Origin of the sequence: Luteimonas sp. TWI382, assembly GCF_039674545.1 — a bacterium.
GTDB lineage: Bacteria > Pseudomonadota > Gammaproteobacteria > Xanthomonadales > Xanthomonadaceae > Luteimonas.
The window spans coordinates 1-51,179 of record NZ_JBDJNS010000027.1 but is presented as its reverse complement, the minus strand read 5'-3'; the positions used below and the strand labels follow the sequence as shown (position 1 = coordinate 51,179).

Here is a 51,179-nt window from a genome sequence, read left to right as displayed (position 1 = left end):
ACGGCCCGTGACCACCGTGCCGCGACCCGAGATCGAGAACACGTCCTCGACCGGCATCAGGAACGCCTTGTCGATGTCGCGCTCCGGCTCCGGAATCCAGGTGTCCAGCGCCTCGACCAGCTTCAGGATCGCAGGCACGCCGATCTCCGACTGGTCGCCTTCCAGCGCCAGGCGCGCCGAACCCGAGATGATCGGGGTGTCGTCGCCCGGGAACTCGTACTTGCTCAGCAGCTCGCGCACTTCCATCTCGACCAGCTCGAGCAACTCGGCGTCGTCCACCATGTCGGCCTTGTTCAGGAACACGACGATGTACGGCACGCCGACCTGACGCGACAGCAGGATGTGCTCGCGCGTCTGCGGCATCGGGCCGTCAGCGGCCGAGCACACCAGGATCGCGCCGTCCATCTGCGCCGCACCGGTGATCATGTTCTTGACGTAGTCCGCGTGGCCCGGGCAGTCGACGTGCGCGTAGTGGCGCGTCGGGCTCTCGTATTCCACGTGCGCGGTCGAGATCGTGATGCCGCGCGCCTTCTCTTCGGGCGCCGCATCGATCGAGGAGTAATCCTTGAACTCGCCGCCGAAACGCTCGGCGCCGATCTTCGTCAGCGCCGCCGTCAGCGTCGTCTTGCCGTGGTCGACGTGACCAATCGTGCCGACATTGACGTGCGGCTTGGTGCGCTCGAACTTACCCTTTGCCATGGCTGCCTTGTCTCGCTGAACGTTTGTGAATTGACTGCCTTAATGAAAAGTCCGGCCATGAATGGCCGGGCTCTTCGCGGAAGGATCCGCATATATGGTGCTCACGAAAGGAATCGAACCTTCGACCTCCTCCTTACCAAGGAGGTGCTCTACCGACTGAGCTACGTGAGCAACGATTTCAACCTCTGGATGCGGCCGGAGCCGTCAATGGAGCGGGAGACGGGGATCGAACCCGCACCATCAGCTTGGAAGGCTGAGGTTCTACCATTGAACTACTCCCGCACCGGGATCCAGCCTGCCGCACAACCTGTCGCACTGCTTGTTCGTTCCACCGGACTGCAAGATGGTGGAGGGAGGTGGATTCGAACCACCGAAGGCGTAAGCCAGCAGATTTACAGTCTGCCCCCGTTGGCCGCTTGGGTATCCCTCCGGCGATTTCGCGTTGCCGGTGAAAACAGCCCGCGATTTTGGGGCCAGTTTCCCTTCCTGTCAACGTCGCGATGCGATGGAGCCAGGCTGCCCCGCCCCGGTACCTGCGGTACGCGATGGCGGGGCGCGCATAGTACCGGTCAACGCGCCGGCGCGCCATCCTCTACGGCCACATCGTCGCGCCCGATCGCGACATGCGGCACGCCATCGGCACCGATCCAGCCCCGATACATGCCTTCGGTATTGAACGGCATGACGACGTGGCCGGTGGCATCGAGCGCGATCGCACCGCCATTGCCGCCCATCGCCGGGATCTCCCGGTCGATCACCGCGGCGGCCGCCTCGTCGATGCTCTCGCCCAACAGCCCGACGCGACTGCAGATCGCATGCGCGGCGGCGCTGCGGATGTAGAACTCGCCCCAGCCGGTGCCCGAGACCGCACACCGCGCATCGGCCCAGGTCCCGGCACCGATCACCGGCGCATCGCCCACCCGCCCCCAGCGCTTGTCGGTCATGCCGCCGGTCGAGGTCGCCGCGGCCAGCGCACCGCGCGCGTCGAGCGCGACCGCGCCGACGGTTCCGAAGTAGCGCAGCGGGTCATCGGCGACGACGCTCGCCGCGCGCTCGGCCGCCGCCCCTTCGGCGCGGGCCTTCTGCAACTGCTGCCAGCGCTTCTCGGTCCGGAACCAGGCCGGATCGATCAGTTCGACGCCCTGCGACTGCGCGAACGCTTCGGCGCCTTCGCCGATCAGCATCACGTGTGGCGAGTCCTCCATGACCCGACGCGCGAGCTGGATCGGATTGCGGATCCGTCGCACGCCCGCGACCGCGCCCGCGGCGCGCGTGGCACCGTCCATCAGCGAGGCGTCGAGCTCGTTGCGCCCCTCGTGGGTGAACACCGCGCCACGGCCGGCGTTGAACGCCGGATCGTCCTCGAGCACGGTGACCGCCGCGACCACCGCATCGAGCGCCGGCCGCCCCTCGCGCAGCAAGGCGTGGCCGGTGCGCAGCGCCAGGGTCAACGCCGCGCGCGCCGACGCTTCTTCCTCGGGCGTCAGATTGCCGCGCACGACGCCGGCGCCGCCGTGGATCGCCAGCACCGGACCGGCGACAGCAGGGGCCGGGGCCGCGTCGGACGCGGCGGCCAGGGAGGGGGCGATGGCCGCGCTCGACAGCAGGAGGCAGGCGGACAGGGCAAGTGCGCGCATTGGGATTCCGGTGGTGTGACGAAACCCCGAGTGTAGGCGCGACACGCCGCCGGGACGTACCGAGCCGACATGCGACGCGGCGCGGCCCTCGCGCTCGGACGCGCCGCGACGCCAGAAGCGCCAAAGGCGCCCCGAAGGACGCCTTTGGCGAGATCGCCGCCGCGGACTCACATCGTGGAGTTCACACGCGAGAGCCCACGCAGCAGCGATCACACATTGAAGCGGAAGTGCATCACATCGCCATCCTTGACGATGTACTCCTTGCCTTCCAGGCGCCACTTGCCGGCCTCCTTGGCACCCGATTCGCCGCCGTAGCGGATGAAGTCGTCGTAGCCGACGACCTCGGCGCGGATGAAGCCTTTCTCGAAGTCGGTATGGATGACCGCCGCGGCCTGCGGCGCGGTCGCACCGATCTTCACCGTCCAGGCCCGCACTTCCTTGACGCCGGCAGTGAAGTAGGTCTGCAACGCCAGCAGGCCGTAGGCGGCGCGGATCACCCGGTTCAGGCCTGGCTCGTCGAGCCCGAGATCGGCCAGGAACGCATCACGGTCGGCGTCGTCGAGCTGCGACAGCTCCTCTTCGATCGCTGCCGACACCGGCACAACCTCGGCGCCCTCGCCCACCGCGCGCGCGCGCACCGCGTCGAGGTGCGGATTGTTCTCGAAGCCATCCTCGAGCACGTTGGCGATGTACAGCACCGGCTTGGCCGTGAGCAGGAACAGATCGCGGATCGCTGCGCGGTCGTCGTCCGACAGCTTGAGCGACCGTACCGGCTGACCGTCGGCCAGCCCCTTGTGCACGCGGCCGAGCACCTCGGCGCGGACCTTCGCCTCCTTGTCGCCGGTCTTGGCCGAACGCTCGGCGCGCTGCAGCGCGCGCTCGACCGAATCGAGATCGGCCAGCGCCAGTTCGGTATCGATCGTCTCGATGTCGGCGATCGGATCGACCTTGTTGTTGACGTGGATGACGTCCGGGTTCTCGAAGCAGCGCACGACGTGCGTGATCGCATCGACCTCGCGGATGTGCGACAGGAACTTGTTGCCCAGGCCCTCGCCGCTGGCCGCGCCGGCGACCAGCCCGGCGATGTCGACGAACTCGACCGCCGTTGGCAACACCTTCTGCGGCTTGACGATCGTCGCCAGCGCGTTCAGACGCAGATCCGGTACCGGCACGATGCCGACGTTCGGCTCGATCGTGCAGAACGGAAAGTTGGCCGCAGCGATACCCGCCTTGGTCAGCGCATTGAAGAGAGTCGACTTGCCGACGTTCGGCAGGCCGACGATGCCGCATTTGATGCCCATGGCGCGTCCGTGATTCGTGATTCGTAATTCGTGATTGGGGATTCGAACAAGCCGGCGCATGCCGCGACGAATCGCCAATCACCAATTACGGCTTCGCCGTATGCAGCCGCGTCATCGCGTCCATGACATTGCCCGCCAGCGCGAGCGGCAGCGCGTCGATCGCGTCGTCCACGGCGCGGCCGATCAGGATGTCGTCCTCGACGCTCGGTCGGCCCAGCACCCAGGGCGTGACCTTGTCGCGGTGGCCGGGATGGCCGATGCCGATGCGCAGGCGATGGAACCGACCGTGCCCCAGCAGCCGCATCGTGTCGCGCAGGCCGTTCTGGCCACCATGCCCGCCGTCGAACTTGAGCCGGGCCACACCGGGCGGCAGATCGAGTTCGTCATGGGCGATCAGCGTGCACTCGGGATCGATCTTCCAGAAGCGCTGCGCGGCCAGCACCGATTTGCCGCTCAGGTTCATGAAGGTCGCCGGCTTCAGCAGCCGCACGTCATGGCCGCCGATCCGCACCCGCGCGGTCTCGCCGAACAGCTTGGCATCGATGCCGAAGGCCTCGCCGGCACGTGCGGCGAGCTCGTCGACGACGCGGAACCCGGCGTTGTGCCGGGTCCGCGCGTACTCGGGACCGGGATTGCCCAGCCCCACGATCAATTGCAGACCGGTCGTCATTGCAACGCCGCCTGGACGCGCGCGCCGACGGGCGCACGCGTCCTGGACGGAATCACTCGTCCTTCGCGGCCTTGGTCGCCGGCACGTCGGCCGATGCGCCCTCGCCCTCTTCCGGCTCGGCTTCGACGCGACCGTGCTTGGCGACGACGACGGCCACATCGTGATCGGGACCCAGCGCCAGCTCGGGAATCTCCACACCCTTGGGCAGCTTCAGCGCCGAGAGGTGGATGATGTCGCCGACAGCCAGATCGGCCAGGTCGACCTCGATCGAGGACGGCAGGTCCTTGGGCAGGCAGGTCACGGTGACTTCGGTGAGCTCGTGCATGACGATCACGTCGGCCGCCTTGCCGGCCGGCGAGGTCTCCTCGTTGAGGAAGTGCAGCTGCACCGCCGTCTTGATCACCTCGTTGTCGTTCACGCGCTGGAAGTCCAGGTGCAGGATCTGCTGCTTGAACGGGTGACGCTGCATGTCGCGCAGCAGCACCTTCTGGACGTCGCCGTTGAGGCTCAGGTCGAGGATCGACGCGTAGAACCACTCGTGCTGGCTGGCGAGCCAGACATCGTTGTGGCTGAGCTTGATGCTCACCGGTGCGAGGTCGCCGCCGTAGACGACGGCAGGCACTTCACCGGCGTGACGGAGGCGGCGGCTCGCACCCTTCCCCTCGTCCTCGCGGCGCTGCACCTTGATTTCATGCGTGGTAGCCATGTTGGTGTTCACTTTTTCTAGGTTGGAACCGCCTCGCGGCGGTGATGCGTCTCGTCCGCGACCAGACGAGACGTTGCAGCAGGTCAGTCGACGTAGAGCGAACTGACCGACTCGCCGAACGCGATCCGGCGGATCGTCTCGGCGAGCAGTTCGGCGACGCTGAGCTGGCGGATGCGCGCGCAGTTGCGCGCAGCCTCCGACAGCGGAATGGTGTCGGTGACGACCATTTCGTCGAGTTGGGACTTGTTGATGTTGTCGATCGCAGCCCCCGACAGCACCGCGTGCGTGCAGTAGGCGACGACCTTGATGGCCCCCTGCGCCTTGAGCGCGGCGGCGGCGGCGCACAGCGTACCGGCGGTATCGACGATGTCGTCGACCAGCACGCAGGTCTTGCCCTGCACGTCGCCGATGATGTTCATCACCGTGGCGACGTTCGCACGCGGACGGCGCTTGTCGATGATCGCCAGCTCCGCATCGTCCAGGCGCTTGGCGATCGCGCGCGCGCGCACCACGCCCCCGACGTCCGGGGACACGACGATCAGGTTGTCGGTGCCGTGTGCGCGCCAGATGTCGGCCAGCAGCAACGGCGAGGCATAGACGTTGTCGACCGGGATGTCGAAAAACCCCTGGATCTGGTCGGCGTGCAGGTCGACCGTCAGCACGCGATCGGCGCCGGCAGCGGTGATGATGCGCGCGGCGACCTTGGCAGTGATCGGCACACGGCTCGAACGCAGCCGGCGGTCCTGGCGCGAGTAGCCGAAGTACGGAATCACCGCGGTGACGCTCGAGACCGATGCGCGCTTGAGCGCGTCGATGAGCACCAGCAGCTCCATCAGGTTCTCGGCCGAGGGTGCGCAGGTGGGCTGCAGGACGAACACGTCCTGGCGGCGCACGGTCTCCTCGATCTCGACCTGCACCTCGCCGTCGGAGAACGTGGACACCAGCGCCCGCCCCTGGCGCACGCCCAACTCGCGACAGACGGACTTGGCGAGCGGGCGATTGGCGTTGCCCGAGAAGATCAGGAGATTGCGTTCTTCTTTCATGTCGGAGATTCCGCGTCGCTCTGACCGAGCGGATGGAAGGACCGCGCACGCACGCGCGCACGGGCATGGCAGGGGCGGCAGGATTCGAACCTGCGAATGCCGGGATCAAAACCCGGTGCCTTAACCACTTGGCGACGCCCCTATGGCGAACAGGACTGGAGATCGGGGATCAGGAATCGGGCAGGCACCAGGCCCTCCAGATCTCCAATCCCTAACTCCGGATCTCCATTTCCAGTGCGTCGAGCAGCGGCGAGCGGGCGGCACCGGCGACGACGCGGGTCTGAGCCCGCGATGCGACCTGCGCCTGGGCGGCCTCGGCGGATTCGCGGGTCGCGAATTCGACGAAGCAGCCGCTGCCCGTCCCGGTCAGGCGCGGCGTGCCGATCGTTGCGAGCGCAGCAAACACCGCCTCGACGGCAGGTTCGCGGCGCCGCAGGACCGGCTCGAACGCGTTGCCGAGCGATGCACCTGAAACGAAGTCGACCATTGTCGCGGGCTGGGCATTTCGCGTCAATTCAGGGGCCTGGAACAGACCCGCGGTGTTCACGTGCACGCCGGGGTCGGCGAGCAGATACCAGGCTGGCTCGAGCGCCACCGGCGTCAACGTCTCACCCACCCCCTCGGCCCAGGCATTGCGCCCGCGGACGAAGACCGGCACGTCGGCCCCCAGCGCCAGCCCCAGCGCGGCCAGCCGATCCTCGCCCAGACCGGTGTCCCACAGCCGGTCGAGCGCACGCAGCACAGTCGCTGCATCGGACGATCCGCCGCCCAGCCCTGCACCCGTGGGGATTTGCTTTTCGACGGCGATATCGACGCCTTGCGTGCAATTGGCCGCACGTTGTAGCGATCGCGCCGCGCGCACAACGAGATCATCGTCCTCCGACAGACCCGGGACCGAGGCACCGATCCGGCGGACCTGGCCATCGTCTCGCAGCCGCAGGCGCACCGTGTCGCCCCAGTCGAGCATCCGGAACACCGTCTGCAAGGCGTGGTAGCCGTCTGCGCGCCGGGCGGTGATCCGCAGGAACAGATTGAGCTTGGCCGGAGCCGGCCAACTGGACCAGCCGGCCTCGTCCCGCGGGGTCATGGCGTCACGGGCGCTGCCGGCGCGACGTCGGGAAGCGTCCAGGCATCGACCACCAGCCGCACCCGCGCAGTGCCGCGCGCGGCATTCACGCGGGTCGGCAGCGCCAGCGCCCCGGCAGTCTCGGGTTGCCATTCCAGGTAGTCGATCGTCCAGCCGTCCTGGTGCAGCCGTGCCAGCCGCCCCGCGGCGTCGTAGTCGACCTGGGCCTCGCCCGACAGTGCGGCGTCAGCGCGCGCGCCGGCCGCCCAGGCGGCCATTGCCGCCACCGGGATCTCGAAGCCGGTGGTCTCCCACAGCAGTTGCCCGACATCGGCACGTTCGTGCGGGCCGCCGTCCAGGCCGTCGATCCGCGCGCCTTCCGGCCCGCCCTGCAGTTGCCAGCTCTGGCGCGTGACCGGCGCACTGAGCACGACGCGATAGCGCGCGCCCTGCTGCTGCCACTCGATGCGGCCACTGCCGCCATCGCGACCGTTGGACATCGCGACGCGCCCGGCGAAGCCGAACTCGGACAGGGCGCGCACTGCCGCCTCACGCGCGGCGAGCCGGGCATCGGCCGCCGCCCGCGCGTCGGCGTCGAGCCGCACGACCTCGGCGGGCGGCCGGACCGGAACGCTGGTGCAGGCCGACAGCGCGACCATCGCCGCGAGCATCGCCATCCCACGCCAGCGCCTCATGCGCCGGTGACTTCCAGCGCACGCAGCAGCGACCGGTTCTCCGGGTCGATGGCGCGCGCCTCCTCGAAGTACTTGCGGGCCTCATCGCGGCGCCCCATCGCCCACAACACCTGGGCGATATGCGCAGCGACTTCCGCGTCCTTCATCATCGAATAGGCCCGGCGCAGCTCCACCAGCGCCTCGGCATTGCGTCCCAGCCGGTGCAGCACCCAGCCGTAGCTGTCGACGATCGCGGCGTTGTCGGGCTCGGCCACGCGCGCGCGGTCGATCAGTTCCAGCGCCTCGGTGTAACGGGTGGTGCGGTCGGCCAGCGTGTAACCCAGCGCATTGAGCGCGGCCACGTTCTCCGGCTCGGCCACCAGCAACCGGCGCAGGTCGGCCTCGGCGCGCGGAATGTCGTCTCGGCGCTCCCACATCAGGGCGCGTGCGTAAAGCAGGGCCGGGTCGTCGGGCATCGCCGACAGCCCGCGGTTGTAGGCATCGAGCTCGGCCGGATCGTCGGCCGACTGGCGCAGCTCGGCTTCCAGCAGGTAGGCGCTGCGGCGGAACTCGTCATCGGCAGCGCCGTCGGCCTGCAGCGCGCGCAAGCGCGCCCAGGCTTCGTCCCGGCGCCCCAACTCGTGCAATACCCGGGCGCCGCGCAGCCTGGCCTGGAAGCGTTCTTCGCCGCCCGGCACCGCGTCGTACCACTCCAGCGCCTGATCGTACTGTTCGAGGTACTCGGCCATCTGCCCCAGCAGCAGGCGCTGCGCGGGATTGGGCGCCAGCGCCACGGCCTTGACCTCCTCGTACAGCGCCCCCAGCCGCGTCTTGTCCTGGGCGCGGGCGAGCAGCGAGGCCCGCAGCACATAGGTGCGCCCGTCCTGCGGCCCGTTGGCCAGCGTGGCTTCGGCGGCGTCGAGATCGCCCATCGCCTCGTACTCGCTTGCGATCGCCAGACGCAGGTCAGGCGCGGCCAGCGCCGCCTCGGCCATCGCCGCCAGCGCCGCGCGGGCCTCGTCGGTACGACCGGATTCGCGTAGTTGGCTGGCCCGCAGCAGTGCGACCCGCGGCTCGCCAGGGAAGCGCGCGACGATGTTGTCGAGAACACGTTCGGTCAAGTCGGGACGATCGAGGCGCTGGGCCAAACCGCCGAACGCCATCCATGCCTGCAACTCATCGGGAATCGCGCCGTCGGCGACGATCCGCTCAAGCAACCGCGCCGCCTGCTGCGGGTCGCGGCCGCCGCCCGACAACACCGTGAAGGCATGGCGCCAGCCGGTGGGATCACCACTGCGCAACAAGGCTTCGAGCTGGCGTCGCGCAGCGCGGTCGCGCCCATTGCGCAGCGAGAGCGTCGCCTCGGCAGCCCGCATCGGCAGCGACTGAGGCGCATGACGACGCCACAGATCCAGCGCCTGACCCGCGCGACGGTCATCGCCAGCGAGCAGCGCGATGCGGGTCGCCCGCTCGGCCAGCCCGGCATCGCCATCCGAGTGGCGGGCTGCGTCCAGATACCAATTGGCGGCCTCGTCCAGACGCCCGGCCTGGACCGCGAACTCGCCGGCCAGCGTGGCGCCCAGCACGTCGCGCCTGAGCGGGTCGGCGGCCTCGGACGGGCGTTGCGCCTGTGCCACGCAGGCCAGGCCAAGCAACGGCACCAGCAGGGCCGCACGCAATCGGGCGACCGGAATGGAATCGAAAACGGGCATCTGGGGCAACCGGGCCGTAAAATGGGCGCTTCACCGGAAGCTTATCGCAAGCGCCTGAACGGGATGCGCCATCCCCGGAGAGCCCGCCAGCCCATGAGTCTGTACGCCCTCGGCATCAACCACCAGACCGCGCCGGTCGCCTTGCGCGAGCGTGTCGCGTTCTCCGGGGACGCGCTGCAGACGGCGCTGGCCGAACTCAAATCGCTGCCCCCGGTGCGCGAGGTCGCGCTGCTGTCGACCTGCAACCGCACCGAGCTCTACGCGGTGGCCGACGACGACGGCAGCGCGCTGGCCCACTGGCTGGGCGCCCATCCCGACCAGGACGGCGGCACTGGCGGCGGTTCGCTCGACGCCTATCTCTACCGCCATCGCGACGACGATGCGGTGCGCCACCTGTTCCGGGTCGCGACCGGGCTGGACTCACTGGTGCTCGGCGAGCCGCAGATCCTCGGCCAGGTCAAGCAGGCCTGGGCCACCGCACGCAGCGCCGGCACGCTGGGCGGCGAGCTCGACCGCGTGTTCCAGCATGCGTTCGTGACCGCCAAGCGCGCGCGCAGCGAAACCCGGATCGGCAACAGCCCGGTGTCGGTCGCCTCGCTCGCCGTGCGGCTGGCGCAGGAATCGTTCTCGCGGCCGTCCGATTCGGCGGTGTTGCTGGTCGGCGCCGGCGAGACCATCGAACTGGCGGCACGGCATCTGGCGCAGGCCAAGGTCAAACGGCTGCTGGTCGCCAACCGGACCTATGCCCACGCCCAGGAACTGGCGGCACGGCACGGCGGCATCGCGCTGCCGCTCGACGAGATCGATCGCCATCTGTTTCTGGCCGATATCGTGTTCTCGGCCACCGCAAGCCGCGAGCCGGTGCTGACCCGGCCGCAGGTCGCCGCCGCACTGGCCGCGCGCAAGCACCGCCCGATGCTGCTGATGGATCTCGCCGTGCCACGCGACATCGCACCCGATGTCGCCGATCTGCGCGACGTGTTCCTGTACACGGTCGACGACCTCGAACGCACGCTCGACGACAACCGGCGCAGCCGGCGCGAGGCCGCGAACGATGCCGAGGCGATCATCGACCTGCAGGTCAGCCGTTACGGCGAAACCCGTGCGGCGAGCGCGCGGCTGGCTCCGGTCAAGCGGCTGCGCGCGCACGGCGACGCGATCCGCAGCGATTCGCTGGCGCGCGCGCGCCAACAACTGGCAGCCGGGCAGCCCCCCGAGGCGGTGCTCGAGCTGCTTGCCCACACCCTGACCAACCGGCTGCTGCACCTGCCTACCGCCGCGCTGCGCGAAGCCGCGTTGCGCGGCGACGACGCACTGGCCGACAGCCTCGACCGGCTGCTGCCGCCTGCCCCCGCCCGGACCGATGCCGATGCTGCCGACCCTGCGCGCTAAGCTCGAGGCCCTGGCCGAGCGTCGCGACGAGGTCGAACGCCTGCTCTCCGATCCGGCCACGGTCGCCGACCAGGCCCGCTACCGTGCGCTGTCGCGCGAGTTCGCCCAGCTCGAACCGCTGTCGGTGGCGCTGGCGCAGGAACGGGCCGCCCATGCCGACCTTGCGGCTGCGCGCGCGATGCTCGACGACGCGGACCTGCGCGAACTCGCAGAAGAGGAGATCGCTGCGGCGACCGCGCGGCTCGAGGCGCTCGAGGCCGAACTGCTCGCGCTGCTGGTCCCTCGCGACGCCCGCGACGAGGGCGGCCTGTACCTGGAGATCCGCGCCGGCACCGGCGGCGACGAGGCCGCGATCTTCGCCGGCGATCTGTTCCGGATGTACCAGCGTTTCGCCGAGCGCAGCGGCTGGCGGGTCGAGGTCGAATCGGCCAGCCCCGGCGAGCACGGCGGTTTTCGCGAGATCGTTGCCAGCGTGGAGGGCGCCGGCGCCTACGCGCGGCTGAAGTTCGAGTCGGGCACCCACCGTGTGCAGCGCGTGCCCGAGACCGAATCGCAAGGGCGGATCCACACCTCGGCGGCAACCGTGGCGATCATTCCGATCGAGGACGAGGCCACCGATATCGTGCTCAACCCGGCCGACCTGAAGGTCGATACCTTCCGCTCCTCGGGCGCGGGTGGACAGCACGTCAACAAGACCGACTCGGCGATCCGCATCACCCACGTGCCCACCGGCACCGTGGTCGAGTCGCAGACCGAACGCAGCCAGCACGCCAACCGCGACAAGGCGATGAAGCGGCTGCGCGCGATGCTGGCCGAGGCCGAGGCCGAACGCCGCGCGGCCGCGACGGCGCAGATCCGCCGACTGCAGGTCGGCAGCGGCGACCGCAGCCAGCGCATCCGCACCTACAACTACCCGCAGGGCCGGATCACCGACCATCGGGTCGACGGCCTCACCCTCTACGACCTGCCCAACGTGCTCGAGGGCCAGCTCGAACCCCTCGTCGACCGCTTGTCGCAGGAACACCAGGCCGACGCGCTGGCGCAGCTGACCGCGCAGTGACAGCCCCCACCCGACGCCTCCGGCGTCGACCTCCCCCGCGCGCGGGGGAGGGGCGTAATGGGCGCCGCGCCGCAAGCCCCATGGACTGCAACCTTCCCCGCGCAGGCGGGGGGCCGCCAGGGTGTGCGCGGACCTGCATGCGTTTCGAGTCAACTCAAGCGCAGGCATCGCGACCATCCGTCACACCCGGCTGCGCGCCGGGCATGCGCATGCCGGTGGTAATCTGACTGCATGAGCGCACTGAACGAACGTATTCCGCTGTCCATCTGTGTGTTGACGGTCTCCGACACCCGCACCGCCGCCAACGACACCTCGGGCGACTACCTCGCCGACGCGCTGCGCAGCGATGGTCATCGTGTCGCCGAGCGCGCGTTGCTGCCCGACGACCGCTACGCGATGCGCGCGCTGGTCTCGCGCTGGATCGCCGATCCCGATGTCGACGGCATCCTGGTCACCGGCGGCACCGGCTTCACCGGCCGTGATTCGACGCCCGAGGCGCTGCTGCCGCTGCTCGACAAGGAGATGCCGGGCTTCGGCGAACTGTTCCGCGCGGTGTCGTTCGAGGAGATCGGCACTTCTTCGCTGCAGTCGCGCGCGTTCGCCGGTCTGGCGAACGCGACCTTCATCTTCGCCCTGCCCGGTTCGACCTCGGCCTGCACGACGGCCTGGGAGCGGATCATCCGCCACCAACTCGATTCGACCACCCGCCCCTGCAACCTGGCGACGATCCGCCCGCGTCTGAAGGAATGACGGCGCGCAGGCGCCGCGACTGCCGCTACGAGGCCTCGGCCAGCACCTGACGCACGAACGGCACGGTGAGCCGGCGCTGCGAGGCCAGCGAGGCCCGGTCGAGCCGGTCGAGCAGCGCGGTCAGCGCAGGCAGGTCGCGATCGACACGCCGCAGCAACCAGTCGATCGTCGCCGCATCCACCTGCAGACCGCGGCGTTCCGCACGCAGGCGCAGCAACGCGTGCCGGCCGGCGTCGTCGAGCGGGGTCAACACCACGCGGACGCTCTGGCCGAGGCGAGAACGCAGGTCGGGCAAGGTCAGCGCCAGCGCCTCGGGCGGCTGGTCGGCGGTGTAGAACACGCTGCGACCAGCATCATGCAGGCGATTGTGCAGGTCGAACAGCGCAACCTCGTCGTCGCGGTCCCCGGCGATCGCCTCCAGGCCGTCGACCGCGACCAGATCATGGCCCTGCAACGCCTCGGCGGCGGCGCGCACGCGCCCGGCCAGGCTGCGCAGTGGCAGGTAGACGGCGCTGCGTCCCAGTTGTTCGGCCTGCGCGCACAGCGCGATCGCCAGATGGGTCTTCCCGGTCCCCGCCGGACCGGCGACGTACAGCGCGCGGCGAACGCCGGCGAGTGCGAAATCGCGCAGCTGCGGCAGCAGCGCCGGATCGTCTGCGACGAACGTGTCCAGCCGCTGGTCCGGCGGATAGCGCAGCGCCAGCGGCAGTTGCGGCGATGGCGCACTCATCGCGTCGGATCGACCGGCTCGTCGTCGCGGCCGTCGCGGCTGTCGGCGGGCAGCACGATCGTGCGGCCCGACAACGCGATCGTCGGCTTGTCGCCCGCGTACAGCTTGCTCTGGGTATAGCGTTCGTGCGCATAGCGCAACAGCACGTTGGCCACCGCTGCCATCGGCAACGCCAGCAGCATGCCCAGGAACCCGAACAACTGGCCACCGGCCAGCACCGCGAAGATCACTGCGGCCGGATGCAGGCCGATCCGGTCGCCGACCAGGCGCGGGGTCAGCACATAGCTCTCGACGAGCTGGCCGATCGTGAACACCACGCCGATCAGGATCAGCAGCGTCCAGTCGAAGCCCTGGACCTGGACGATCGCGGCGATCAACGCCATCGCGATGCCGACGGTCGCGCCCAGGTACGGAATGAAACTGATCAGGCCTGCAATCATGCCGATCAGCAGGCCCAGGCGCAGGCCCACCAGCGACATGCCGACCGCGTAGATCGCCCCCTGCCCCAGCATCACCAGGAACTGGCCGCGCAGGAAGCCGCCGAGCGAGTCGCTGGTCTCGCGCGCCAGCCGGTTGGCGGTGCCGATGTGGTCGCGCGGCACCAGCGACGCGCAGCGCTCGACCAGCAGGTCCCAGTCGCGCATGAAGTAGAACGTCAGGATCGGCACCAGCACCAGGTTGATGACCACCGCCAACAGCGCGAAGCCCGAGCGCGACAGGTAGCCCAGCACCGCTGCGGCCACGCCACCGGCCTGCTGCCAGTGCTCGCGGATCAACTCGATCAGCCGATCGGTGTCGAGCCAGGCGACCACTTCGTAGCCGGTGCGCTGTTCGATCCACGGCAGCGCGGTGCCGATGATCCAGTCGCGATACGCCGGCAGGCTGTCGACCAGGGTCACGATCTGCCGCTCGATCATCGGCACCAGGATGATCAGCACCAGCGCCAACAACAGCGTCATCAGCGCGAAGACCAGCGAGACGGACAGCGTGCGCGAGTGGCCGCGGCGTTCGAGGCGGTCGACCAGCGGGTCGCCGAGCCAGCCCAGCAATGCGGCCAGCACGAACGGGGTGAGCACCGGGCCCAGTTGCCCGATCACCCAGGCGACCACAACCAGCGCCAGCCCCCACTGCAGGCGCCGGAGGAAACGCGCGATGTCGGCGGTCGCGGGATCGTGCTCGGTCATGGCGATCCTGGCGCGGTCAGCGCAGGTGGAAGGTGGGGGTCACGCCCTCGGGGGCGCCGTCGGCCTCGACCAGCACATTCTCGTCGGCCATGCGGCGAAACCCGCTCAGACCGGTCAGCAGGTCCAGCTGGACCTCCAGCCCGCGCGGGGTCGCGCGCACCGGGCGGATCGCACGGACCACCGACATGCGCTGCAACTGCGCCGACAAGCGGATGAAATCGGCGCTGCTGTTGATGCCGGTGAACAGGATCGCCTCGGTCGAGGGCGCGCCCGCCGGGCTGGCCTTGGCATAGCGGCGGGTCAGCGCGTCGGCGGCGCCATCGGCGCCAGTGGGCAGAATCCGCCGGGCGTCGTCGCCGGTTTCGCTCCAGCGCGCCAGCACGCGGCCGCCATCAACGAAGATCCAGTCGGCCTTCCAGCCGCTGCCGTCGCGGTAGAGCTTGCCGACCAGTTGCATCGGCGGGTTGTAGCGCGCCGAGATGCGGGCGATCGCGGCAGTGTCGCCGCGCCAGATCGCGCCGACGGCGGCCTGCTCGGCGGCGCTGCCGCCGGGCAGTCCCAACCGGTAGCCGCGTTCGATCGCGCGCTGGAGCACGGGCCGGGCGACGTTGTTCTGCTGCAGCCCGACCAGCCGCGGCCCGGAGCCGTCGTCGATCGCCAGCCACAGCACCGGCTTGGGCCGCGGGTCGGGCCACACCGGCAGGCCGAGCGCAGCGGCCACGCCGTCGACGTCCTCGGGGCGGAAGCGCACCACCAGGGTCGTGGTGAAGGTCGGCGAGCCGCGCGAGGACACGCCCTCGTCCTGGCGGTAGTCGTAGCCCTCCACGTACTGTTCTGCACGCCGCAGTTCCTGCGATACGCCCGGCCGCTGGGCGACCCCGCGGTCGCCCGACAGCTTGCCCAGCACCTGGGCCAGCGCGCGCGAAAAGCCCGCGGTGCGCTCGTTCTCGTTCTGGCTGCGCACCGGGATCTCGGCCGAGTACAGGCCGGTCCCTTCGGCGCGGTCGCCTTCCACGCGCTGTGCAGCCGCCTGGCCGGCGGCCAGCAGCAAGGCGGCCAGCAGCCACGCCATCATTCCCAACGAGCGCTTCGGGCGGTGCATCCGGTTGATCCTGGGTCGGGGGGACATCGACGCGGGATGGTGCCACAAACCGTGCGAGCGGTCCGTCGCGATCCATTCCCGCGCCAGCCGCGGCGAGCGGGCCGCGGCTGCTAGAATCCCCGGTCCTTTCCGCTTCGCGACGGCCGCCGTGACCGCCCCCACTCCCCTGACCTACCGCGATGCCGGCGTCGACATCGACGCGGGCAATGCACTCGTCGAACGCATCAAGCCGCTGGTCAAGCGCAGCTTCCGACCCGAGGTCATGGGTGGCCTGGGCGGATTCGGTGCGCTGTTCGACCTGTCGGGCAAGTACCGCGAGCCGGTGCTGGTCTCGGGCACCGACGGCGTGGGCACCAAGCTCAAGCTCGCCCAGCAGCTGGGCCGCCACGACACCATCGGCATCGACCTGGTCGCGATGTGCGTCAACGACGTGCTGGTGCAGGGCGCCGAACCGCTGTTCTTTCTCGACTACTTTGCCACCGGCAAGCTCGACATCGACACCACCGCCGCGGTCATCGGCGGCATTGCTCGCGGCTGCGAGCTGTCGGGCTGCGCGCTGATCGGCGGCGAGACCGCCGAGATGCCGGACATGTACGGCATTGGCGAATACGACCTGGCCGGCTTCACGGTCGGCGCGGTCGAGAAGTCGGAGCTGCGCGACGGCGGCAAGGTCCAGGCCGGCGATGTGCTGGTCGGCATCGCGTCCAGCGGCCCGCATTCGAACGGCTATTCGCTGATCCGCCGTATCTATGAGCGTGCGGGCAGCCCGGCCGATGTCGAGGTTGGCGGGGTGAAACTGGTCGATGCACTGATGGCGCCGACCACGCTGTACGTCAAGCCGGTGCTCGCGTTGCTGCGCGGGCCGCTCGGGCCGCAGTTGCACGCGATGGCGCACGTCACCGGCGGCGGCCTGACCGAGAACATCATCCGGGTGATTCCCGACGGCCTCGGCCTGACGATCGACGCCGCGTCCTGGCCGCTGCCGCCGGTGTTCGACTGGCTGCAGCGCGAAGGCGCGGTGGCCGACCACGAAATGTGGCGCACCTTCAACTGCGGCATCGGCTTCGTGCTGGTGGTGCCGGCCGACAGCGTCGGGGCGTTCGGCACCGCGCTCGACGGGCTGGGCCTGGCGCATTGGGCGATCGGCGAGGTCGTCGCGCACGGCGACGGCGAGCGCGTGCGCATCGGCTGAGCCGGCCGCATGCGCGCCGACCTCGACCACGCACCTTACGCGCCGCCCCGGGCGCCGGCGCCGACTGTGCCGGCATCGTCGCCGGCGCAGATCGACGGGCAACTGCGCACGCTGTCGGTGCTGCACCACGTCCTGGGGGCGCTGTCGCTGGCCGGGAGCCTGCCGTTGGTGGTGCTGCTGGTCTTCGGAATCGCCAATGAAGCGGCAGACGATTTCGCCGACCCTGCCGGGATCGGCATGATCGCTGTGGTCGGGGCCCTGGTTGTGGCCGCGCTGGCCGGTGGCGCGCTGTGCATCCGCGCCGGGCTCGACCTCGCCCGCCGCCGTCGCCACGGCCTGTGCGTGGCGGTCGCCGCGCTCGTGTGCTTGAACATCCCGCTCGGCACCGCGCTCGGGGTCTATGCGCTGCTCGTGCTCTCGCGCCCCGACGTGCGCGCCGCGTTCGCTGCCACGGGAACTGCACGATGACGCTGCGTATCGCGGTGCTCGCCTCGGGCCGGGGCAGCAATCTGCAAGCGATCCTCGACGCGGTGGCCGCCGGCACGCTCGACGCGACGGTCGCTGGCGTGTGGTCGGACCGCGGCGATGCCGGCGCACTGGATCGCGCACGCGCCGCGGGCGTGCCCGCGCAGGCCATACGCCCCCGCGATCACGCCGACCGCCGCGCCCACGACGCCGCGCTGTTCTCGGCGATCGACGTCGCCGCGCCCGACCTGATCGTCTGCGCCGGTTACATGCGCCTGATCGGCGCGGCGGCCGTCGCGGGGCGCGCGGGCGGGATGATCAACATCCACCCCTCGCTGCTGCCGGCCTTCAAGGGCCTGCACACGCATCGCCAGGCACTGGCGGCCGGGGTCGACGAACACGGGGCCAGCGTGCATTTCGTGACCGCCGACCTCGACGGGGGGCCGGTGATCGCGCAGGCGCGCGTCCCGGTACACCCCGGCGACGACGAGGCCACGCTCGCCCAGCGGGTGCTGGCGCGCGAGCACCCGCTGTTGTTGGAAACGCTGCGCTGGATCGCCGCCGGGCGGGTCCGGCTGAACGCGGCCGGCGCGGTGCAGATCGACGGCCGGGATGCGGCGGCGCCGCTTCAGCTGGCAGCCAACCAGCGCTTTTCATGATGGTGGGATGCGCCCTCTCCTTGCCCTCGTTGCCGGCCTGCTGATCGCCTGGATACCCGTTGGGCACGCGGCACCGCTGCAGCCGTTCGTCGCGACCTACGAGGCCTGGTACCAAGGCCGCCAGGCGGGCGCTGCGACCATGCGCCTGCAGCCCGACGGACCGAATTGGCGGGTCGACTTAAGCATCCGCGGCAACCGCGGGTTCGCCGGCATCCTCGGGCTGAACGTCGAACAGGGCACCCGCTTCGACCTCGTCGGCGAGACCTTCCGCCCGCTGACCCAGCACACGCTGCGCAAGGCAGCGGTGCTGTTCAACCGTCGCACCGAAGGCGTCTACGACTGGACACGCGGTGTGGCGACCTGGACCGGTGACATCAGCAAGCGCCGCCGTGCCCCGGTGCCGCTGCAGCCCGGCGACATGAGCGCGCTGCTGATCAACCTGGCGCTCGTCCGCGATGCCGCCCCCGGCGCTGCGCTGCAGTACCGTTTCGTCGACGGCGGCCGCGCACGCGACTATGCCTACCTCACCGCGCCCGAGCCCGAGATCGTCCAGGTCGCCGACGTCAGTTACTCGGCGTTGCGGGTTTCACGGACCAACGGCGGCAATGACGAGATGATCGTCTGGATCGCCGATGGCGTTCCCACCCCCATCCGCATCCTGCAACGCGAAGACGGCGAGGACGCGATCGACCTGCGTCTCGTTGAATACCAAGGAGCCCCCTGAATGCCTCAGACGACCCGCCGCCCCCGCCTGCTCGCCGCCTGCGGCGCCGCCCTGCTGTCGCTCGCCGCGCTGCCGGCGCTGGCGCTCGAGCCCTTCACCGCGACCTACCAGACGACCTTCATGGGTTTGCGCGCGCAGGCCGATATGAAGCTCGCCCGCGAAGGCAGCGACCGCTGGAAGTACAGCCTCAATGTCGCAGGTGCCGGCGCCCGGCTCGAGCAGAGCACGGTGTTCGAGGCCAATGGCGAGCAATGGCGGCCGATCAGCAGCACCGATTCCCAGCGTGGCGAGTCGGGCCTGGCGGCGATGCTGGTCAAGCGCCGCGCCGTCAACGCGACCTACGACTGGAACGCCGGCGAGGCGCGCTGGCGCGGCGACGTCAAGGACGACCAGGGCGGTCCGGTGAAGCTGCAGCCCGGCGACCTGGACGGCATGCTGATGAACCTGGTGCTGGTGCGCGACGTGCAGGCCGGCCGTTCACCGCTGCGCTATCGCTTAGTCGAGGACGGCCGCAGCAAGCGTCAGGTGTTCGAGCGCCAGGGGACCGAGGCGGTCACCGTCGGCGGCCGGACGCTGCAAGCGACCAAGGTGGTGCGCACCGACGGGCGACGCGAGATCGTGGCCTGGATCGTCGACGACCTGCCGGTCCCGGCCCGGCTGCTGCAGCGCCGCGACGGCAGCGACCATATCGACATGCGCCTGCAGTCGGTGAACTGAGCGCCGCTGACGACAGGACGAACAAGGCCCCGCATTGCGGGGCCTTCTCTATTGGCGTGATGACGGCGGATCGCCCGGACCAAAACCGGGGTCAGCGTGGGGTTTCGCCTCGCGAAATCGCACTCTGACTCCTTGCTACGGCGCGGCGGGCGTGGTCCGGCACTCGACGCGGATCGACTCGCCCGAGCCGCGCCGTCGGTAATCGACGCAACTGCGCGCACCGTCGGTCGTGCGCACGGCGACGATCGTGAAGAAGCCCTGCAACACCTCGCTGCGGGTCAGTTCGCCATCCTCGTTCCAGTCCATGTCCTTGAACTCGATGCCGCTCAGGGCTGCCGCGCCGGTGTAGCGCATCCAGCCCAGCGCCAGCAACACCACGGCGAGCGTCGCAAACAGCGCCACCCGCCGGCTCGACATGCGACCGCGGAACGCCATCGTCAGCGCACCCGCCGGATGTTCGCGCCGAGGCCGCCGAGCTTGCGCTCGATGTGCTCGTAGCCGCGGTCGAGGTGGTAGATGCGGTCGATCGTGGTGTCGCCCTCGGCGACCAGGCCGGCAAGGATCAGCGACGCCGAAGCGCGTAGATCGGTCGCCATCACCGGCGCACCGCTCAGGCGCTCGACCCCGGTGACCGAAGCCCGCGGCCCGTCGATGTCGATCTCCGCGCCCAGTCGCATCAATTCATTGACGTGCATGAAACGGTTTTCGAAGATCGTCTCGTCGATCGTGCCGCGGCCCTCGGCGATGCAGTTGAGCGCCATGAACTGGGCCTGCATGTCGGTCGGGAACCCGGGATGCGGCGCGGTGACGATGTCGACCGCGCGCGGGCGGCGGCCGTGCATGTCGAGCGTGATGCGATCGCCGTCGATGGTCACCTCGGCGCCGGCCTGGCGCAGCTTGTCGAGCACCGCGCCGAGCGTATCGGGACGCGCGGACGTGGCGGTCACCCGCCCACCGGTCATCGCCGCGGCGACCAGGAAGGTGCCGGTCTCGATGCGGTCGGCGACGACCGCGTGCTGCGCCCCGTGCAGCGTCTCCACGCCGCGGACCTCGATCCGCGAGGTGCCGGCGCCACGGATGTCGGCGCCCATCGCGACCAGGCACTGCGCCAGATCGACGATCTCCGGTTCGCGCGCGGCGTTGTCGATCACCGTGTCGCCATCGGCCAGCGTGGCGGCCATCAGCACATTCTCGGTCGCGCCGACGCTGATCGTCTCGAACGCCACGTGCCCGCCGCGCAGGCGCTGCGCCCGGGCGCGGATGAAGCCGTGCTCGACGGTGATCGTCGCCCCCAGCGCCTCGAGCGCCTTGATGTGCAGATCCACCGGCCGGGCGCCGATCGCGCAGCCGCCGGGCAGCGCCACTTCGGCCGCGCCAAAGCGCGCGAGCAGCGGGCCCAACACCAGGACCGAGGCGCGCATCGTGCGCACCAGTTCGTACGGCGCGACATGGCTGTGCACGCCGCGCGGATCGACGATCACCCGCGCGCCGTCGACGTCGTGCTCGACGCCGGCGCCGAGGCCGGCCAGCAGCTTGGCGGTGGTCAGCACGTCGTGCAGATGCGGGACATTGCCGATCTCGACCGGCGCGTCGGCCAGCAGCGTCGCGCACAGGATCGGCAGCACCGCGTTCTTGGCGCCGGAGATGCGGACCTCGCCCTGCAGCGTGGCGCCGCCGGAGACGATGATGCTGTCCATCAGCCCTGCCCCGTCTGCCGCGCGTGCTCGTCGGGGGTCAGCGTGCGCAGCGCGAGCGCATGGATCTCGCCGCCCATGCGCGTGCCGAGCGTGGCATACACCATGCGATGGCGAGCCAGCGGCAGCTTGCCGGCGAACGCGGGCGAGACGACCAGCGCTTCGAAATGGACGCCGTCGGCGCCCTCGACGTGCACATGGGCGTCGGGCATGCCCTGCTGGATGAGTGCGGTGATGGTGCGGGTATCCAAGTCTTCGATCCTGTGGGCGCCGCAGGACGGGGCCGGGCGCCGCCTCGCGTGAAGCGGGGATGAGCCGTCTTCGACGCCGCCGACGGTCGCGGGGCATTCACGCCGGGAAGCGCATAAAATGAATGGCTTAGCCTAACGGAAAAGACCCTTGCCGGATACGTTCGACGACGCGGCCCAGGCCGTCTCCGCCCGCCCCGCCACGCCCACGGCGGCGTTCGCCGACAGCGGTCGCCAAGTGTTCGAGGTCGAGGTCCAGGGCCTGCACGCGGTGGCCGCCCGCCTCGACGGCGCCTTCGCCGCAGCCTGCGCGCGCATCCTCGAGTGCCGCGGGCGGGTGGTGTGCACCGGCATGGGCAAGTCCGGCCATGTCGCCCGCAAGATCGCCGCGACCCTGGCCTCGACCGGCACCCCGGCGTTCTACGTGCATCCGGGCGAGGCCGGGCACGGGGACCTGGGCATGATCACCGACGCCGACGTGGTGTTGGCGCTGTCGTACTCGGGCGAATCGGACGAGATCCTGATGCTGCTGCCGGTGCTCAAGCGCCAGGGCAACGGCCTGATCGCGATGACCGGCCGCCCGGCATCGACGTTGGCCACGGCCGCCGACATCCATCTCGACATCAGCGTGCCGGCCGAGGCCTGCCCACTGGCGCTGGCGCCGACCAGCAGCACGACCGCCTCGCTGGTCATGGGCGATGCGCTGGCGGTGGCGCTGCTGGACGCGCGCGGCTTCACCGCCGACGACTTCGCTCGCTCCCACCCGGCCGGCGCGCTCGGCCGGCGCCTGCTGCTGCACATCCGCGACGTCATGCACGGCGGCGACGAGGTGCCCGCCGTGCGCGCGGACGCTTCGCTGGCCGATGCGCTGATGGAGATGAGCCGCAAGCGGCTGGGCATGACCGTCGTCGTGGACGAGGCCCAGCGGCTGATCGGCCTGTACACCGACGGCGACCTGCGGCGCACGCTCACCGACCCGGGCATCGATGTGCGCGATGCCCGTATCGCCGACGTCATGACCCGCGACCCGATCGCGATCGACGCCGACGCGCTGGCGGTGGAAGCCGCGCGGCTGATGGAGACGCGCAAGATCACGATGCTGCCGGTGCTCGACGCCGGGCGCCGGGTCGTGGGCGCGCTCAATATTCAGGACCTGTTGCGCGCCCGCGTGGTGTAACCCCACTCTCCATTCATGGACAGAACGATACCGATGCCCGCCTCCCTGTTCGACCACGTGCCGCCCGATGTGCTCGCGCGCGCGGCGCGCGTGCGCCTGGCGTGCTTCGACGTCGACGGCACGCTGACCGACGGCGGGCTCGGCTTCGACAGTGACGGACGGGAGATCAAGACCTTCCACGTCCACGACGGCCAGGGCCTGGTGCTGCTGCGCAAGGCCGGCATCACGGTGGCAATGGTCACTGCGCGTCCCGGCGGCATCGTCGAGCGCCGCGCCGCCGACCTGGGCGTGCAGGCGCACGTGCATGTCGCCGACAAGCGGGCCCGGGTCATTGCGCTGTGCGCCGAGCTCGGCCTGGATGACGACCAGGTCGCGTTCATGGGCGACGACCTGGCCGACGTCGGCGCGATGCGCGAAGCGGGCCTGGCGGTGGCACCCGCCGACGCGAACGCCTGCGCCGTCTCGGCGGCGCACTGGTGCACGCGTGCGCCCGGCGGACGCGGTGCAGGCCGCGAGCTGTGCGACCTGATCCTGCATGCGCAGGGTCGCCTGGCGACGATCCACGCCGACGGGCGGGTCTCGTGAACTGGCGCCTGGGACTCACCCTGTTGCTGCTCACCGGCGCGCTGATATCGGGCTGGTCGGCCTGGCGCCAGAAGGACCGGTTGACCATCGACGGCCCCGCGGACACCCGCACCGACTATCTGCTGCGCGATTTCGACCTCGTCGCGCTCGACAGCGACGGCCGCGAAGCGTTCGCGGTGCAGGCGCCGCAACTGCAGCAGACTCCGGGCGCGCGCACGCTGGAACTGGTCACTCCGGTGTTCAACATTCCTGCCGAGTCCGGCGGCCACTGGCAGGTGCGCTCCAAGACCGGCTGGGTGTCCGACGACAACGAACTGGTGCGTCTGCGCGGCGAGGTCACCGCGACCAGCCCCGACGGCGCGCCGCGCCCCACGACGATGCGCACCGAGGCGCTCGATGTGTTCCCGCAACGCAACCAGGCGGCCTCCGACGCGCTCGTGGACGTGGTCCAGCCCGGCTCTACAATGCAAGGCACGGGCATGCGCGCCGATCTTACGTCGGGGCGGATCGAACTCCTTTCCCAGGTCAAATTCCGCAATGAACCCAACTCCCGCCGCTAGCCTGCTCCTCGTCCTGGCACTCGTGCCCGGCACCGTCCTGGCCAAGGCAGCCGACCGCAACCAGACGCTGTCGGTCGACGCCGGCGGCAGCGACTGCTCGGTCAGCAACGAGCAGCTGCCCTGCCTGTTCACCAACGGCGTGACGATCAGCCAGGGCACGCTCGAGATCCAGGCCAGCCGCGCCGATGTGCGCCGCCGTGGGGGCGAGTTCCAGCGCGTGATCCTGACAGGCGGGCCGGTCAAGATGAAGCAGCAGATGGACGATGGCGGCTGGGTCGACGCCACCGCCGCCCAGGCCGACTACAACATGCCCAACGACACGGTGGTGCTGACCGGCAATGCGGTCGTCAACCAGCCCGGCCGCGGCCGCATGGAAGGCGAGCGCATCGTCTACAACATGTCCACCGGTCAGGTGCAGGGGGGCGGCGACGGCCAGGGCCGCGTGCGCATGCAGTTCGAGCCACGCAACCGCCAGCCGGCGCAGCCGCCCGCCACGCCCGCCGCACAGCCTGCGTCCCGGTCGACGCCGGAAGGCGGCCGCTGATGCTCGTCGCCGAGGGGTTGCGCAAGCGCTACAAGCAGCGCGAGGTCGTCAAGGAGTTCGGGCTGACGCTCGAAGCGGGCGAGGTCGTCGGCCTGCTCGGCCCCAACGGCGCCGGCAAGACCACGTGTTTCTACATGATCGTCGGCCTGGTGCCGGCCGATGCCGGCCGCATCGTGCTCGACGGCCACGACATCACCGCCGAGCCGATGTACACCCGGGCCAAGCGCGGCGTCGGCTACCTGCCGCAGGAACCCTCGGTGTTCCGCAAGCTCAGCGTGGCCGACAACATCATGCTGGTGCTCGAACTGCGCGAAGACCTCGACAAGCCGGGCCGCGACAAGGCGCTGGCCGATCTGATGGACGAGTTGCAGATCAGCCACGTCGCCGACCAGACCGGCGCCAGCCTGTCGGGCGGCGAGCGCCGCCGGGTGGAGATCGCACGCGCGCTCGCTGCCAATCCCCGGATGATCCTGCTCGACGAGCCGTTCGCCGGCGTCGATCCGATCTCCGTCGGCGAGATCCAGCGCATCGTCACCCATCTCAAGGAACGCGGTATCGGCGTGCTGATCACCGACCACAATGTCCGCGAGACCTTGGGAATCTGCGACCGCGCGTATATCCTCAGCGATGGCGGCGTGCTCGCGCAGGGAGCGCCCGAGGCGCTGTTGGCCGATCCGGACGTGCGCCGCGTTTACCTTGGAGATTCCTTCCGTCTGTAACGTGCTCGCGTATCCGGCCATGGAGATCCGGGGACGATGAAGCCACGGTTGCAGACATCGCAGGGGCAGCACCTGGTTCTGACGCCGCAGTTGCGTCAGGCGCTGCATCTGCTGCAGCTCTCGGCGGTGGAACTGGAGACCGAGATCGCGGCGGCGGTGGAGAGCAACCCGTTGCTCGACTGGGATGACGCGCCGACCCCGGACAGCTCTGCCGGCGAGCACGGCGGCTCAGCCGCCAGCGACGACACGCCCGACACGCAGAATTCGACGCACGACGAGACTGCAGCATCCGACTGGGACAGCGACGATGGCTGGCGGGCGTCCGGCGGGCAGCGGGGCGACGCTGACAGCGACAGCGATGGCGATCCCGCCGATCGCATCGTCCAGTCCGAAGACCTGCGCGACCACCTGTCCTGGCAGTGGCACCTGAGCCCGGTCTCGCCGCGGGACCGCAACATCGGCATCGCCCTGATCGATGCGATCGACGACGATGGCTACCTGCGCGAAACACTCGCGGGCATCGCCGAGGCACTGCTGCCCGAGACCCGCGCCACCGAGGCGGAGATCGCTGCGGTGCTGTGCCGGATCCAGCGCTTCGATCCGCCCGGCGTTGGCGCGCGCGACCTGGGCGAGTGCTTGCGGCTGCAGCTCGAGGCGCTGCCCGCCGACACGCCCGGACGCACCCTCGCGCTGCAGGCGGCGACCACGCATATCGAGCGACTGCCCAGACTCGGCCCGCAGGGCCTGGCCGACGCGCTGGGCCACACGCTCGAGCAGGCACAGACCGCCTTGCAGCTGCTGCGCAGCCTCGACCCGCGGCCCGGCGCGCGGATCGGCGGCGTGCCGCACGACAACTACGTCACCCCCGACTGCGTGATCAGCCGCCACAGCGGCGTCTGGCGCGTGACGCTGGCTGGCCGTCAGCATTCGCGACTGACGATCCACCGCGGCTACGAGCGCATGATCGAGCACGCCTGCAGCAGCGACGCGGGCTATCTGCGCGGGCGCCTGCAGGAGGCGCGCTGGTTGCTGCGCAATCTCCAGGCGCGTGGCGACACCCTGCTCAAGGTCGTGCGCTGTCTGGTGCGCCAGCAGTCGGGGTTCCTGGAGTTCGGCGAACGCGCGTTGCGGCCGCTGACCTTGCGCGAGGTCGCCGATGAGATCGGCCTGCACGAGTCGACCGTCTCGCGCGCAGTCGCGCGCAAATACGTGCACACCCCGCGCGGCACCCTGCCGCTGAAGGCGTTCTTTGCATCGGGCATCGGCACCGAAGGCGGCGGCGAAGCCTCGAGCACCGCGATCCAGCAGATGATCCGTGGCCTGATCGACGCCGAAGATCCGCGCAAGCCGTTGTCGGATGCGCGTCTGGCCGACTCGCTCAAGGCCGCCGGGGTGCCGGTCGCACGCCGCACCGTGGCCAAGTATCGCGAGGCGATGCAGATCGCCTCGTCCCACGAGCGTGTTCGCATCGCCTGAACTTCCCGCCCCGCACGATGGTCTCTAAGGGTGCGACCGGTGGCCGCTTGTCAGCCACGCCGGCCGCGCTACTCTGAACCCGGACCGCCGCGACATGCGCCGACGGTCCGTTTCCTACCTTGAAGGAGGTTGCCGATGCACGTCGAGACCCATGGCCATCAGATCGAAGTGACGCCCGCGCTGCGCGAGTACGTGGAGACCAAGCTGCAGAAGCTCTCCCGGCATTTCGACGGCCCGCTCGAGGTCCGCGTCCAGCTCAGCCTGGAAAAGCCCGATCACAAGGCCGAGGCGACGCTGACGATCGCCGGCAAGACCCAGCACGTCGATGCCAGCGCGGTCGACATGTACGCCGCGATCGACCTGCTGACCGACAAGCTCGACCGGATCGTCGTCAAGCATCGCAAGAAGATCGTCGACCACCATCGCGGCGAGAATCCCGCACGCGACGGCACGTTCGGCTGATCGCAGCCCTGGCCGGCCGCTGCGATGCGGCCGGCCAGCACCGCGGACCCACGACGCCGCCCTGTACCGCCCTCTCCCAGGCCGCAAGCGAACTGCCCGCCGCGGCGCGGACCGCGCGCGGCGGCGGCCCGGCGTCGAATCGGGCTAGACTGCTGGCCCCACGCCCGTCCTCGAGCCCGCTCGGCATGCCTCTTTCCGATCTGCTCTCGGCCGACCGCATCGTGATGCTGGTTGCGCCCGGTTCCCGCGACGCTGTGCTCGATTCGGCTGCGCGTCTGCTGTCCGGCAATTCGCCGACCATGACTCCGCTGCTCGGCCGCGCGCTGCGTGAACGCGAGCAGTTGGGCAGCACTGGCATCGGACGCGGCGTCGCCATTCCTCATGCACGCAGCGGCGCATTCCACGAGCCGCGCGCGGCGTTCCTGCGGCTATCGTCGCCGGTCGACTTCGGCGCCGCGGACGGTGAGTCGGTCGACCTGGTGTTCGCGATGTGCGTGCCCGAGCATCTGGTCGAGCAGCACCTGCAGTTTCTCTCGGGCCTGGTCGAGCGCTTCTCCGATGGCACCTTCCGCGACGCGCTGCGCGGTGCCCGCGACCGCCATGCGCTGCAGGCGCTGCTGCTCGACGACGTCGGGCAATCCACCGCAGCCGACGCATGAACGCGACCATCGAAGCGCAGGAGCTGTTCGCCCAGTTGCACGATCGGCTGGGGCTGCGCTGGCTGGCCGGCCAGCATGGCGCGCAGCGCTCGCTCGAGGCGGTGGAGACGATCGCCCGCCGCCCGTCGCTCGCCGGCTACCTCAACATCATCTATCCCAACAAGGTGCAGATCCTGGGCACCGAGGAACTGGCCTGGCTCGACGGGCTGGATTCGCGGCTGCGCTGGGAGACCATCGAGCGCATCGTCCAGTACCGGCCGCTGGCGCTGGTCATCAGCAAGGACCAGCCCTGTCCCGAAGACCTGCGCGAGGCGGCCGAAGAATCGCAGACGCCGCTGTGGAGCTCGCCCAACCGTGGCCACGAATTGCTGAACCTGCTGCAGTACCACCTGGCGCGCGTGCTCGCGCCCAGGATCACGCTGCACGGCGTCTTCATGGAGATCTACTCGATCGGCGTGCTGATCACCGGCGAATCGGGCTCGGGCAAGAGCGAACTGGCGCTCGAGCTGATCACCCGCGGACACCGCCTGGTCGCCGACGACGCGCCCGAGTTCACCCAGATCGCACCCGACGTGCTCGACGGCACCTGCCCCGAGCTGCTGCAGGACCTGCTGGAACTGCGCGGCCTGGGCGTGCTCAACATCCGCGAGATGTTCGGCGACACCGCGGTCAAGCGGAACAAGTATCTGCGGCTGATCGTGCATCTGAGCCGGCCCAATGCCGACCCCTTGGCCGGCGACGGCGACGGCATGGTGCGCTTGACTGGCGATCTGGGCATCCGCCGCGTGCTCGACCTGGACGTGCCCCTGATCACGCTGCCGGTCATGCCGGGCCGTAACCTGGCGGTGCTCGCCGAAGCCGCGACCCGCACGCATGTACTGCGCACCAAGGGCCTGGACCCGGCAGCGGCGTTCCTGGCCCGGCATTCGCAGTTTCTCGAGCGAGGCGCGCCATGACCGACGCCCCGCTGCTGTATGTGGTCAGCGGCCTGTCGGGGGCCGGCAAGTCGGTCGCGCTGCGCACGCTCGAGGACCTGGACTTCTACTGCGTCGACAACCTGCCGGCCGGCATGCTGGCCGAGTTCGTCGGCAACGTGACCCGCGCCGACGAGCCGCCGCGTCGGCTCGCGGTCGGCATCGACGTGCGCAACCGGCACACCGACCTGTCGCGGATCCCGACCTGGCTGGCCGAGGTCGGCCGCATGGGCCTGGACCCGCGCCTGGTGTTCTTCGAGACCGGCGACGAGATCCTGCTGCGCCGCTATGCCGACACCCGCCGCCGCCATCCGCTCAGCCGCGTCGGCGTGTCGCTGGCCGACGCGATCGCGCTCGAGCGCACCTTGCTGCGCCCGCTGCGCGCGCTGGCCGATACGGTGATCGACACCAGCGACCTCAATGTCCACCAGTTGCGCCGGCGCGTGGTCACCGAGCTGCAACTCGCCGACGACGACGCGCTGTCGTTGCTGTTCGAATCCTTCGCCTACCGGCGCGGCGTGCCGCCCGATGCCGATTTCGTGTTCGACGCGCGCGCGCTGCCCAACCCGCATTGGGATCCGCGCCTGCGGCCGCTGTCGGGACGCGATGTGGATGTGCGGACCTGGTTCGAGGCCCATGCCGAGGTCGGCGAGTTCGCGACCCAGGTCACGCAGTTCCTCGACACCTGGCTGCCGCGCATGCGCAGTGCCACGCGCAGCTATGTCACCGTCGCGTTCGGGTGCAGCGGCGGCCGGCACCGTTCGGTCTACCTGGCCGAGGCGCTCGCGCGCCATGCCCGCGAGACCGGTTGGCCGGACGTGGCGACCTGGCACCGCGAGCTCGACTGAGCGCTGTCGCCCGACCCAGCGCATGCGGCGCAAGCGGCCGCGCGGCGGGCGCGGACGCTGCATCACGGCCGCGACGCTTCCGGGCGGTCCCCTCGCTCTGGTAACGTCCACGCATGGCCGTCGGCGTACTCCTCTTGACCCACGAAGGCATCGGCACGGCGATGCATGCCGTGGCCGTGCGCCTGTTGACGCAACTGCCGCTGCGCACCGCGGTGTTCGAGGTGCCCTTCGACGAAGCGCTCGAGGTGTCGCTGCCCAAGGCCAGCGCGGCGATGCGCACGGTGGACGATGGCGACGGCGTGCTGATCCTCACCGACCTCTACGGCGCCAGCCCCAGCAACGTCGCCGCGCAGCTCGCGCGGCTCGGCACCCCGGCCCGGCGCATTTCCGCGCTCAGCCTGCCGATGCTGCTGCGGGTGATGAATTATCCTGAGCAGGCGCTCGACACCTTGCCGGCCACCGCCGCGGCGGGCGCCCGCAACGGCGTCGTGCTCGACGACGCCTGACGCGCCCCCCATCTCCCGCTTCCAGGACAGGCCCCACCCCCGATGATCGAACGTGAACTGCTCGTCGCCAACAAGCTCGGCCTGCATGCGCGCGCCACCGCCAAGCTGGTGCAGGTGCTGTCGGGCTTCCGCTGCAATGCGACGCTGCTCGCCAAGGGCCGCGAGGTCAACGCCAAGAGCATCATGGGGGTGATGCTGCTGGCCGCCGGTCACGGCACCCGGGTGGTGCTGCGGCTCGATGGCGATGACGAGGCCGCCGCCATGGACGCGGCCGCCGCGCTGTTCGAACGCCGGTTCGACGAGGAAGGATGATGGATACCCCGCTGGCCGCGCGCGCGACCTGCCGTCCGGTAGCGGGCGAGCGCGCCTGATGCGACAGTCGCTGCACGGGCACGGCGCCTCGCGCGGGAACGCGCTGGGACGTGCGCGCGTGCGCGAGCCGCATGCGCTCGAGGTCGCCGAAGAGCGGATCGGCCCCGAGCAGGCGCCGGACGAGCTGGCGCGGCTGCATGCCGCGATCGCCCAGGTGCGTGGTGAGATCCGCATCATGCGCGACCAGTTGCACGGCGCGCTGGCCCACGAAGTCGGCGAGTTCCTCGATCTGCACACGCTGCTGCTCGACGATCCCGAGCTGTTGCAGGGCCTGGACGAGCTCGTCGGCACCGGGCTCTATGGCGCCGACTACGCCCTGCGGTTGCAGCGCGACCGCCTGGCCGCGGTGTTCGAGGGCATGGACGATGCCTACTTCCGCAGCCGCATCGAGGACATCGACCACGTCATCGGACGGGTCCACGCCGCATTGCATGCGCACGAGGCCGAGCTGCAGGGCGTGGCCGGCGAGATCCTGGTCACCGATGCCATCGCGCCATCGGAGGTCGGCCGGCTGCAGGCCCAGGGCGTGCTGGCCATCGTCACCTCGACCGGCAGTACGCTGTCGCATTCGGCGATCCTCGCCCGCAGCCTGCAGTTGCCGCTCATCGTCAACGCGCCGCAGGCGCTGGCCCAGATCAACGATGGCGCGGTGCTGGTCGTCGATGGTGCCACCGGCGAGATCGTCGTCGAGCCCAATGCCGAGGACCTGCGCGCCTATCGCGCGCGGGTGCGCGAAGAGAAGCGCGAGCGCAAGCAGTTGCGCCGACTGCGTCGCGAGCCGAGCAAGACGCTCGACGGCGTCGACATGAAGCTGTGGGCCAATGCCGAATCGCGCGAAGACGTCGCCGAGGCGCATGCGCTCGGCGTGGCCGGCGTCGGCCTCTACCGCACCGAATTCCTGTTCCTGCAGAGCCGCGAGATCCCCGACGAGCACGCGCAGTTCCGTGCCTACCGCGATCTGGTGCTGGGCATGACCGGCCGCACGGTCACGATCCGCACCCTCGACATCGGCGCCGACAAGGCCGACGACACCGGCCTGGCTCTGCGTCACGAGCCCAATCCCGCACTGGGGCTGCGCGGGGTGCGGCTGTCGATGGCGCGCAACGGATTGTTGGAGACCCAATTGCGGGCGATCGCGCGCGCCTCGGGCTACGGCCCGGTGCGCGTGCTGGTGCCGATGGTCAGCGGCCGCGAGGAGATCGTCGCGGTGCGCCGGTTGCTCGACCGCGTCCAGCGCGACCTGCGCGCCGAGGGGCACGAGACCGCCGAGCGGATCGCGATGGGGGCGATGATCGAGGTGCCGTCGGCGGCGATCGCGCTGCCCACGTTCGTGCGCGAGCTCGACTTCCTGTCGATCGGCACCAACGACCTGGTGCAGTACCTGCTGGCCGCCGACCGCAACAACGATGCGCTCGGCGACCTGTACTCACCGTTGCACCCGGCGGTGATCCGGCTGCTGCACGGCATCGTGCGCGTGGCGCGCGCGCGCGGCATCTCGGCCTCGGTCTGCGGGGAGATCGCCGGCGACGCGCGCTTCACCCCGCTGCTGCTGGCGTTGGGCATCGAGGAACTGAGCCTGCACCCCGCCCCGCTGCTGGAAGTGCGCCGCGCGATCCGCGGAATCGACCTGGGCGCCCTGCGATCGCGGACGCCGGCGTTGCTGCGCGCACGCGACCGTGCGTCGATCGAACGCTGGCTCGATGCCGCGCAGCCCGAGCGCACAGCCGGCTGAGCCGGTGCCCCACCCCAACGCGCGCGAACCGTCGCGCTTGACCGGGGTGTGCAGATGGGCAGGCAGCGCGGATAATGCGCCGATGCACATCTGACCCAGTCGCGCCGCGTGCGTCGCGACGCGCAACGGAGCCGTTCATGGCCGAAGCCGTCCGCCACGACAAGACCGCGCGCCAGCTGCGTCTGCTCTCCGATGCCCTCGACAGCGGGCGGCTGGGGCCGGTGCGGCGCATGGTCAACACGCTGGCGCCGGCCGAGATCGGCAACCTGCTCGAATCCCTGCCCCACGACAAGCGCATCGTGGTCTGGGGGCTGGTCGATGCCGACGACGATGGCGAGGTGCTGGTCCACGTCGGCGACGAGGTCCGCGAGAGCCTGATCGCGGACATGGACCCCGACGAACTGGTCGCCGCAGTCGAAGATCTCGATATCGACGACCTCGCCGACCTGGTCGAGGACCTGCCCGATGCGGTCATCGACACGCTGCTGCGGTCGATGGACCGGGAGAACCGCGAGCGCCTGGAGCAGGTGCTCTCCTATCCCGAGGACACCGCCGGCCGATTGATGAACCCCGACGTGGTGACGGTGCGCGCCGACACCACGGTCGATGTCGTGCTGCGCTTCCTGCGCCTGCGCGGCGAACTGCCCGACCACACCGACCACCTGTACGTGGTCAACCGCCGGCACCAGTTGATCGGCTGGGTCGCGCTGCAGGATCTGGTGACCCGCGACCCCGGCACCCCGATCAATCGGCTGATCGACGACGAGCTCGACTCGATCCATGTCGACGAATCGGCCGACCAGGTCGCGCGCCAGTTCTCCGACAACGACTGGGTGTCCGCGCCGGTGGTCGACGACGGTAACGTGCTGCTGGGCCGGATCACCGTCGACGACGTGGTCGACATCATCCGCGAGCAGGCCGAACACCAGGCCCTGGGCGCGGCGGGTCTGGACGAGGACGAGGATCTGTTCTCGCCGATCCGGCGCGCGGTGCGCGGCCGCGTGGTGTGGCTGGGCATCAATCTGCTGACCGCGTTCATGGCCGCCTTCGTGATCGGTCGCTTCGAGGCGACGATCGAAAAAGTCGTGGCGCTGGCGGTGCTGATGCCGATCGTCGCCGGCATCGGCGGCAATGCCGCGGTGCAGGTGCTCACGTTGATGGTGCGCGGCCTGGCGCTGGGCCAGGTGGGCGCCAGCAACGCCCGCATCCTGATGTGGAAGGAACTGCGCGTGGCGCTGATCAACGGCATGTTGATCGGCACCCTGGTCGCCCTGGTCGCGCTGGTCTGGTTCCACGACTGGGTGCTGTCGCTGGTGATCTTCACCGCGCTGGTGATCAACTTCTGCTCGGCCGCGACCGCTGGCGTGCTGCTGCCGTTGCTGCTCAAGCGCATGCGGGTCGATCCCGCAGTCGCCGGCACGGTGGTCGTCACCGCGGTGACCGACATCATGGGCTTCTTCAGCTTTCTGGGCCTGGCCACTGCGATCATGCTGCGCTGAGGGCCTCATCGATGCCGCCGACCTCGCAACCGGGAAAGATCGCCAGTTGGGACGACGGCCGCGGCTACGGCTTCGTCGAGCCGCTCGATCCTGCCGACGGGCCGCGCGCGTTCTTCCACATCCGCGACTACGACCAGGGCGGCCGCCGGCCGGACGTCGGCGAGATCGTGCGCTACACGCCCGAACGCCAGCCCGATGGCCGCTGGCGCGCCCATCGGGTGGTTCGTGTGTCACTGACCGCCGCCCGCGATCAGCGGCGCCGCCAGGCGCCGCCAGCGGCCCCGCGGTTGCACGCACGAGGGCACGCCGGCGCGCTGGCGATGACGCTGGCGATCGCGTTGTGGGCCGCGGCGTTGGCCTGGGGCATCGAAATCGGCCGCCTGCCCGCAGCGCTGGTCCCGGCGCTGGCGGTCCTCAACCTGGTGACGTTCGGGATGTACGCGCTCGACAAGCGCGCCGCGCAGGCCGGGCGCCGTCGCACACCCGAGGCCCAGTTGCACCTGTTCGAACTGCTCGGCGGCTGGCCGGCCGCCTGGCTCGCGCAACGCCTGCTGCGGCACAAGAGTGCCAAGCGCGCCTACCGCCATGTCTTCGTGGCGATGATCGCGGTGCATGCGATCGCCCTCGCCCTCGTCCTCCGGCCCGCCCCCTGAGCGCGCCCCCGTCCTGGAGCCTCCCATGTCCCTGCCCCCCGATTCCACGTCCCGCCGCCGCGTGCTGTGCGGTCTCGCACTCGCCGGCGCCGGTGGCGCGGCCTGGCTCGCCGGTTGCCGGTCGTTGTCGTCCACACCGGCATCGGGCCACTTCGTGCGCCGCGCGGTCGAGGTCGGCGGACGCCGCTATGCCTACCAGGTCTTCGTGCCGGCGGCGGCCGTGCCCCGGCCACTGCCGGTGGTGTTGTTCCTGCACGGCTCGGGTGAGCGCGGCAGCGACGGCGACAAGCAGACCCACGCCGGCCTGGGGCCCCACGTGCGCGCGCACGCGGCCGATTTCCCGGCCCTGGTGGTGTTTCCGCAATCGCCCGAGGGCACATCGTGGGAAGGCGACGTGGCGACGATGACGCTGGCCGCGCTCGATGCCGCCACGGTCGAGTTCGACGGCGACCGGCGCCGCACCTCGCTGACCGGCATGTCCCGCGGCGGCTACGGCACTTGGTCGCTGGCCCTGCGTGCGCCCGAGCGCTTCGCGGCCCTGGTGCCGGTCTGCGGCGGTATCACCCCGCCCGGCACCCGCCCCGATCTCAACAGCCTGCAGGTCGAATCGACCCGCGAGGCGCCCGACCCGTTCGATGCCGCCGCGCAACGGCTGCGCGATATCCCCAGTTGGCTGTTCCATGGCGCCCGCGACGACGTCGTGCCCCCGGAGCAGTCGCGCCGGATGTACGCAGCGCTGCAGCGCGTCGGCGCCGACGTGCGTTACACCGAATTCCCCGACGCCAATCACAACAGCTGGGACGCGGCGTACGCCACACAAGCAATGTGGGACTGGTTGTTCGCGCAGCGGCGCTGAGCGACGCGTCGACCGGGCAGAACGCGTGCCGGCATCGCCGGCCGCGCCCGACAGGCAACTAGCGCGCGGACCGCGCCCCGGTCCGCAGCCGGCGTGCCAGCGCGCCGAGCGCGGCGACCACCGTGGTCAACAGCACCATCGACAGGAACTGCGCGCGGGTGTCCGGGGATGCGATCAACAGCACGAAGATAAGCCCCAGGATCGCCAGCGCGGCCAGCGTCGGCACGGGGAACCCGCGCATCCGGTACGGCAGCGCCGTGCCTGCCCGATCCGCGCGGCGGCGCAGGATCAGCTGCGAGACCAGCGCGATCGTCCAGACCAGCAGACAGGTCGCGCCGACGATGTTGAGCAGCACCGGCAACACCCGCTGCGGGAACAGCAGTTCCAGGCCCGCTGCAAGGAAACCGAACGCGACGCTGGCCAGCACCGCGGCGACCGGCACCTGGCGGCGATCGCTGCGCCCGAGCACCGCCGGCGCCTCGCCGCGCCGGGCCAGCGACCAGATCATCCGCGACGCGCCGTAGAGGTTGGCGTTGAGCGCCGACAGCAGCGCGATCACCGCGACCAGGGTGATCGCGGCCGCTGCACCGGGAATGCGCGCCACCTGCAACACCGCCGCGAACGGCGAGGCCAGCGCTGGGCTGTCCCAGGGCACGACGGCGACGATCACCGCGATCGAGCCCAGGTAGAACACCAGGATGCGCCAGGCGACGGTGCGAATCGCACGCGCCAGGCTGCGCGCCGGATCGTCGGTCTCGGCAGCGGCGATGGCGACAATCTCGGTGCCGCCGAACGCGAACACCACGACCAGCAGCGCCGCGCCGACGCCCATCAGCCCGTTCGGCGCGAAGCCGCCATTGGCATGGAAATGCGCCAGCCCCGGCGATGCGACGTCCGGCAGCCAGCCCAGCAACAGCGCGACGCCAACCGCGATGAAGGCCAGGATCGCGACCACTTTCAGGATCGCGAACCAGAACTCGAACTCGCCGAAATTGCGCACCCCCAGCAGATTGATCGCGGTGAACACCGCCATGAACGTCAGCGCCAGTCCGGGCACTGAGAGGCCGGGCCACAGGGTCTTCAGCAGGCCGGCCGCGCCGACCGCCTCGGCGGCGATCACGATCACCACTTGCAGCCACCACAGCCACCCGACCGTCGCGCCCGCGGTGGCGCCCATCGCGTCCTCGGCGTAGACCGAGAACGCGCCGCTGGCCGGCTTGGCCACCGCCATCTCGCCCAACGCGTGCATCACCACGATCACCAGCGCGCCGGCGATCAGGTAGGACAGCAGCACCGCCGGACCGGCGGCCTGGATGCCGACCCCCGAGCCCAGGAACAGACCGGCGCCGATCGCGCTGCCCAGGCCCATCATCACCAGCTGGCGCGGCTTGAGCGCGTGCGCGGAGACCGCGACCGGGCGGGCGGCCTCGGGACGGGGCGTAGAGGTGGGCTGCATCGGGGCCGGCCTGGGTCGAAAGGCAGGCACGATACCCGATTCGCGTCGCCGTAACCGGCCCGCGCCCGGGCTCAGGCCAGCAGCGCCTCCAGCGCCGCCATGCGCACCGCGACGCCATTGCGCACCTGGCGCAGCACCCGCGATTGCGGGCCGTCGGCGACCTCGTCGGCGATCTCCACGCCGCGGTTCATCGGGCCGGGATGCAGCACGACCGCATCCCGCGCGGCCAGCCGCAACCGGCGCGCGTCGAGTCCGTAGTCGCGGTGATAGTCCTCCAGCGAGCCGACCAGGCCTTCCTCCATGCGCTCGCGCTGCAACCGCAGCATCATCACCGCGTCGACACCGTCGAGCGCGGCATCCAGATCGTGCGAGACCGCGCAGCCGGCCAGCGTGGTCTCGTCCGGCAGCAGCGCCGCCGGGCCGCACACGCGGATCTCGCCGGCGCCGAGCGTGCGCAGCGCCTGCAGGTCGCTGCGTGCGACCCGCGAGTGCTTCACATCGCCGACGATCGCCACGCGCAGACCCGAGAAATCCGTGCCCTTGGCCTGGCGCAAGGTCAGCATGTCGAGCAGGCCCTGCGTGGGATGCGCGCTGCGCCCGTCGCCGGCATTGAGCAGTGCGGTGTCCGGCGCGGCGGCCTGCGCCAGCGTGGCGACCGCACCATCGGCGCTGTGGCGCACGACGAAACCGCGCACGCCCATCGCCTCGATGTTGCGGAACGTGTCGAGCGCGGTCTCGCCCTTGGTCGTCGACGAGGTCGACGCGTCGAAGCCGAGCACGTCGGCGCCGAGGCGCTGGGTCGCGCGCTGGAAGCTCAGCCGGGTCCGCGTCGATGGCTCGAAGAACAGCGTGCAGACCGCGACGCCGGCCAAGCGCGCATTGCGCTCGTCCCCGTCGAGGATCGCCTGGGCGCGGTCGAGCAGCATCTCCAGGCTCGCACGCGGCAGGCCGTCGAGGGTCAGCAGATGGCGCAGGCGGCCGTCGGCGTCGAGTTGCGCGGAAGAAGCGGTCTGGGACATCGCGGTGGGCGGGCAGCGGCGGGAGCTCGATTGTCCCGCACCCGGTGCCCGCGCGGATAGCGCGCGTCGGTCAGCGCATCACCGGCGTGCCGGTGTCCGGCGCGGCGAGCCAGCGCTCGACGATGACCGCCGCGGCGACTGCGTCGAGTGTCGCCGCGTCGCGGCGGCGCCGGCGCCCCTCGGCCCGGTCGACAGCGAAGCGGCGGGCCGCCTCGATCGAACTCGCCCGCTCGTCGATCAGCACGACCGGCAGGCCGAAGCGGGCGACGAGTTCGCGCGCGAACGCATGCGCCCGGACCCGTGCGGGCTGGTCGCCGCCGTCCAGGGTCAGTGGGTCGCCGACGATCATGCCGTCGGGCCGCCAGTCCTTGTGCAGCCGCACGACCGCCGGCCAGTCGATCTGGCCGCCATGCACGTCAACCACCGCCAGCGCGCGCGCGCCGTGGCCGAACGCGCTGCCCACGGCCACGCCGATGCGCCGCGCCCCGACATCGAACCCGAGCACCGTGCCGTCGCGGCGGATCGCCGGGGCAGCGGATTCGGACCCGGCCTCGCTCACGCCCGTCCGCCGTGACTGACGACCAGGGTCATATCGACGCCGATCCGGCCGGCCGCCGCCTGCCAGCGCGCGTCGAGCGGGGTGTCGAACAGCAACGGGGCATCGGCGGGCACGGTCAGCCAGCTGTGCTGGGTCAGTTCCTGCTCGAGCTGGCCGGCGCCCCACCCGGCACAGCCGAGCGCGACGATCGCGTTGTCCGGCCCTTCGCCGGCCGCCATCGCTTCGAGCACATCGCGCGACGTGGTCACGCTCAGTCCCTCGGCGATCGCCAGGCTCGAGTCCCAGCGCGGGTCGCCGTCGTGCAGCACGAAGCCGCGCTCGGGATGCACCGGCCCACCGGCCAGTACACGGTGGTCGCGCAGGCGCTGGTCGATGAGCACGATGCCCATCTGCTCGAACACCTCGCCCAGGGTGTACTCCGAGGGCCGGTTGACGACCACACCCATCGCGCCATCGGCGTCATGCTGGCAGATCAGCGCGACCGAGCGCGCGAAGTCGGGATCCTGCAGCGCCGGCAGCGCGACCAGCAGGTGATTGGCGAAGAACGACATGGCGACATTCTAGCCGGCCGCCCCGCAGGCGACGCGTGCACGACCTGAAGGCCAGCATCGCGCAGGCGCGATCCACTGCCCACCCTCGCCGCCTGCCGCGCAAGCCCGCCCCCTGGCGGTCCGCATCGGCATCGCCGGCTGGCGTTAGTCGCCGGTCCGGGCCGGGCTGCACCCGACGCCGCGCCGTCACAGCCCGAACTGGATCTCCTGCGGCGTCGCCACCCGCACGCCGACCACCTCGACCTCGGCGCGCAGCGTGCGCCCGGCCAGCGGATTGTTGCCGTCTACCGTGATGCTGTCGGCATCGAGCGCGGTGACGGTGACGTCCAGCGGGCCCTTCTCGGTCTGCGCACGCAGCTTCTCGCCGACCGCCGGCACGGCGCTGCCGGTGAACACGCTGCGCGGCAGGCGCTGCACCAGGCCGTCGTGGCGCGGCCCGAAGCCGGCTTCGGGCGGAATCTCGACGGTGAACGTGTCCCCCGCGCTGTGCCCCTCGAGCGCCTCTTCCAGCCCACGGATGATCGCGCCGCTGCCGTGCATGTAGACCAGCGGATCATGGCCGCGGGTCGTGGCGATCTGCGCGCCGGAGGTGTCCGACAGCGTGAAGTGGACCGTGGCGACACGACGGTGTGCGATTTCCATCGGCAGTTCCTGCTGGGCGATGGCGCATGGTCGCGCGGCCCCCGTGAAGGGCGCAAGCCGGTGTCTGGTGTCTGGCGCCCGGCGCCGGGCCTGCCTATGCTGCGCGCATGAGCGGCTACTGCGACATCGCGCCCGGCCATCCGCTGCACGGGCCCTACCACGACACCGAGTACGGCTTTCCGCAGCGCGAGGAAGCGGTGCTGTTCGAGCGCCTGCTGCTGGAGATCAACCAGGCCGGGCTGAGCTGGGAGACAGTGCTGCGCAAGCGCGCGGGCTTTCGTGCCGCCTACGACGGCTTCGATGTCGATACTGTCGCCGGCTACGGCGAGGCCGACCGCGCGCGCCTGCTGGCCGACCCGGCGATCATCCGCAACCGGCTCAAGATCGACGCGGCGATCCACAACGCCCAGGTCGTACAGGGCCTGCGTGCAAGTCATGGCGGCTTCGCCGCGTGGCTGGACGCGCACGCCAACGAAGACGGCAGGCCGCGCGACAAGGCCTCGTGGGTGAAGCTGTTCAAGCGCACGTTCCGGTTCACCGGCGGGGAGATCACCGGCGAGTTCCTGATGAGCCTGGGCTATCTGCCCGGCGCACACCGCGCCGACTGCCCGGTCGCACGGACGCTCGCGCGCCGGACCGCGCGCTGACCGCCGGATCCGGCACCCCGAACGCATTCCGGCCGCTTGCGCGGCCGGAACGGTTGCCACAGGCGTGGGCGCAGGCTCAGCCCTTGACCGCGGCCTGGTAGCGGCGCTCGACTTCGTTCCAGTCGACGACGTTGTAGAACGCGGCGATGTAGTCCGGGCGACGGTTCTGATACTTGAGGTAGTAGGCGTGTTCCCAGACGTCCAGACCCAGGATCGGGGTGTTGCCCGAGCCAATGCCCTGCATCAGCGGATTGTCCTGGTTGGCGCTGCTCTCGACCTTCAGCGTGCCGGCCTTGTCGACCGACAGCCAGGCCCAGCCGCTGCCGAAGCGGCTGATCGCGGCCTTGGTGAAGGCCTCCTTGAACGCATCGAAACCGCCCAGGTCGCTGTCGATGTGCTTGGCCACATCGCCGACCGGCGCGCCGCCGCCCTTGGGCGACATCACCGTCCAGAACAGCGAGTGGTTGGCATGGCCGCCCGCGTTGTTGCGCAGCGGACCGCGCTTGTCCTCGGGCAGCTTGTCGAGGTTGGCCACCAGTTCCTCGACCGGGCGATCCGCCCACTCGGTGCCTTCGAGCGCGGCGTTGGCGTTGTTGATGTAGGTCTGGTGGTGCTTGGTGTGATGGATCTCCATCGTCTTGGCGTCGATGTGCGGCTCGAGCGCGTCGTAGGCGTAGCCAAGTTCGGGAAGGGTGTAGGCCATCAGCGGGACTCCTCTTAGATGAATGCGCCATTGTCCTCCGACGGAGGTCAAACTGGCGACAAGGCCCGGCTACGATACGCATAGCCGGTGCCAAATCGGAACAACGCAGCGTTTCGCGACGCGTGCCCGGCGCCCTCAGCGCAACTGCGCCTGGATGCGCTGTGCGCGCCGCGCCGGATCGGGATGGCTGGACAGCATGCCGGCCTTGGGGCCGCCGTCGTCGAGCTTCTGCAATGCGGTCACGGCCGCCTGCGGATTGAAGCCGCCGCGCTGCAACAGCCCCAGGCCGTAGCCGTCGGACTCGAGCTCGTTGGACTGCGAATGCTGCGCCTTGACCACGTCTTCGACCACGCCGCCCAGTTCGGACGCCGCCAGGCGGCCGGCTGCGTTGCCGGTACTCGCCACGCCCTTGCGCGCCGCCTGGGCGAGATAGGCGGTCCGGAACCGGGCCTTGCTGTGGCCGTGCTTGACGTGGCCGATCTCGTGCCCGATGACGAAGCGCAGTTCGTCGTCGTCCATCGCGTCCATCAGGCCGCTGAACACTCGGACCGAGCCGTCGGGCAAAGCGAAGGCGTTGATCTCGGGCGTGCGGTAGACCTTGAAGTTGAGATTCAGGCCGGCATCGTTCTCCCAACCGGAGACCAGACGCGCCAGCCGCTGCGCGTAGGGATCGCTGGCGGGCGCGACGAGGTTCTCGGCGTCGTAGGCGAGCGCGGCCTCGGCGCCGAGGGTGGCGATGTCCGCATCGCTGAGCGTCAGCCCTTTGACGACGTCGCTACCGACATCCAGCGCGGTCTGGGCCCGGCCGCCGCCTAACCCCTTGAGCCGGTCGAGCGCGCTCTGCGCGTGCGCGGCCGAGACCGCCGCGGCCAGCAGCGAGACAGCCAGGACGCAGCGGGGAACGAAGTGGTGCATGGTGCTTCCTTGTAATGGGATCGGATCGGCGACGCGCACCGGGCCCGTCGCCGCGCGCGGATTTTCAGCCGCACGCGCCTCGCCGATCAAGCGTCCGGCAGCCCGCTCTCAGCGGACCTCGGCGACTTCCACCCCGTCCAGGCCCTGGGCCAGCGTGCGCGCATCGCCCCCCTGCGCCAGCTTGATGCGCAGGCGCACCTCGTTGGTCGAATCGGCGTAGCGCAGCGCGTCCTCGTAGGAGATCTCGCCGGCCTGGTAGAGCTCGAACAACGACTGGTCGAAGGTCTTCATGCCCAGGTTGGTCGACTCTTTCATGATCTCCTTGAGCTTGGGAATCTCGCCTTCGCGGATGTAGTCCTGCACCAGCGGGGTTCCGAGCAGGATTTCCATCGCCGCGCGCCGGCCCTTGCCGTCGGGCGTGGGGATCAGCTGCTGGGCGATGACGCCCTTGAGGTTGAGCGACAGGTCCATCAGCAACTGACTGCGCCGGTCCTCGGGGAAGAAATTGATGACCCGGTCCATCGCCTGGTTGGCGTTGTTGGCGTGCAGCGTGCACAGCACCAAGTGGCCGGTCTCGGCGAACGCGATCGCGTGGTTCATGCCCTCGCGCGTGCGCACCTCGCCGATCATGATCACGTCCGGCGCCTGGCGCAGGGTGTTCTTGAGCGCGGCCTCCCAGCTGTCGGTGTCGATGCCGACCTCGCGCTGGGTGATGATGCAGCCGGCGTGCCGATGCACGAACTCGATCGGATCCTCGATCGTGATGATGTGGCCGGTCGAGTTCTGGTTGCGGTAGCCGATCATCGCCGCCAGCGATGTCGACTTGCCGGCACCGGTGCCGCCGACCATGATCACGATGCCGCGCTTGGTCATCGCCAGCGTCTTGACCACTGCCGGCAGGTTCAGTTCCTCGATCGTCGGGATGTGCGTCTCGATGCGCCGCAGCACCATGCCGACCTGGTTGCGCTGGTAGAAGCACGAGATGCGGAACCGCCCCACGCCGGAAACCCCGATCGCGAAGTTGCATTCGTGCGTGCGCTCGAACTCCTCGCGCTGCGGCGGCGTCATCACATTGAGCACCATGTCGCGCGCCTGCTGCGGCGTGAGCGGTGTCTGCGTGATCGGCGAGATCTTGCCGTGCACCTTCATCGACGGCGGCAGGCCGGCGGTGATGAACAGATCCGAGGCCCGCTGGTGGGCCATCAGCTTGAGGAACGAAGTGAAGTCGAGGCTGCTCATCAGTGCTCCTGCGGCGCCGTGATCGATCATGGGCAATTCGTGATTGGAACGAGCCGCCGCGCGTCGCCGTCACGGACCACTGTTCACCGACCCCCAAATCACGGGCTCACTCGAAAAGTCGCTTGTCCTTCGCATGTTCCTTGGCCTGGGCGCGTGCGACGACGCCACGCCTGACCAGGTCCTGGAGATGCTGGTCGAGGGTCATCATGCCCGACTGCTGGCCGGTCTGGATCGCCGAGTACATCTGCGCGACCTTGTCCTCGCGGATCAGGTTCCGGATCGCCGGAATGCCGACCATGATCTCCCAGGCCGCAGTGCGGCCGCCGCCGACCTTCTTGAGCAGCGCCTGGGAGATCACCGCGCGCAAGCTTTCCGACAGCATCGAGCGCACCATCGCCTTCTCCCCGGCCGGGAAGACATCGATGATGCGGTCGATGGTCTTGGCCGCCGAGCTGGTGTGCAGGGTGCCGAACACCAGGTGGCCGGTCTCGGCGGCGGTCAGTGCCAGGCGGATCGTCTCCAGGTCGCGCAACTCGCCGACCAGGATGTAGTCGGGGTCCTCGCGCAGCGCCGAGCGCAGCGCCTCCTTGAAGCCGTGGGTATCGCGGTGGACTTCGCGCTGGTTGACCAGGCACTTGTGCGAGGTGTGCACGAACTCGATCGGATCCTCGACCGACAGGATGTGCGCGTATTCGTTCTTGTTGATGTGGTCGAGCATCGCCGCCAGCGTGGTCGACTTGCCCGAGCCGGTCGGCCCGGTCACCAGGATCAGGCCCTGCGGCTGGTCGATGAGCTGGCGGAAGATCGGCGGGCAGTTGAGGTCGTCGAGGGTCAGCACCTCGGACGGAATCGTGCGGAACACCGCACCAGCGCCGCGGTTCTGGTTGAACGCGTTGACGCGGAAGCGCGCCAGGCCCGGGATCTCGAACGAGAAGTCGACCTCGAGGAACTCCTCGTAGTCGCGCCGCTGCTTGTCCGACATGATGTCGTAGATCAGCGCGTGCACCTGCTTGTGGTCGAGCGCGGGAATGTTGATGCGCCGCACGTCGCCGTCGACGCGGATCATCGGCGGCAGGCCGGCTGACAGGTGCAGGTCGGAGGCCTTGTTCTTGACCGAGAACGCCAGCAGTTCGGCGATGTCCATGGGGTTCCTCGTTGGTGGTCCGGCGACGGCGCAGGCCAGCGGCGGCTGGCGCCGCCCGGTGTCCGGCGGCAGTATAGACCCCGCCGTCGCAGCCCCGATGCGGCCGCGTCGCCGGACTGCGCGGCACGGCATCCGGGACGGCGCCCTTCCTGCCATTTCCCGGACTTCTCATGCCTCCAGCCTCCGTCTCCGACACCCACACCGCGACCGCCTTCGTGGGCGGCGGCAACATGGCGCGCAGCCTGATTGGCGGGCTGCTCGCGCGCGATGCCGACCCGCGCACGATCCGCGTCGCCGACCCGAACGCCGGTACCCGCGAGGCGCTCGCCCGCGACTTCGGCATCCTGACGTTCGAGACCGCCGCCGAAGCGGTCGCCGGCGCCGGGACCTGGGTGCTGGCGACCAAGCCGCAGGTGTTGCGCGAGGTCTGCGAGGCGCTCGCGCCGCGGGCCGCCGAAGCGCGTCCGCTGGTGCTGTCGATCGCGGCGGGCATCACCGCCGCACAGCTCGAGCGCTGGCTCGGCGGCGGGGTCGCGGTCGTGCGCACGATGCCCAACACCCCTGCCCTGCTCGGCGCCGGCGTGACCGGCCTGTTCGCCAACGCACAGGTCGATCCGGCCGGGCGCCAGCGCGCCGATGCCTTGCTGCGCAGCGCCGGACCCACGGTGTGGATCGAGGACGAAGCGCGCATGGACGCGGTCACCGCGGTCTCGGGCAGCGGCCCGGCCTACGTCTTTCTGCTCGCCGAAGCCATGGAAGCGGCAGCCGTCGCCCAGGGCCTGCCGCCGGCCGATGCGCGCACACTCGTGCTGCAGACGGTGCTCGGCGCGGCGCGCATGCTCACCGAGAGCGACGAGGCGCCCGCCGCGCTGCGCCAGCGGGTGACCTCGCCCGGCGGCACCACCCAGGCGGCAATCGAGGCCTTCGAGGCCGGCGGGCTGCGCGCATTGGTGGCCGAGGCGATCGCCAGCGCGGCGCGGCGCGGCGCCGAACTGTCGGCCGCCAATGACTGAACGCCGGCGACCGCTCGTGGCCATGCTGGCGCTGGCGCTCGCCGCCTGTGGTGCCGAGCCGTCGACGCCCCCGCCAGGCACCAACAGTGGCGGCAACACCCTCGCGATGCCCGAACGCGCCATGCTCGGCACGGCCGAGATCGAGGCCAGCGTCGTGCCGACTGCGCGTATCTCCGATGCCGCCGCGCGCCAGTACGGCATCGACCGCGGCGATGACCGCGTGCTCGTACTGGTCAGTGTGCGCGACGGCGATGCCGCGCCACGGGTGAGCGTGACCGGCCATGCGCGCGACCTGCGCGGTGTGCGTCAGTCGCTGGCGTTCGCACAGGTGACCGTCGATGGACAGGTCGAACATGTCGCCACGGCCCGCGCGTCCGGCCCCGACACCCTGCGGCTGGCGCTCGAGGTCGCGGGCGCCGACGGCGCCCGCACCGTGCTGCGTTTCAGCCGCGAGATCCCGCGCTGACCACGCGCAAGGGCCTCCAGGCGCCGCGGCCCGCCCGCGACGCCGTGCAGTGGCCTCAGTAGCCGACGCTGATGCGCTGGCGCGGATGCGCGGGACGTTCGATTTCGTCGGCGAACGCGATGGCGTAATCCTCCATCGAAATCGCGCTGCGGCCCTGGGCATCGACCGGCAGGCTGTCGCCGCCGACCCGGAACACGCCGGTGCGCTCGCCGGGCTCGAACACCGCCGCCGGCGACACGAAGGTCCAGTCGAGGTCGGCGACGTCGCGCAAGGCCTGCAGGAACGCACGGCCGGCGGCGGCCTCGGCACGGTAGGCCTCGGGGAACTCCGGGGTGTCGATCAATGCGACGCCCGGCGCGACCTCCAGGCTGCCCGCGCCGCCGACGACCAGCAGCCGCGACACGCCGGCCGCACGGACCGCGTCGACGACGACCTGCGCACTCGGTCCCCCGTCGAAGCGGGCGGCGCTGACCACGACATCGTGCCCGGCCAGCACCGGCGCGAGCGACGCGCTGCGCGAGGCATCGGCCGACTGCAGGCTCAGCCCCGCCTGCGGGGGAACATCGGCGGTGTTGCGGGCGATGCCGGTCACCCGGTGGCCACGCGCGAGCAGTTCGCGCGCCAGGCGCGACCCGACCCGACCGGTCACGCCGATAATGGCGATGCGTTGCATGGAGGGATTCTCGAAGCGGGGGGCCTGCATGCTAGTGCGCAGGCCGCCGCGGTGGGCCACCGGCAGCGCAAAGCAGCGTTCCGTTCCCGCACCGGCCGCGTCGGGCCGGCGAGCGCTCTAGGGATAGAGCATCCGCTTGCGGCAATTGCCAGCGGCGTCGCACTCATAGAGCCAGCGCTCGTGCAGGCGATAGTCGGCGCCGTACCAGAACTCCATGCGGTCGGGACGGACACGCAGGCCCGACCAGCGCGGCGGGCGCGGCACCTCGCGCCCCTCGAACTCGCCGGCGACATCGTCGAGCCGCTGCTCGAAGGTCGCGCGATCGTCGAGTTCTTCAGACTGCCGCGAAGCCCAGGCCCCGAGCTGGCTGCCGCGCGGCCGCGACGCGAAGTACGCGTCGGCCTCCTCGTCGCCGACGATCACCACCGGCCCCTCGATGCGGACCTGCACGCCGTGGCGCACGCGCGGCCAATGGAACAGCAACGCCGCCTGCGGGTTGTCCTGCAGCTCGCGGCCCTTGCGGCCGTCGAGATGGGTGTAGAACACGAAACCGCGCTCGTCCCAGGCTTTGAGCAGCACGACGCGCGCCGACGGGCGCCCGTCAAGGGCGGCGGTGGCGACGGTCATCGCGGTGCGGTCGGGCTCGCCGGCCGCGGCGGCCTCGTCGAACAGCACGGAAAACGTGGACAGGGCTTCGGTCAGCAAGGCGGCGCAGGGCGTGGTCATGTGCCGATCATCGCGCCGCCGCGTCGCGATGTCGAACGTCGGCGTGCAGTTGGCCACTGGCGGCCTCGACGCTCGGGTATCGTGACGCGATGGCCACCCCGCCCTCGCCCACGCAATGGCCCGACGCGCTCGTCGCGCGCGTGCTCGACGATGCCCTGCGGCACGACACGCGCGTGCTCGGCATCAGCGGCCTGCAAGGCACGGGCAAGTCGACGCTGGCCGCCCAACTCGCCGACGCCGGTCGGGCGCGCGGGCTCGCGATCGCGGTGCTCTCGCTCGACGACCTCTATCTCGACCGTGATGCCCGGCAGACCCTGGCCCGCACCGTGCATCCGCTGCTCGCCACCCGTGGCCCGCCAGGCACGCATGCGGTCGCACTGGGCTGCGCGCTGCTCGACACGCTGCGCGCCGGCGGCATCGCCCGGCTGCCACGCTTCGACAAGGGCTGCGACGACCGTCGGCCGCCGGCCGACGGGGCGAGCGCCGGACCGGTCGCATTGACCGTATTCGAGGGCTGGTGCCTGGGCGCGACGCCTGAACCTGCGGACGCGCTCGCCACGCCGATCAACGCGCTGGAGCGCGACGAAGATCCCGACGGCACGTGGCGCCGCTGGTGCAATACCGCGCTCGCCCGCGACTACCCCGCGCTGTGGCAGCGCATGGACCGGCTGCTGTTCCTGCAACCGCCCGGCTTCGAGGTGGTACCGAGCTGGCGCTGGCAGCAGGAACAGGCGCTGCGCCGCGCGACGCCCGACCGGGCCGGCATGGACCGCGCCCAGGTCGAACGCTTCGTGCAGCACTACGAGCGCGTCAGCCGGCGCCTGCTGCGCACGTTGCCGGACGCGGCCGATGTCGTGATCGCTCTGGACGCGCAGCGGCGCGTATGCCCGCCCGACTGATCGGCCCCGCGCCCGCAACGACGTGCGACCGGCACCGATGCGAGGCGCACCGCTGCTAGGATTCGGCCATGCATTCCGCCCCCAACCTCGTGCTCGTCGGTCCGATGGGTGCCGGCAAGTCGTCAATCGGCCGCCGTCTGGCGGCACGCTTCGGGCTGGCGTTCGTCGACGTCGACCACGAGGTCGAGGTCCGCACCGGCGCGACGATCGCCACGATCTTCGACTGCGAGGGCGAAGCGGGCTTCCGCGCGCGCGAACAGGCGACGCTGGCCGCGGTGCTCGAGGGCACGCGCCAGATCATCGCGACCGGCGGCGGCGCGGTGCTCGACGCCGAGAACCGGCGGTGCATGCGCGAGCGCGGCTTCGTGGTCCATATGCACGCCGATGTCGACACCCAGCTCGCCCGCCTGGCCCGCGACCGGGCACGGCCGCTGATCGCCGGTGACGATCGCAGCGACGTGCTGCATCGGCTGGCACAAGTGCGCGCACCGCTGTATGCGCAGGCGGCCCATCTGCGCTTCGATACCGGCGTCTACGGCTGCGCGGAAGCCGCGGTCGCGCTCGGCCATCTGGTCGAGACCCACTGGCGACCCGCCACATCCCCGACACCGGATCGGCCGGCCGCATGAGCGCCGCCGCGCCATCCCCACGTCCCCCGCCTGGCGTGCGCCACGTCGATGCCACGGGCCAGACCCCACGCGCAACCGAGTCATCCCCCATGCCCCCATCGCTTCGTGAAGTCGCCGTCGCCGGCGAACGCCCCTACGCCATCCACATCGGCCCTGCGCTGCTCGACGACGGCGCGCTGCTCGCCCGTCACGTGCGCGGCGGCGAGGCGATGCTGGTCAGTGATCGCCACGTCGCCCCGCTCTACGCCGACCGGGTCGCCGCCGCGCTGCAGGCCGCCCGCCCGGACCTGCGCGTGCATCGCCATGTCTTGCCGGCCGGCGAGTCGGCCAAGACCCTGGCCCATTTCACCCAGGTCATCGACGCGATGGCGCAGGCGCGGCTGCGCCGCGATGCGACCCTGTTCGCCCTGGGCGGCGGCGTGATCGGCGACCTGGCCGGCTTCGCCGCGGCGTGCTGGATGCGCGGTATCGACTGCGTGCAACTGCCGACCACGCTGCTGGCCATGGTCGATTCGTCGGTCGGCGGCAAGACCGCGGTCGACCTGCCGCAAGGCAAGAATCTGGTCGGCGCCTTCCATCCGCCGCGCGCAGTGATTGCCGATACCGGGGCGCTGCGCACCCTGCCTGCGCGCGAGTTGCGCGCCGGCCTGGCCGAAGTGGTCAAGTACGGCGCGATCGCCGATGCCCCCTTTCTCGACTGGCTCGATGCCCAAGCACCAGCGCTGCTGGCCATGGACGAGGCCGTGCTGAGCGAGGCGGTCGCGCGCAGTTGCGCGCACAAGGCCGCGATCGTCGCGCGCGATCCCTTCGAGCACGGCGAACGCGCGCTGCTCAACCTTGGCCACACCTTCGGCCACGCGATCGAGACCGAGCAGGGCTACGACGGACTCAACCACGGCGAGGCGGTCGCGGTCGGCATGGTGCTCGCCGCGCGCCTGTCCGAAGCGCTGGGTCTGGCGCCGGCCGACGACACCGCACGCCTTTCCGCGTTGCTGTCCCGCCTGGACCTGCCGGTCGCGCTGCCGGCAGGCCTCGATCCCGAACGGCTGCTGGCGCACATGCGGCTCGACAAGAAGGCCCAGGCCGGCGGCCTGCGTTTCATCGTCTGGTCCGGCGCCGGCCGCGCGCAGGTGCTGGCCGACGTGCCCGAAAGCGCAGTGATCGGCGTGCTGCGCACCGGCTGACGCCGTTGCGACACCGCGTTCCCCGCAACGCGGCCCGCGCCTTGCCTGCGCCCCGTACAATGCCGCCCATGCGACTGCTGCTGCAACAACCGGCCCAAGGCCACGAGGCCGCGCGTTTCGTCCAGCTGATGCTGCAGCCCGACCTGCTCGGCGGCTGGACGCTGGTGCGCGAGTCGGGGCAGATCGGCGGTCGCAGCCAGTTGCGCAGCCAGCAGTACGCCGACGAGCCCAGTGCGCTGGGCGCACTCCAACGTGCGCGCGACACCCAGCTGCGGCGCGGTTTCCACCTGGTCGGCACACACGCAACGACGGTGCCGCCCGCCCCCTGATGCCCGCGCGGCGCACGCCGACGCACCGAGTAAGGAAGAACGCCTTGTCCGCACCCCTGAAGAACGACCGCTTCCTGCGCGCACTGCGCCGCGAGCCCGTGGACCGCACGCCGGTCTGGCTGATGCGCCAGGCCGGGCGCTACCTGCCCGAGTACCGCGAGACCCGTCGCCAGGCAGGCAGCTTCCTGGGCATGGCCAAGCAGCCGGAGATCGCCTGCGAGGTCACGCTGCAGCCGTTGCGCCGCTTCCCGCTCGACGCGGCGATCCTGTTCTCCGACATCCTGACCATCCCCGATGCGATGGGCCTGGAGCTGTACTTCGTCGAAGGCGAAGGCCCCAAGTTCCGCCACCCGGTGCGCGACGCCGCAGCGATCGCCCGGCTCGGTGTGCCGGACATGGAGACCGAACTGCGCTACGTGATGGACGCGGTGCGGCTGATCCGTCGTGAGCTCGACGGTGCGGTGCCGCTGATCGGCTTCTCGGGCAGCCCGTGGACGCTGGCCTGCTACATGGTCGAGGGCGGTGGCAGCAAGGACTTCGCGCGCATCAAGGCGATGGCGCTCAACGACCCGCAGGCGCTGCACGCGCTGCTGTCGGTCAACACCGACGCGGTGATCGCCTACCTGGCCGCACAACGCGCCGCCGGTGCGCAGGCGCTGCAGGTGTTCGACACCTGGGGCGGCGTGCTGAGCCCGGCGATGTACCGCGAGTTCTCGCTGCCGTACCTGGCGCGCATCGCCAAGGAACTCGAGCGCGGCGACGGCGCCGACCGCGCACCGCTGATCCTGTTCGGCAAGGGCACCGCCGCCTATCTCGAGGACCTCGCACAGACCGGCGCCGACGGTGTCGGCGTGGACTGGCTGATCGAGCTTGGTGATGCCGCGCGCCGCACCGGCGGCCGTGTCGCCCTGCAGGGCAACCTCGACCCGGCGACGCTGTACGGCGCGCCCGATGCGATCCGCAGCGAAGTGCGGCGAGCGCTCGACAGCTACGCCGCCGGCAACCAGGGCTCGCGCGACGGCCACGTGTTCAACCTCGGCCACGGCATGTCACCGGACATGAACCCCGACCACGTCGCGGTGCTGGTCGACGAGGTGCACGCCTACAGCGCGCGCTGAGACCGGAGGCGCGCACCTTCTTTCAACGGGCGGCGCTGCATCCGTCCGAAGCTCGATCGCCAACGTCTAAGCCGAGGACTGACGGCCGGCGTCGGCGTCGAGCGCGCGACGGGCGAGCCCGCTCTGCGCGTCTGCTCGCAAAACCGGGGTCAGGGGGCCAAATAGCCCCCCGCAAAAGGACACAGACCCCCGGGGCCGCCCCGGTTTGGGAAGGCGGGCC

General features: G+C 70.5%; 58 protein-coding genes and 4 tRNA genes. 32 read left to right on the top strand and 30 right to left on the bottom strand.

The window, feature by feature from the left end:
- The 13 genes from ABE505_RS14595 to ABE505_RS14535 form a co-directional block, all read right to left on the bottom strand.
- Window positions 1–699, bottom strand: a 699-nt coding sequence (locus tag ABE505_RS14595) for a GTP-binding protein (protein ID WP_346445220.1), incomplete at its 3' end; no start/stop codon positions are given.
- A 95-nt stretch (window positions 700–794) separates the two neighbouring features.
- Window positions 795–870: transfer RNA gene (locus ABE505_RS14590), tRNA-Thr, on the bottom strand.
- A 37-nt stretch (window positions 871–907) separates the two neighbouring features.
- Window positions 908–981, bottom strand: a tRNA-Gly gene (locus ABE505_RS14585).
- Between the two features lie 62 nt (window positions 982–1,043).
- Window positions 1,044–1,129 (bottom strand) — tRNA-Tyr (locus ABE505_RS14580).
- A 139-nt stretch (window positions 1,130–1,268) separates the two neighbouring features.
- Window positions 1,269–2,336: an isoaspartyl peptidase/L-asparaginase gene (locus ABE505_RS14575; RefSeq protein ID WP_346445219.1), complete on the bottom strand. Its 1,068-nt coding sequence runs from the start codon at window positions 2,334–2,336 to the stop codon at window positions 1,269–1,271.
- 209 nt (window positions 2,337–2,545) lie between these two features.
- On the bottom strand, window positions 2,546–3,637 hold the full coding sequence (ychF, locus tag ABE505_RS14570) for a redox-regulated ATPase YchF (RefSeq protein WP_346445218.1): 1,092 nt from the start codon (window positions 3,635–3,637) through the stop codon (window positions 2,546–2,548).
- A gap of 85 nt (window positions 3,638–3,722) precedes the next feature.
- Window positions 3,723–4,307, bottom strand: a complete 585-nt coding sequence (gene pth / locus ABE505_RS14565; RefSeq protein ID WP_346445217.1) for an aminoacyl-tRNA hydrolase — start codon at window positions 4,305–4,307, stop codon at window positions 3,723–3,725.
- A gap of 52 nt (window positions 4,308–4,359) precedes the next feature.
- Entirely contained in the window at window positions 4,360–5,013 is a 654-nt protein-coding gene (locus ABE505_RS14560) for a 50S ribosomal protein L25/general stress protein Ctc (RefSeq protein WP_346445216.1), read from the bottom strand.
- An 83-nt stretch (window positions 5,014–5,096) separates the two neighbouring features.
- Window positions 5,097–6,056, bottom strand: a complete 960-nt coding sequence (locus ABE505_RS14555; protein WP_346445215.1) for a ribose-phosphate diphosphokinase — start codon at window positions 6,054–6,056, stop codon at window positions 5,097–5,099.
- A gap of 66 nt (window positions 6,057–6,122) precedes the next feature.
- Window positions 6,123–6,198, bottom strand: a tRNA-Gln gene (locus tag ABE505_RS14550).
- Window positions 6,199–6,267: 69 nt separating this feature from the next.
- Complete coding sequence (ispE, locus tag ABE505_RS14545; RefSeq protein WP_346445214.1) at window positions 6,268–7,143, bottom strand: 4-(cytidine 5'-diphospho)-2-C-methyl-D-erythritol kinase; 876 nt, start codon at window positions 7,141–7,143, stop codon at window positions 6,268–6,270.
- Window positions 7,140–7,817 carry a lipoprotein insertase outer membrane protein LolB gene (gene lolB, locus ABE505_RS14540; protein WP_346445213.1) on the bottom strand — a complete coding sequence of 226 codons (678 nt, stop codon included), beginning with the start codon at window positions 7,815–7,817 and terminating at the stop codon, window positions 7,140–7,142. Before lolB ends, ispE begins: the two co-directional genes overlap by 4 nt.
- On the bottom strand, window positions 7,814–9,508 hold the full coding sequence (locus ABE505_RS14535) for a tetratricopeptide repeat protein (protein ID WP_346445212.1): 1,695 nt from the start codon (window positions 9,506–9,508) through the stop codon (window positions 7,814–7,816). Before ABE505_RS14535 ends, lolB begins: the two co-directional genes overlap by 4 nt.
- 93 nt (window positions 9,509–9,601) lie before the next feature.
- Here ABE505_RS14535 and hemA point away from each other — a divergent pair, with 93 nt between their 5' ends.
- The 3 genes from hemA (at window position 9,602) to moaB (ending at window position 12,710) form a co-directional block, all read left to right on the top strand.
- Window positions 9,602–10,900, top strand: a complete 1,299-nt coding sequence (gene hemA, locus ABE505_RS14530) for a glutamyl-tRNA reductase (RefSeq protein ID WP_346445211.1) — start codon at window positions 9,602–9,604, stop codon at window positions 10,898–10,900.
- The gene (gene prfA / locus ABE505_RS14525; RefSeq protein WP_346445210.1) at window positions 10,878–11,960 is read left to right on the top strand and encodes a peptide chain release factor 1; all 1,083 of its coding nucleotides are present in this window, start codon (window positions 10,878–10,880) and stop codon (window positions 11,958–11,960) included. Before hemA ends, prfA begins: the two co-directional genes overlap by 23 nt.
- A gap of 231 nt (window positions 11,961–12,191) precedes the next feature.
- The gene (gene moaB, locus ABE505_RS14520) at window positions 12,192–12,710 is read left to right on the top strand and encodes a molybdenum cofactor biosynthesis protein B (protein WP_346445209.1); all 519 of its coding nucleotides are present in this window, start codon (window positions 12,192–12,194) and stop codon (window positions 12,708–12,710) included.
- Between the two features lie 25 nt (window positions 12,711–12,735).
- Here the strand turns inward: moaB and hda are convergent, their stop codons facing one another.
- From hda to ABE505_RS14505, 3 genes are read right to left on the bottom strand one after another with little or no spacing between them, the layout of a single operon-like run.
- Window positions 12,736–13,440, bottom strand: coding sequence for a DnaA regulatory inactivator Hda (gene hda / locus ABE505_RS14515; protein WP_346445208.1), 705 nt, complete (start codon window positions 13,438–13,440; stop codon window positions 12,736–12,738).
- Entirely contained in the window at window positions 13,437–14,624 is a 1,188-nt protein-coding gene (locus tag ABE505_RS14510; protein ID WP_346445207.1) for an AI-2E family transporter, read from the bottom strand. The genes hda and ABE505_RS14510 overlap by 4 nt, the downstream gene beginning before the upstream one ends.
- Before the next feature lie 16 nt (window positions 14,625–14,640).
- Window positions 14,641–15,726, bottom strand: a complete 1,086-nt coding sequence (locus ABE505_RS14505) for a DUF2066 domain-containing protein (RefSeq protein ID WP_346445206.1) — start codon at window positions 15,724–15,726, stop codon at window positions 14,641–14,643.
- A gap of 148 nt (window positions 15,727–15,874) precedes the next feature.
- On the opposite strand from ABE505_RS14505, the gene purM reads away from it, so the two are divergent.
- The 5 genes from purM to ABE505_RS14480 are packed head-to-tail and all read left to right on the top strand — an operon-like array spanning window position 15,875 to window position 19,483.
- Window positions 15,875–16,918, top strand: a complete 1,044-nt coding sequence (gene purM, locus ABE505_RS14500; RefSeq protein WP_346445205.1) for a phosphoribosylformylglycinamidine cyclo-ligase — start codon at window positions 15,875–15,877, stop codon at window positions 16,916–16,918.
- Between the two features lie 9 nt (window positions 16,919–16,927).
- Window positions 16,928–17,386 (top strand): hypothetical protein, encoded by a 459-nt coding sequence (locus tag ABE505_RS14495; protein WP_346445204.1) that lies wholly within the window; start codon window positions 16,928–16,930, stop codon window positions 17,384–17,386.
- Entirely contained in the window at window positions 17,383–18,042 is a 660-nt protein-coding gene (purN, locus tag ABE505_RS14490) for a phosphoribosylglycinamide formyltransferase (protein WP_346445203.1), read from the top strand. The genes ABE505_RS14495 and purN overlap by 4 nt, the downstream gene beginning before the upstream one ends.
- A 7-nt stretch (window positions 18,043–18,049) precedes the next feature.
- On the top strand, window positions 18,050–18,766 hold the full coding sequence (locus ABE505_RS14485; RefSeq protein ID WP_346445202.1) for a DUF3108 domain-containing protein: 717 nt from the start codon (window positions 18,050–18,052) through the stop codon (window positions 18,764–18,766).
- On the top strand, window positions 18,767–19,483 hold the full coding sequence (locus ABE505_RS14480) for a DUF3108 domain-containing protein (RefSeq protein WP_346445201.1): 717 nt from the start codon (window positions 18,767–18,769) through the stop codon (window positions 19,481–19,483).
- 135 nt (window positions 19,484–19,618) lie between these two features.
- On the opposite strand, the gene ABE505_RS14475 is transcribed toward ABE505_RS14480, so the two are convergent.
- The 3 genes from ABE505_RS14475 to ABE505_RS14465 are packed head-to-tail and all read right to left on the bottom strand — an operon-like array spanning window position 19,619 to window position 21,428.
- On the bottom strand, window positions 19,619–19,918 hold the full coding sequence (locus ABE505_RS14475; protein ID WP_346445200.1) for a hypothetical protein: 300 nt from the start codon (window positions 19,916–19,918) through the stop codon (window positions 19,619–19,621).
- Between the two features lie 2 nt (window positions 19,919–19,920).
- The gene (murA, locus tag ABE505_RS14470; RefSeq protein ID WP_346445199.1) at window positions 19,921–21,180 is read right to left on the bottom strand and encodes a UDP-N-acetylglucosamine 1-carboxyvinyltransferase; all 1,260 of its coding nucleotides are present in this window, start codon (window positions 21,178–21,180) and stop codon (window positions 19,921–19,923) included.
- On the bottom strand, window positions 21,180–21,428 hold the full coding sequence (locus tag ABE505_RS14465; protein ID WP_241945522.1) for a BolA/IbaG family iron-sulfur metabolism protein: 249 nt from the start codon (window positions 21,426–21,428) through the stop codon (window positions 21,180–21,182). Before ABE505_RS14465 ends, murA begins: the two co-directional genes overlap by 1 nt.
- A gap of 235 nt (window positions 21,429–21,663) precedes the next feature.
- On the opposite strand from ABE505_RS14465, the gene ABE505_RS14460 reads away from it, so the two are divergent.
- From ABE505_RS14460 to ABE505_RS14385, 16 genes are all read left to right on the top strand, one after another.
- Window positions 21,664–22,602, top strand: coding sequence for a KpsF/GutQ family sugar-phosphate isomerase (locus ABE505_RS14460; RefSeq protein WP_346445222.1), 939 nt, complete (start codon window positions 21,664–21,666; stop codon window positions 22,600–22,602).
- Between the two features lie 33 nt (window positions 22,603–22,635).
- Complete coding sequence (locus tag ABE505_RS14455) at window positions 22,636–23,187, top strand: HAD hydrolase family protein (protein WP_346445198.1); 552 nt, start codon at window positions 22,636–22,638, stop codon at window positions 23,185–23,187.
- Window positions 23,184–23,747 carry an LPS export ABC transporter periplasmic protein LptC gene (lptC, locus tag ABE505_RS14450; RefSeq protein ID WP_346445197.1) on the top strand — a complete coding sequence of 188 codons (564 nt, stop codon included), beginning with the start codon at window positions 23,184–23,186 and terminating at the stop codon, window positions 23,745–23,747. The genes ABE505_RS14455 and lptC overlap by 4 nt, the downstream gene beginning before the upstream one ends.
- Window positions 23,725–24,291, top strand: a complete 567-nt coding sequence (gene lptA / locus ABE505_RS14445) for a lipopolysaccharide transport periplasmic protein LptA (RefSeq protein ID WP_346445196.1) — start codon at window positions 23,725–23,727, stop codon at window positions 24,289–24,291. The genes lptC and lptA overlap by 23 nt, the downstream gene beginning before the upstream one ends.
- Entirely contained in the window at window positions 24,291–25,010 is a 720-nt protein-coding gene (gene lptB / locus ABE505_RS14440) for an LPS export ABC transporter ATP-binding protein (protein ID WP_346445195.1), read from the top strand. Before lptA ends, lptB begins: the two co-directional genes overlap by 1 nt.
- A 36-nt stretch (window positions 25,011–25,046) precedes the next feature.
- Entirely contained in the window at window positions 25,047–26,486 is a 1,440-nt protein-coding gene (locus ABE505_RS14435) for an RNA polymerase factor sigma-54 (RefSeq protein ID WP_346445194.1), read from the top strand.
- A gap of 135 nt (window positions 26,487–26,621) precedes the next feature.
- Window positions 26,622–26,948 (top strand): ribosome-associated translation inhibitor RaiA, encoded by a 327-nt coding sequence (gene raiA, locus ABE505_RS14430; protein ID WP_183427396.1) that lies wholly within the window; start codon window positions 26,622–26,624, stop codon window positions 26,946–26,948.
- Between the two features lie 185 nt (window positions 26,949–27,133).
- Window positions 27,134–27,607, top strand: coding sequence for a PTS sugar transporter subunit IIA (locus ABE505_RS14425; protein WP_346445193.1), 474 nt, complete (start codon window positions 27,134–27,136; stop codon window positions 27,605–27,607).
- Window positions 27,604–28,563: an HPr(Ser) kinase/phosphatase gene (gene hprK, locus ABE505_RS14420; RefSeq protein ID WP_337244292.1), complete on the top strand. Its 960-nt coding sequence runs from the start codon at window positions 27,604–27,606 to the stop codon at window positions 28,561–28,563. The genes ABE505_RS14425 and hprK overlap by 4 nt, the downstream gene beginning before the upstream one ends.
- Window positions 28,560–29,429 (top strand): RNase adapter RapZ, encoded by an 870-nt coding sequence (gene rapZ / locus ABE505_RS14415; protein ID WP_346445192.1) that lies wholly within the window; start codon window positions 28,560–28,562, stop codon window positions 29,427–29,429. Before hprK ends, rapZ begins: the two co-directional genes overlap by 4 nt.
- A 113-nt stretch (window positions 29,430–29,542) precedes the next feature.
- Window positions 29,543–29,935, top strand: a complete 393-nt coding sequence (locus ABE505_RS14410) for a PTS fructose IIA subunit family protein (protein ID WP_337244290.1) — start codon at window positions 29,543–29,545, stop codon at window positions 29,933–29,935.
- Between the two features lie 42 nt (window positions 29,936–29,977).
- Window positions 29,978–30,247, top strand: a complete 270-nt coding sequence (locus ABE505_RS14405; RefSeq protein WP_241945511.1) for an HPr family phosphocarrier protein — start codon at window positions 29,978–29,980, stop codon at window positions 30,245–30,247.
- Window positions 30,248–30,305: 58 nt separating this feature from the next.
- Complete coding sequence (ptsP, locus tag ABE505_RS14400) at window positions 30,306–32,039, top strand: phosphoenolpyruvate--protein phosphotransferase (RefSeq protein WP_346445191.1); 1,734 nt, start codon at window positions 30,306–30,308, stop codon at window positions 32,037–32,039.
- 137 nt (window positions 32,040–32,176) lie between these two features.
- Entirely contained in the window at window positions 32,177–33,538 is a 1,362-nt protein-coding gene (mgtE, locus tag ABE505_RS14395; RefSeq protein ID WP_337244287.1) for a magnesium transporter, read from the top strand.
- 11 nt (window positions 33,539–33,549) lie between these two features.
- Complete coding sequence (locus tag ABE505_RS14390; RefSeq protein ID WP_346445190.1) at window positions 33,550–34,191, top strand: DUF1294 domain-containing protein; 642 nt, start codon at window positions 33,550–33,552, stop codon at window positions 34,189–34,191.
- Window positions 34,192–34,216: 25 nt separating this feature from the next.
- Window positions 34,217–35,047: a prolyl oligopeptidase family serine peptidase gene (locus tag ABE505_RS14385; RefSeq protein WP_346445189.1), complete on the top strand. Its 831-nt coding sequence runs from the start codon at window positions 34,217–34,219 to the stop codon at window positions 35,045–35,047.
- 58 nt (window positions 35,048–35,105) lie between these two features.
- Here ABE505_RS14385 and ABE505_RS14380 read toward each other — a convergent pair whose 3' ends face one another.
- The 5 genes from ABE505_RS14380 to ABE505_RS14360 form a co-directional block, all read right to left on the bottom strand.
- A complete protein-coding gene (locus ABE505_RS14380; RefSeq protein WP_346445188.1) occupies window positions 35,106–36,503 on the bottom strand; it encodes an amino acid permease in 1,398 nt (465 codons plus the stop codon).
- A 71-nt stretch (window positions 36,504–36,574) separates the two neighbouring features.
- Window positions 36,575–37,522, bottom strand: coding sequence for an aspartate carbamoyltransferase catalytic subunit (locus ABE505_RS14375; protein WP_346445187.1), 948 nt, complete (start codon window positions 37,520–37,522; stop codon window positions 36,575–36,577).
- A gap of 70 nt (window positions 37,523–37,592) precedes the next feature.
- Window positions 37,593–38,081, bottom strand: coding sequence for a Holliday junction resolvase RuvX (gene ruvX / locus ABE505_RS14370; RefSeq protein WP_346445186.1), 489 nt, complete (start codon window positions 38,079–38,081; stop codon window positions 37,593–37,595).
- A complete protein-coding gene (locus tag ABE505_RS14365; RefSeq protein ID WP_346445185.1) occupies window positions 38,078–38,632 on the bottom strand; it encodes a YqgE/AlgH family protein in 555 nt (184 codons plus the stop codon). Before ABE505_RS14365 ends, ruvX begins: the two co-directional genes overlap by 4 nt.
- Before the next feature lie 186 nt (window positions 38,633–38,818).
- On the bottom strand, window positions 38,819–39,274 hold the full coding sequence (locus ABE505_RS14360) for a peptidylprolyl isomerase (protein WP_346445184.1): 456 nt from the start codon (window positions 39,272–39,274) through the stop codon (window positions 38,819–38,821).
- A 107-nt stretch (window positions 39,275–39,381) separates the two neighbouring features.
- On the opposite strand from ABE505_RS14360, the gene ABE505_RS14355 reads away from it, so the two are divergent.
- Window positions 39,382–39,921 (top strand): DNA-3-methyladenine glycosylase I, encoded by a 540-nt coding sequence (locus ABE505_RS14355; protein WP_346445183.1) that lies wholly within the window; start codon window positions 39,382–39,384, stop codon window positions 39,919–39,921.
- Between the two features lie 76 nt (window positions 39,922–39,997).
- Here the strand turns inward: ABE505_RS14355 and ABE505_RS14350 are convergent, their stop codons facing one another.
- The 4 genes from ABE505_RS14350 to ABE505_RS14335 all read right to left on the bottom strand — a co-directional run bounded on the left by ABE505_RS14350 (window position 39,998) and on the right by ABE505_RS14335 (window position 43,922).
- Window positions 39,998–40,624 carry a superoxide dismutase gene (locus ABE505_RS14350; RefSeq protein ID WP_183427425.1) on the bottom strand — a complete coding sequence of 209 codons (627 nt, stop codon included), beginning with the start codon at window positions 40,622–40,624 and terminating at the stop codon, window positions 39,998–40,000.
- 135 nt (window positions 40,625–40,759) lie between these two features.
- A complete protein-coding gene (locus ABE505_RS14345) occupies window positions 40,760–41,539 on the bottom strand; it encodes a M48 family metallopeptidase (protein ID WP_346445182.1) in 780 nt (259 codons plus the stop codon).
- 108 nt (window positions 41,540–41,647) lie between these two features.
- Window positions 41,648–42,778: a PilT/PilU family type 4a pilus ATPase gene (locus ABE505_RS14340; RefSeq protein ID WP_346445181.1), complete on the bottom strand. Its 1,131-nt coding sequence runs from the start codon at window positions 42,776–42,778 to the stop codon at window positions 41,648–41,650.
- A gap of 106 nt (window positions 42,779–42,884) precedes the next feature.
- Window positions 42,885–43,922, bottom strand: coding sequence for a type IV pilus twitching motility protein PilT (locus tag ABE505_RS14335; protein WP_346445180.1), 1,038 nt, complete (start codon window positions 43,920–43,922; stop codon window positions 42,885–42,887).
- Window positions 43,923–44,092: 170 nt separating this feature from the next.
- Between ABE505_RS14335 and proC the strand changes: the two genes are divergently transcribed.
- Window positions 44,093–44,935, top strand: a complete 843-nt coding sequence (gene proC, locus ABE505_RS14330) for a pyrroline-5-carboxylate reductase (RefSeq protein WP_346445179.1) — start codon at window positions 44,093–44,095, stop codon at window positions 44,933–44,935.
- Entirely contained in the window at window positions 44,928–45,401 is a 474-nt protein-coding gene (locus ABE505_RS14325; protein WP_346445178.1) for a DUF4426 domain-containing protein, read from the top strand. Before proC ends, ABE505_RS14325 begins: the two co-directional genes overlap by 8 nt.
- Window positions 45,402–45,456: 55 nt before the next feature.
- On the opposite strand, the gene ABE505_RS14320 is transcribed toward ABE505_RS14325, so the two are convergent.
- On the bottom strand, window positions 45,457–46,074 hold the full coding sequence (locus tag ABE505_RS14320; protein WP_346445177.1) for an NAD(P)-dependent oxidoreductase: 618 nt from the start codon (window positions 46,072–46,074) through the stop codon (window positions 45,457–45,459).
- Window positions 46,075–46,191: 117 nt separating this feature from the next.
- A complete protein-coding gene (pdxH, locus tag ABE505_RS14315; RefSeq protein WP_346445221.1) occupies window positions 46,192–46,830 on the bottom strand; it encodes a pyridoxamine 5'-phosphate oxidase in 639 nt (212 codons plus the stop codon).
- 59 nt (window positions 46,831–46,889) lie between these two features.
- On the opposite strand from pdxH, the gene ABE505_RS14310 reads away from it, so the two are divergent.
- The 5 genes from ABE505_RS14310 (at window position 46,890) to hemE (ending at window position 50,959) form a co-directional block, all read left to right on the top strand.
- Complete coding sequence (locus ABE505_RS14310; RefSeq protein WP_346445176.1) at window positions 46,890–47,699, top strand: kinase; 810 nt, start codon at window positions 46,890–46,892, stop codon at window positions 47,697–47,699.
- A 68-nt stretch (window positions 47,700–47,767) separates the two neighbouring features.
- Window positions 47,768–48,328: a shikimate kinase gene (locus ABE505_RS14305; protein WP_346445175.1), complete on the top strand. Its 561-nt coding sequence runs from the start codon at window positions 47,768–47,770 to the stop codon at window positions 48,326–48,328.
- 89 nt (window positions 48,329–48,417) lie between these two features.
- Window positions 48,418–49,512, top strand: coding sequence for a 3-dehydroquinate synthase (gene aroB, locus ABE505_RS14300; RefSeq protein ID WP_346445174.1), 1,095 nt, complete (start codon window positions 48,418–48,420; stop codon window positions 49,510–49,512).
- Window positions 49,513–49,580: 68 nt separating this feature from the next.
- Window positions 49,581–49,841 carry a WGR domain-containing protein gene (locus ABE505_RS14295; RefSeq protein WP_346445173.1) on the top strand — a complete coding sequence of 87 codons (261 nt, stop codon included), beginning with the start codon at window positions 49,581–49,583 and terminating at the stop codon, window positions 49,839–49,841.
- Between the two features lie 44 nt (window positions 49,842–49,885).
- Entirely contained in the window at window positions 49,886–50,959 is a 1,074-nt protein-coding gene (gene hemE, locus ABE505_RS14290; RefSeq protein WP_346445172.1) for a uroporphyrinogen decarboxylase, read from the top strand.
- Window positions 50,960–51,179 lie beyond the last annotated feature (220 nt).

Bases quoted from the DNA above. Each gene is read 5' to 3' on its own strand.
- ABE505_RS14575 (WP_346445219.1), bottom strand. From the start codon at position 2,336: ATGCGCGCACTTGCCCTGTCCGCCTGCCTCCTGCTGTCGAGCGCGGCC.
- ychF (WP_346445218.1), bottom strand. From the start codon at position 3,637: ATGGGCATCAAATGCGGCATCGTCGGCCTGCCGAACGTCGGCAAGTCG.
- pth (WP_346445217.1), bottom strand. From the start codon at position 4,307: ATGACGACCGGTCTGCAATTGATCGTGGGGCTGGGCAATCCCGGTCCC.
- ABE505_RS14560 (WP_346445216.1), bottom strand. From the start codon at position 5,013: ATGGCTACCACGCATGAAATCAAGGTGCAGCGCCGCGAGGACGAGGGG.
- ABE505_RS14555 (WP_346445215.1), bottom strand. From the start codon at position 6,056: ATGAAAGAAGAACGCAATCTCCTGATCTTCTCGGGCAACGCCAATCGC.
- ispE (WP_346445214.1), bottom strand. From the start codon at position 7,143: ATGACCCCGCGGGACGAGGCCGGCTGGTCCAGTTGGCCGGCTCCGGCC.
- lolB (WP_346445213.1), bottom strand. From the start codon at position 7,817: ATGAGGCGCTGGCGTGGGATGGCGATGCTCGCGGCGATGGTCGCGCTG.
- ABE505_RS14535 (WP_346445212.1), bottom strand. From the start codon at position 9,508: ATGCCCGTTTTCGATTCCATTCCGGTCGCCCGATTGCGTGCGGCCCTG.
- hemA (WP_346445211.1), top strand. From the start codon at position 9,602: ATGAGTCTGTACGCCCTCGGCATCAACCACCAGACCGCGCCGGTCGCC.
- prfA (WP_346445210.1), top strand. From the start codon at position 10,878: ATGCTGCCGACCCTGCGCGCTAAGCTCGAGGCCCTGGCCGAGCGTCGC.
- moaB (WP_346445209.1), top strand. From the start codon at position 12,192: ATGAGCGCACTGAACGAACGTATTCCGCTGTCCATCTGTGTGTTGACG.
- hda (WP_346445208.1), bottom strand. From the start codon at position 13,440: ATGAGTGCGCCATCGCCGCAACTGCCGCTGGCGCTGCGCTATCCGCCG.
- ABE505_RS14510 (WP_346445207.1), bottom strand. From the start codon at position 14,624: ATGACCGAGCACGATCCCGCGACCGCCGACATCGCGCGTTTCCTCCGG.
- ABE505_RS14505 (WP_346445206.1), bottom strand. From the start codon at position 15,726: ATGCACCGCCCGAAGCGCTCGTTGGGAATGATGGCGTGGCTGCTGGCC.
- ABE505_RS14495 (WP_346445204.1), top strand. From the start codon at position 16,928: ATGCGCGCCGACCTCGACCACGCACCTTACGCGCCGCCCCGGGCGCCG.
- purN (WP_346445203.1), top strand. From the start codon at position 17,383: ATGACGCTGCGTATCGCGGTGCTCGCCTCGGGCCGGGGCAGCAATCTG.
- ABE505_RS14485 (WP_346445202.1), top strand. From the start codon at position 18,050: ATGCGCCCTCTCCTTGCCCTCGTTGCCGGCCTGCTGATCGCCTGGATA.
- ABE505_RS14480 (WP_346445201.1), top strand. From the start codon at position 18,767: ATGCCTCAGACGACCCGCCGCCCCCGCCTGCTCGCCGCCTGCGGCGCC.
- ABE505_RS14475 (WP_346445200.1), bottom strand. From the start codon at position 19,918: ATGGCGTTCCGCGGTCGCATGTCGAGCCGGCGGGTGGCGCTGTTTGCG.
- murA (WP_346445199.1), bottom strand. From the start codon at position 21,180: ATGGACAGCATCATCGTCTCCGGCGGCGCCACGCTGCAGGGCGAGGTC.
- ABE505_RS14455 (WP_346445198.1), top strand. From the start codon at position 22,636: ATGCCCGCCTCCCTGTTCGACCACGTGCCGCCCGATGTGCTCGCGCGC.
- lptA (WP_346445196.1), top strand. From the start codon at position 23,725: ATGAACCCAACTCCCGCCGCTAGCCTGCTCCTCGTCCTGGCACTCGTG.
- lptB (WP_346445195.1), top strand. From the start codon at position 24,291: ATGCTCGTCGCCGAGGGGTTGCGCAAGCGCTACAAGCAGCGCGAGGTC.
- ABE505_RS14435 (WP_346445194.1), top strand. From the start codon at position 25,047: ATGAAGCCACGGTTGCAGACATCGCAGGGGCAGCACCTGGTTCTGACG.
- raiA (WP_183427396.1), top strand. From the start codon at position 26,622: ATGCACGTCGAGACCCATGGCCATCAGATCGAAGTGACGCCCGCGCTG.
- ABE505_RS14425 (WP_346445193.1), top strand. From the start codon at position 27,134: ATGCCTCTTTCCGATCTGCTCTCGGCCGACCGCATCGTGATGCTGGTT.
- hprK (WP_337244292.1), top strand. From the start codon at position 27,604: ATGAACGCGACCATCGAAGCGCAGGAGCTGTTCGCCCAGTTGCACGAT.
- rapZ (WP_346445192.1), top strand. From the start codon at position 28,560: ATGACCGACGCCCCGCTGCTGTATGTGGTCAGCGGCCTGTCGGGGGCC.
- ABE505_RS14410 (WP_337244290.1), top strand. From the start codon at position 29,543: ATGGCCGTCGGCGTACTCCTCTTGACCCACGAAGGCATCGGCACGGCG.
- ABE505_RS14405 (WP_241945511.1), top strand. From the start codon at position 29,978: ATGATCGAACGTGAACTGCTCGTCGCCAACAAGCTCGGCCTGCATGCG.
- ptsP (WP_346445191.1), top strand. From the start codon at position 30,306: ATGCGACAGTCGCTGCACGGGCACGGCGCCTCGCGCGGGAACGCGCTG.
- mgtE (WP_337244287.1), top strand. From the start codon at position 32,177: ATGGCCGAAGCCGTCCGCCACGACAAGACCGCGCGCCAGCTGCGTCTG.
- ABE505_RS14390 (WP_346445190.1), top strand. From the start codon at position 33,550: ATGCCGCCGACCTCGCAACCGGGAAAGATCGCCAGTTGGGACGACGGC.
- ABE505_RS14385 (WP_346445189.1), top strand. From the start codon at position 34,217: ATGTCCCTGCCCCCCGATTCCACGTCCCGCCGCCGCGTGCTGTGCGGT.
- ABE505_RS14380 (WP_346445188.1), bottom strand. From the start codon at position 36,503: ATGCAGCCCACCTCTACGCCCCGTCCCGAGGCCGCCCGCCCGGTCGCG.
- ABE505_RS14375 (WP_346445187.1), bottom strand. From the start codon at position 37,522: ATGTCCCAGACCGCTTCTTCCGCGCAACTCGACGCCGACGGCCGCCTG.
- ABE505_RS14365 (WP_346445185.1), bottom strand. From the start codon at position 38,632: ATGTCGTTCTTCGCCAATCACCTGCTGGTCGCGCTGCCGGCGCTGCAG.
- ABE505_RS14360 (WP_346445184.1), bottom strand. From the start codon at position 39,274: ATGGAAATCGCACACCGTCGTGTCGCCACGGTCCACTTCACGCTGTCG.
- ABE505_RS14355 (WP_346445183.1), top strand. From the start codon at position 39,382: ATGAGCGGCTACTGCGACATCGCGCCCGGCCATCCGCTGCACGGGCCC.
- ABE505_RS14350 (WP_183427425.1), bottom strand. From the start codon at position 40,624: ATGGCCTACACCCTTCCCGAACTTGGCTACGCCTACGACGCGCTCGAG.
- ABE505_RS14345 (WP_346445182.1), bottom strand. From the start codon at position 41,539: ATGCACCACTTCGTTCCCCGCTGCGTCCTGGCTGTCTCGCTGCTGGCC.
- ABE505_RS14340 (WP_346445181.1), bottom strand. From the start codon at position 42,778: ATGAGCAGCCTCGACTTCACTTCGTTCCTCAAGCTGATGGCCCACCAG.
- ABE505_RS14335 (WP_346445180.1), bottom strand. From the start codon at position 43,922: ATGGACATCGCCGAACTGCTGGCGTTCTCGGTCAAGAACAAGGCCTCC.
- proC (WP_346445179.1), top strand. From the start codon at position 44,093: ATGCCTCCAGCCTCCGTCTCCGACACCCACACCGCGACCGCCTTCGTG.
- ABE505_RS14325 (WP_346445178.1), top strand. From the start codon at position 44,928: ATGACTGAACGCCGGCGACCGCTCGTGGCCATGCTGGCGCTGGCGCTC.
- ABE505_RS14320 (WP_346445177.1), bottom strand. From the start codon at position 46,074: ATGCAACGCATCGCCATTATCGGCGTGACCGGTCGGGTCGGGTCGCGC.
- ABE505_RS14310 (WP_346445176.1), top strand. From the start codon at position 46,890: ATGGCCACCCCGCCCTCGCCCACGCAATGGCCCGACGCGCTCGTCGCG.
- ABE505_RS14305 (WP_346445175.1), top strand. From the start codon at position 47,768: ATGCATTCCGCCCCCAACCTCGTGCTCGTCGGTCCGATGGGTGCCGGC.
- aroB (WP_346445174.1), top strand. From the start codon at position 48,418: ATGCCCCCATCGCTTCGTGAAGTCGCCGTCGCCGGCGAACGCCCCTAC.
- ABE505_RS14295 (WP_346445173.1), top strand. From the start codon at position 49,581: ATGCGACTGCTGCTGCAACAACCGGCCCAAGGCCACGAGGCCGCGCGT.